Annotated in this window: 54 protein-coding genes and 3 tRNA genes (2 of these 57 running past the window's edge); 33 read left to right on the forward strand and 24 right to left on the reverse strand. The window is 71.0% G+C overall.

The window, feature by feature from the left end; genetic code table 11:
• On the reverse strand, nucleotides 1-10 hold the 5' portion of the coding sequence (locus KCQ71_RS03785; protein WP_223402989.1) for a LacI family DNA-binding transcriptional regulator. Its footprint begins 1013 nt before the window's first position; the window shows 10 of its 1023 coding nt (coding positions 1-10); it begins with the start codon at nucleotides 8-10; the stop codon falls past the left edge of the window.
• Nucleotides 11-220: 210 nt separating this feature from the next.
• Between KCQ71_RS03785 and KCQ71_RS03790 the strand changes: the two genes are divergently transcribed.
• The 3 genes from KCQ71_RS03790 to KCQ71_RS03800 all read left to right on the forward strand — a co-directional run bounded on the left by KCQ71_RS03790 (nucleotide 221) and on the right by KCQ71_RS03800 (nucleotide 4154).
• A complete protein-coding gene (locus KCQ71_RS03790) occupies nucleotides 221-1480 on the forward strand; it encodes a sugar ABC transporter substrate-binding protein (protein ID WP_223402991.1) in 1260 nt (419 codons plus the stop codon).
• Between the two features lie 279 nt (nucleotides 1481-1759).
• Nucleotides 1760-3280 (forward strand): ABC transporter permease subunit, encoded by a 1521-nt coding sequence (locus KCQ71_RS03795; RefSeq protein ID WP_223402993.1) that lies wholly within the window; start codon nucleotides 1760-1762, stop codon nucleotides 3278-3280.
• 1 nt (nucleotide 3281) lies between these two features.
• On the forward strand, nucleotides 3282-4154 hold the full coding sequence (locus KCQ71_RS03800; protein WP_223402995.1) for a sugar ABC transporter permease: 873 nt from the start codon (nucleotides 3282-3284) through the stop codon (nucleotides 4152-4154).
• Nucleotides 4155-4169: 15 nt separating this feature from the next.
• On the opposite strand, the gene KCQ71_RS03805 is transcribed toward KCQ71_RS03800, so the two are convergent.
• Entirely contained in the window at nucleotides 4170-4640 is a 471-nt protein-coding gene (locus tag KCQ71_RS03805; protein WP_223402997.1) for a DUF5956 family protein, read from the reverse strand.
• Between the two features lie 63 nt (nucleotides 4641-4703).
• Nucleotides 4704-6431, reverse strand: coding sequence for a glycoside hydrolase family 13 protein (locus KCQ71_RS03810; protein ID WP_223403000.1), 1728 nt, complete (start codon nucleotides 6429-6431; stop codon nucleotides 4704-4706).
• Nucleotides 6432-6526: 95 nt separating this feature from the next.
• Between KCQ71_RS03810 and KCQ71_RS03815 the strand changes: the two genes are divergently transcribed.
• From KCQ71_RS03815 to KCQ71_RS03825, 3 genes are all read left to right on the forward strand, one after another.
• Complete coding sequence (locus KCQ71_RS03815) at nucleotides 6527-7816, forward strand: deoxyguanosinetriphosphate triphosphohydrolase (RefSeq protein WP_223403002.1); 1290 nt, start codon at nucleotides 6527-6529, stop codon at nucleotides 7814-7816.
• Between the two features lie 49 nt (nucleotides 7817-7865).
• Nucleotides 7866-9998 (forward strand): DNA primase, encoded by a 2133-nt coding sequence (gene dnaG / locus KCQ71_RS03820; RefSeq protein WP_223403004.1) that lies wholly within the window; start codon nucleotides 7866-7868, stop codon nucleotides 9996-9998.
• A 99-nt stretch (nucleotides 9999-10097) separates the two neighbouring features.
• Nucleotides 10098-11360, forward strand: a complete 1263-nt coding sequence (locus tag KCQ71_RS03825) for a hypothetical protein (RefSeq protein WP_223403006.1) — start codon at nucleotides 10098-10100, stop codon at nucleotides 11358-11360.
• A gap of 307 nt (nucleotides 11361-11667) precedes the next feature.
• On the opposite strand, the gene KCQ71_RS03830 is transcribed toward KCQ71_RS03825, so the two are convergent.
• Together KCQ71_RS03830 and KCQ71_RS03835 are read right to left on the reverse strand one after the other, a co-directional pair.
• Nucleotides 11668-11743 (reverse strand) — tRNA-Asn (locus KCQ71_RS03830).
• A 64-nt stretch (nucleotides 11744-11807) separates the two neighbouring features.
• Nucleotides 11808-12308, reverse strand: coding sequence for a hypothetical protein (locus KCQ71_RS03835; protein WP_223403008.1), 501 nt, complete (start codon nucleotides 12306-12308; stop codon nucleotides 11808-11810).
• 49 nt (nucleotides 12309-12357) lie between these two features.
• On the opposite strand from KCQ71_RS03835, the gene KCQ71_RS03840 reads away from it, so the two are divergent.
• A tRNA-Ile gene (locus KCQ71_RS03840) sits at nucleotides 12358-12431 on the forward strand.
• 383 nt (nucleotides 12432-12814) lie between these two features.
• Here the strand turns inward: KCQ71_RS03840 and KCQ71_RS03845 are convergent.
• Entirely contained in the window at nucleotides 12815-13528 is a 714-nt protein-coding gene (locus KCQ71_RS03845) for a hypothetical protein (RefSeq protein ID WP_223403010.1), read from the reverse strand.
• A gap of 137 nt (nucleotides 13529-13665) precedes the next feature.
• On the opposite strand from KCQ71_RS03845, the gene KCQ71_RS03850 reads away from it, so the two are divergent.
• The 4 genes from KCQ71_RS03850 (at nucleotide 13666) to KCQ71_RS03865 (ending at nucleotide 20714) form a co-directional block, all read left to right on the forward strand.
• Entirely contained in the window at nucleotides 13666-17280 is a 3615-nt protein-coding gene (locus KCQ71_RS03850; RefSeq protein WP_223403012.1) for a methylmalonyl-CoA mutase family protein, read from the forward strand.
• A gap of 118 nt (nucleotides 17281-17398) precedes the next feature.
• Nucleotides 17399-19540: a hypothetical protein gene (locus tag KCQ71_RS03855; protein ID WP_223403013.1), complete on the forward strand. Its 2142-nt coding sequence runs from the start codon at nucleotides 17399-17401 to the stop codon at nucleotides 19538-19540.
• A gap of 67 nt (nucleotides 19541-19607) precedes the next feature.
• Nucleotides 19608-20093: a peptide deformylase gene (gene def, locus KCQ71_RS03860; protein WP_223403015.1), complete on the forward strand. Its 486-nt coding sequence runs from the start codon at nucleotides 19608-19610 to the stop codon at nucleotides 20091-20093.
• Nucleotides 20094-20213: 120 nt separating this feature from the next.
• On the forward strand, nucleotides 20214-20714 hold the full coding sequence (locus KCQ71_RS03865; RefSeq protein ID WP_223403017.1) for a DUF3145 domain-containing protein: 501 nt from the start codon (nucleotides 20214-20216) through the stop codon (nucleotides 20712-20714).
• A gap of 185 nt (nucleotides 20715-20899) precedes the next feature.
• On the opposite strand, the gene KCQ71_RS03870 is transcribed toward KCQ71_RS03865, so the two are convergent.
• The 6 genes from KCQ71_RS03870 to KCQ71_RS03895 form a co-directional block, all read right to left on the reverse strand.
• Nucleotides 20900-22144: a beta-ketoacyl-[acyl-carrier-protein] synthase family protein gene (locus tag KCQ71_RS03870; protein WP_223403019.1), complete on the reverse strand. Its 1245-nt coding sequence runs from the start codon at nucleotides 22142-22144 to the stop codon at nucleotides 20900-20902.
• Between the two features lie 89 nt (nucleotides 22145-22233).
• Entirely contained in the window at nucleotides 22234-22482 is a 249-nt protein-coding gene (locus KCQ71_RS03875) for an acyl carrier protein (protein WP_133109258.1), read from the reverse strand.
• 117 nt (nucleotides 22483-22599) lie between these two features.
• Complete coding sequence (locus tag KCQ71_RS03880; RefSeq protein ID WP_223403020.1) at nucleotides 22600-23655, reverse strand: beta-ketoacyl-ACP synthase III; 1056 nt, start codon at nucleotides 23653-23655, stop codon at nucleotides 22600-22602.
• Between the two features lie 103 nt (nucleotides 23656-23758).
• Nucleotides 23759-24700 carry an ACP S-malonyltransferase gene (locus tag KCQ71_RS03885; RefSeq protein WP_223403021.1) on the reverse strand — a complete coding sequence of 314 codons (942 nt, stop codon included), beginning with the start codon at nucleotides 24698-24700 and terminating at the stop codon, nucleotides 23759-23761.
• Between the two features lie 78 nt (nucleotides 24701-24778).
• Complete coding sequence (locus KCQ71_RS03890; RefSeq protein WP_372453915.1) at nucleotides 24779-26020, reverse strand: PucR family transcriptional regulator; 1242 nt, start codon at nucleotides 26018-26020, stop codon at nucleotides 24779-24781.
• A 52-nt stretch (nucleotides 26021-26072) separates the two neighbouring features.
• Nucleotides 26073-26588 (reverse strand): DUF6069 family protein, encoded by a 516-nt coding sequence (locus KCQ71_RS03895; RefSeq protein WP_223403022.1) that lies wholly within the window; start codon nucleotides 26586-26588, stop codon nucleotides 26073-26075.
• A gap of 148 nt (nucleotides 26589-26736) precedes the next feature.
• Between KCQ71_RS03895 and KCQ71_RS03900 the strand changes: the two genes are divergently transcribed.
• On the forward strand, nucleotides 26737-27420 hold the full coding sequence (locus KCQ71_RS03900) for a hypothetical protein (protein WP_223403023.1): 684 nt from the start codon (nucleotides 26737-26739) through the stop codon (nucleotides 27418-27420).
• A gap of 26 nt (nucleotides 27421-27446) precedes the next feature.
• On the opposite strand, the gene KCQ71_RS03905 is transcribed toward KCQ71_RS03900, so the two are convergent.
• Nucleotides 27447-28169 carry a hypothetical protein gene (locus KCQ71_RS03905; RefSeq protein ID WP_223403024.1) on the reverse strand — a complete coding sequence of 241 codons (723 nt, stop codon included), beginning with the start codon at nucleotides 28167-28169 and terminating at the stop codon, nucleotides 27447-27449.
• A gap of 137 nt (nucleotides 28170-28306) precedes the next feature.
• Nucleotides 28307-31051, reverse strand: a complete 2745-nt coding sequence (aceE, locus tag KCQ71_RS03910; RefSeq protein WP_223403026.1) for a pyruvate dehydrogenase (acetyl-transferring), homodimeric type — start codon at nucleotides 31049-31051, stop codon at nucleotides 28307-28309.
• Nucleotides 31052-31318: 267 nt separating this feature from the next.
• Between aceE and KCQ71_RS03915 the strand changes: the two genes are divergently transcribed.
• From KCQ71_RS03915 to KCQ71_RS03935, 5 genes are all read left to right on the forward strand, one after another.
• The gene (locus KCQ71_RS03915; protein WP_223403028.1) at nucleotides 31319-31762 is read left to right on the forward strand and encodes a DUF3052 domain-containing protein; all 444 of its coding nucleotides are present in this window, start codon (nucleotides 31319-31321) and stop codon (nucleotides 31760-31762) included.
• Entirely contained in the window at nucleotides 31759-32226 is a 468-nt protein-coding gene (locus tag KCQ71_RS03920; protein WP_372453916.1) for a peroxiredoxin, read from the forward strand. The genes KCQ71_RS03915 and KCQ71_RS03920 overlap by 4 nt, the downstream gene beginning before the upstream one ends.
• Nucleotides 32223-33029 carry a glycerophosphodiester phosphodiesterase family protein gene (locus tag KCQ71_RS03925; RefSeq protein ID WP_223403030.1) on the forward strand — a complete coding sequence of 269 codons (807 nt, stop codon included), beginning with the start codon at nucleotides 32223-32225 and terminating at the stop codon, nucleotides 33027-33029. Before KCQ71_RS03920 ends, KCQ71_RS03925 begins: the two co-directional genes overlap by 4 nt.
• A 41-nt stretch (nucleotides 33030-33070) precedes the next feature.
• A tRNA-Val gene (locus KCQ71_RS03930) sits at nucleotides 33071-33144 on the forward strand.
• 57 nt (nucleotides 33145-33201) lie between these two features.
• Entirely contained in the window at nucleotides 33202-33789 is a 588-nt protein-coding gene (locus tag KCQ71_RS03935; protein ID WP_223403032.1) for a suppressor of fused domain protein, read from the forward strand.
• 13 nt (nucleotides 33790-33802) lie between these two features.
• Here KCQ71_RS03935 and KCQ71_RS03940 read toward each other — a convergent pair whose 3' ends face one another.
• Nucleotides 33803-35284: an SDR family NAD(P)-dependent oxidoreductase gene (locus tag KCQ71_RS03940; protein ID WP_223403034.1), complete on the reverse strand. Its 1482-nt coding sequence runs from the start codon at nucleotides 35282-35284 to the stop codon at nucleotides 33803-33805.
• Between the two features lie 193 nt (nucleotides 35285-35477).
• On the opposite strand from KCQ71_RS03940, the gene KCQ71_RS03945 reads away from it, so the two are divergent.
• Both KCQ71_RS03945 and KCQ71_RS03950 read left to right on the forward strand, forming a co-directional pair.
• Nucleotides 35478-36302: an NAD-dependent epimerase/dehydratase family protein gene (locus KCQ71_RS03945; RefSeq protein WP_223403036.1), complete on the forward strand. Its 825-nt coding sequence runs from the start codon at nucleotides 35478-35480 to the stop codon at nucleotides 36300-36302.
• A gap of 76 nt (nucleotides 36303-36378) precedes the next feature.
• Complete coding sequence (locus KCQ71_RS03950) at nucleotides 36379-36909, forward strand: GNAT family N-acetyltransferase (protein WP_223403038.1); 531 nt, start codon at nucleotides 36379-36381, stop codon at nucleotides 36907-36909.
• A 31-nt stretch (nucleotides 36910-36940) separates the two neighbouring features.
• Here KCQ71_RS03950 and KCQ71_RS03955 read toward each other — a convergent pair whose 3' ends face one another.
• Nucleotides 36941-37594 (reverse strand): FMN-dependent NADH-azoreductase, encoded by a 654-nt coding sequence (locus tag KCQ71_RS03955; protein WP_223403040.1) that lies wholly within the window; start codon nucleotides 37592-37594, stop codon nucleotides 36941-36943.
• A 101-nt stretch (nucleotides 37595-37695) separates the two neighbouring features.
• Here KCQ71_RS03955 and KCQ71_RS03960 point away from each other — a divergent pair, with 101 nt between their 5' ends.
• From KCQ71_RS03960 to KCQ71_RS03975, 4 genes are all read left to right on the forward strand, one after another.
• Complete coding sequence (locus KCQ71_RS03960; RefSeq protein ID WP_223403042.1) at nucleotides 37696-38316, forward strand: TetR/AcrR family transcriptional regulator; 621 nt, start codon at nucleotides 37696-37698, stop codon at nucleotides 38314-38316.
• A 92-nt stretch (nucleotides 38317-38408) separates the two neighbouring features.
• Complete coding sequence (locus tag KCQ71_RS03965; protein ID WP_223403044.1) at nucleotides 38409-38891, forward strand: pyridoxamine 5'-phosphate oxidase family protein; 483 nt, start codon at nucleotides 38409-38411, stop codon at nucleotides 38889-38891.
• A 42-nt stretch (nucleotides 38892-38933) separates the two neighbouring features.
• Complete coding sequence (trpD, locus tag KCQ71_RS03970; protein ID WP_223403046.1) at nucleotides 38934-39989, forward strand: anthranilate phosphoribosyltransferase; 1056 nt, start codon at nucleotides 38934-38936, stop codon at nucleotides 39987-39989.
• A gap of 99 nt (nucleotides 39990-40088) precedes the next feature.
• Nucleotides 40089-40514, forward strand: a complete 426-nt coding sequence (locus KCQ71_RS03975; protein WP_223403048.1) for a VOC family protein — start codon at nucleotides 40089-40091, stop codon at nucleotides 40512-40514.
• A 54-nt stretch (nucleotides 40515-40568) separates the two neighbouring features.
• Here KCQ71_RS03975 and KCQ71_RS03980 read toward each other — a convergent pair whose 3' ends face one another.
• Nucleotides 40569-42611: an alpha-glucosidase gene (locus KCQ71_RS03980; protein WP_223403049.1), complete on the reverse strand. Its 2043-nt coding sequence runs from the start codon at nucleotides 42609-42611 to the stop codon at nucleotides 40569-40571.
• Nucleotides 42598-44061, reverse strand: coding sequence for a glycoside-pentoside-hexuronide (GPH):cation symporter (locus KCQ71_RS03985; RefSeq protein ID WP_223403051.1), 1464 nt, complete (start codon nucleotides 44059-44061; stop codon nucleotides 42598-42600). Before KCQ71_RS03985 ends, KCQ71_RS03980 begins: the two co-directional genes overlap by 14 nt.
• A gap of 129 nt (nucleotides 44062-44190) precedes the next feature.
• Here KCQ71_RS03985 and KCQ71_RS03990 point away from each other — a divergent pair, with 129 nt between their 5' ends.
• The 3 genes from KCQ71_RS03990 to KCQ71_RS04000 all read left to right on the forward strand — a co-directional run bounded on the left by KCQ71_RS03990 (nucleotide 44191) and on the right by KCQ71_RS04000 (nucleotide 46495).
• Nucleotides 44191-45141 carry a DUF1214 domain-containing protein gene (locus KCQ71_RS03990; protein ID WP_223403053.1) on the forward strand — a complete coding sequence of 317 codons (951 nt, stop codon included), beginning with the start codon at nucleotides 44191-44193 and terminating at the stop codon, nucleotides 45139-45141.
• Nucleotides 45142-45219: 78 nt separating this feature from the next.
• The gene (locus KCQ71_RS03995; RefSeq protein WP_223403055.1) at nucleotides 45220-45753 is read left to right on the forward strand and encodes a DinB family protein; all 534 of its coding nucleotides are present in this window, start codon (nucleotides 45220-45222) and stop codon (nucleotides 45751-45753) included.
• 121 nt (nucleotides 45754-45874) lie between these two features.
• A complete protein-coding gene (locus KCQ71_RS04000; protein ID WP_223403057.1) occupies nucleotides 45875-46495 on the forward strand; it encodes a GyrI-like domain-containing protein in 621 nt (206 codons plus the stop codon).
• 6 nt (nucleotides 46496-46501) lie between these two features.
• Here KCQ71_RS04000 and KCQ71_RS04005 read toward each other — a convergent pair whose 3' ends face one another.
• A complete protein-coding gene (locus KCQ71_RS04005; RefSeq protein WP_223403059.1) occupies nucleotides 46502-47179 on the reverse strand; it encodes a TetR/AcrR family transcriptional regulator in 678 nt (225 codons plus the stop codon).
• 106 nt (nucleotides 47180-47285) lie between these two features.
• On the opposite strand from KCQ71_RS04005, the gene KCQ71_RS04010 reads away from it, so the two are divergent.
• Entirely contained in the window at nucleotides 47286-47744 is a 459-nt protein-coding gene (locus tag KCQ71_RS04010) for a nitroreductase/quinone reductase family protein (protein WP_223403061.1), read from the forward strand.
• A 4-nt stretch (nucleotides 47745-47748) separates the two neighbouring features.
• Here the strand turns inward: KCQ71_RS04010 and KCQ71_RS04015 are convergent, their stop codons facing one another.
• The 3 genes from KCQ71_RS04015 to KCQ71_RS04025 all read right to left on the reverse strand — a co-directional run bounded on the left by KCQ71_RS04015 (nucleotide 47749) and on the right by KCQ71_RS04025 (nucleotide 49221).
• The gene (locus KCQ71_RS04015; protein ID WP_223403063.1) at nucleotides 47749-48048 is read right to left on the reverse strand and encodes a transcriptional regulator; all 300 of its coding nucleotides are present in this window, start codon (nucleotides 48046-48048) and stop codon (nucleotides 47749-47751) included.
• Nucleotides 48049-48052: 4 nt separating this feature from the next.
• Complete coding sequence (locus KCQ71_RS04020) at nucleotides 48053-48508, reverse strand: hypothetical protein (RefSeq protein ID WP_223403065.1); 456 nt, start codon at nucleotides 48506-48508, stop codon at nucleotides 48053-48055.
• Between the two features lie 98 nt (nucleotides 48509-48606).
• The gene (locus tag KCQ71_RS04025) at nucleotides 48607-49221 is read right to left on the reverse strand and encodes a TetR/AcrR family transcriptional regulator (RefSeq protein ID WP_223403067.1); all 615 of its coding nucleotides are present in this window, start codon (nucleotides 49219-49221) and stop codon (nucleotides 48607-48609) included.
• Between the two features lie 100 nt (nucleotides 49222-49321).
• Here KCQ71_RS04025 and KCQ71_RS04030 point away from each other — a divergent pair, with 100 nt between their 5' ends.
• Together KCQ71_RS04030 and KCQ71_RS04035 are read left to right on the forward strand one after the other, a co-directional pair.
• A complete protein-coding gene (locus KCQ71_RS04030; protein ID WP_223403069.1) occupies nucleotides 49322-49852 on the forward strand; it encodes a ubiquitin family protein in 531 nt (176 codons plus the stop codon).
• Nucleotides 49849-51111, forward strand: a complete 1263-nt coding sequence (locus KCQ71_RS04035; RefSeq protein WP_223403070.1) for an acyltransferase family protein — start codon at nucleotides 49849-49851, stop codon at nucleotides 51109-51111. The genes KCQ71_RS04030 and KCQ71_RS04035 overlap by 4 nt, the downstream gene beginning before the upstream one ends.
• Before the next feature lie 39 nt (nucleotides 51112-51150).
• On the opposite strand, the gene KCQ71_RS04040 is transcribed toward KCQ71_RS04035, so the two are convergent.
• A complete protein-coding gene (locus tag KCQ71_RS04040; RefSeq protein WP_223403072.1) occupies nucleotides 51151-51828 on the reverse strand; it encodes a response regulator in 678 nt (225 codons plus the stop codon).
• Complete coding sequence (locus KCQ71_RS04045; protein WP_223403074.1) at nucleotides 51825-52697, reverse strand: sensor histidine kinase; 873 nt, start codon at nucleotides 52695-52697, stop codon at nucleotides 51825-51827. The genes KCQ71_RS04040 and KCQ71_RS04045 overlap by 4 nt, the downstream gene beginning before the upstream one ends.
• 134 nt (nucleotides 52698-52831) lie before the next feature.
• Between KCQ71_RS04045 and KCQ71_RS04050 the strand changes: the two genes are divergently transcribed.
• The 4 genes from KCQ71_RS04050 to KCQ71_RS04065 form a co-directional block, all read left to right on the forward strand.
• Nucleotides 52832-53545: an ABC transporter ATP-binding protein gene (locus KCQ71_RS04050; protein ID WP_223403076.1), complete on the forward strand. Its 714-nt coding sequence runs from the start codon at nucleotides 52832-52834 to the stop codon at nucleotides 53543-53545.
• Complete coding sequence (locus tag KCQ71_RS04055) at nucleotides 53542-54330, forward strand: ABC transporter permease (RefSeq protein WP_223403078.1); 789 nt, start codon at nucleotides 53542-53544, stop codon at nucleotides 54328-54330. The genes KCQ71_RS04050 and KCQ71_RS04055 overlap by 4 nt, the downstream gene beginning before the upstream one ends.
• On the forward strand, nucleotides 54330-55049 hold the full coding sequence (locus KCQ71_RS04060) for a hypothetical protein (protein ID WP_223403080.1): 720 nt from the start codon (nucleotides 54330-54332) through the stop codon (nucleotides 55047-55049). The genes KCQ71_RS04055 and KCQ71_RS04060 overlap by 1 nt, the downstream gene beginning before the upstream one ends.
• Nucleotides 55050-55139: 90 nt before the next feature.
• Nucleotides 55140-55248 carry the 5' portion of an MOSC domain-containing protein gene (locus KCQ71_RS04065; protein ID WP_223403082.1) on the forward strand. Its footprint extends 776 nt past the window's final position, so 109 of the gene's 885 nt are visible here — the first part of the coding sequence; it begins with the start codon at nucleotides 55140-55142; its stop codon lies off the right edge, out of view.

Consider the following 55248-nt stretch of genomic DNA (forward strand, 5'->3'; position numbering starts at 1 on the left):
GCGTGGGCACTGGACCTCCTTGTCCTGGGCAGCGGTCCGTCCCGCAGGGTACTTGGCCGGGGGGCCGCCGTGACAACGGTTCTGTAACGACGGACTGAAAGTTACAGCAAGGACTTGCAAGATCCAAGCCGGAGCGGTTACGGTCTCGTCATCCGGGCGACGCTGTGGTCACAAACTGCCCCGCGTTGCCACATACGTGGACACATTTCAGGAGAGTCGGATGCGACGGAGCATTGTCATCACCGCGGCGGTGGGCCTCACCATGGCCCTGGCCGCTTGCGGTGGCGGAACGGGTAGCGGCGAGGAAGAGACCACCGCCGGTGCCGAGGAGACCACCGAGGACGGCGGCTCGGCCGGCACCCTCACCATCTGGGCGGACGAGTTCCGTGCGGCGGCGCTCACCGACATCGTGGCCCAGTTCGAGCAGGACAAGGGCGTCACGGTCGAGATCGTCGAGAAGAACTTCGACGACATCAGGCCCGAATTCATCACGCAGGCGCCCACCGGGGAGGGTCCGGACATCATCGTCGGCGCCCACGACTGGTCCGGCGAGCTCGTCACCAACGGCCTCGTGTCCCCGGTGGAGCTCGGTGACGTTGCGGCGGAGTTCGCCGAGGTCGCTGTCAATGCCTTCACCTACGAGGGCCAGGTCTACGGCGTCCCGTACGGCATCGAGAACGTCGCCCTGGTGCGCAACAACGCGCTGGCTTCGGACACGCCCGCGACCTTCGACGAGTTGATCGCGCAGGGCCAGGCCTCCGGTGCCGAGTACCCGGTGCTGATCCAGATGGGCGAGGAGGGCGACGCGTTCCACATGTACCCGCTGCAGACGTCCTTCGGCGCCCCGGTGTTCGCCACCGACGACACCGGCTCCTACATCCCCGAGCTCGCGCTCGGCGGCGACGGCGGCACCGCCTTCGCGGAATACCTCGCCTCGATCGGCCAGGCCGGCTCCGGTGTGCTCGACACCGCGATCACCAGTGACATCGCTCGTGAGGCGTTCGCCAACGGCGAGTCCCCGTACATGATCACCGGCCCGTGGAACATCGCCCCGTTCACCGACGCCGGCCTCGACGTCTCAGTCCTGCCCATTCCGAGCGCTGGCGGTCAGCCGGCCGCGCCGTTCGTGGGCGTCCAGGGCTTCTACATCAGCTCGTACTCCGAGAACGCCATCCTCGCGAACGAGTTCCTGGTCAACTACGCGGCCACCGAGGACGTCCAGGTGGCCCTGTACGAGACCGGTGACCGCATCCCGGCGCTGACGACGGCAGCCGAGGCCGTCTCTGACGACCCGATCGTGGCCGGCTTCGTCGCCGCCGGCGAGATCGGCGTGCCGATGCCGTCGCTGCCGCAGATGAACGCCGTGTGGGAGTTCTGGGGGGTCACCGAGGCGAACCTGGTCTCCGGTGTCGCCACCGACCCGGCCGCGGCCTGGGCCACGATGGTGGAGAACATCCAGGGCGCGGTCGACGCCGCCTGACCAGGCGGGTGGGCCGGCCGCGACGGGCGGCCGGTCCACCCCACAGCCCACCCCCGCGCCGCAACTCCGGGATATCCCGAGGGCCGGCGCGGAGCTGGTCCGACAGTTCAGACCCACGCACGCGACGCCGCGTGCCACGCCCGGGAGGCCCTCTTGGCACGCATGAACGGCCGCGACGCGGCGGACAGGACGAGTGGCGCCGCACGGCCTGATCCGGATGAGGCGGCGGCCGCAGAACGCGCGGCGGTCGGCCGCGGCACCACCTCGCACGCTCGCGAGATGGGACGGTTCTTCCTGGTCAAGCTCGTGATCCTGGCGCTGATCAACGCCCTCGGACTGTTCGTGGTCTTCTCGGCCTGGCAGGTCGGCCACTGGGGCGTCCTCGCCGCGATGGTGGTCATCCTCGTGGTGGCCAACTGGGTCTACTTCTCCCGGCGCATGATCGCCGGCAAGTACCTCTTCCCCGGCCTGGTCTTCCTGCTCGTCTTCCAACTGTTCACGATCGCCTTCACCGCCTACATCAGTTTCACCAACTACGGCACCGGCCACAACGCCTCCCGCGAGGACGCGGTCGCGGCGAACCTGGCACAGAACGAGAATCGGGTGCCGGACTCGCCGAGCTACCCGTTGACCGTGGTCTCCGGGCCCGACGGCGAACTCGGCTTCGCGATCATCGACGACGGTGCCGTACTGGTCGGCACAGCGGAGCAGGCTTTCGCGGACGCGCCGGACGCCAGCATCACCGACGGTGACGTCACCGAGGTCCCCGGCTACGACGTCCTCACCTTCGGCGAGGTCCTCGAGCAGCAGAACGAGATCACGTCCCTGCGGGTCGGGTTCGACGACGTCGACGAGGGCAGCATCCGCACCCAGGACGGTTCCACCGGGTATCTGCACCGCTCGGTCCTCACCTACGACGAGGCCACGGGCACCATCACGGACACCGACACCGGCGTCGTCTACACCGACAACGGCGAGGGGTCCTTCCAGGCCGAGGACGGCTCGACGCTCCTGGTCGGCTGGCGGGTCGGAGTGGGGTTCGAGAACTTCACGAAGATGTTCACCGACTCCCGGCTGAGCGGGCCATTCCTGTCCGTCCTGGTCTGGACGTTCGCGTTCGCGTTCCTGTCCGTGGCCACCACGTTCTTCCTCGGCCTGTTCTTCGCGATCGCGTTCAACCACCCGGCCGTGCGCGGCCGCAGGGTCATCCGCTCGTTGCTGATCCTGCCGTACGCGTTCCCCGGGATCCTCGCCGGCCTTGTCTGGGCCGGCCTGCTCAACCGAAGATTCGGATTCATCAACCAGGTCCTGCTCGGCGGCGCGGAGATCCCGTGGCTGACCGACCCCTGGCTGGCCAAACTGTCGATCATCGGCGTGAACCTCTGGCTCGGCTTCCCGTACATGTTCATCATCACCACTGGCGCCCTGCAGGCGATCTCGTCGGACGTGTACGAGGCGGCCAAGATCGACGGTGCCCGGGCCGGGCGGGTGTTCCGGTCCATCACGCTGCCGCTCCTGATGATCTCCGTGGCGCCGCTGCTGATCGCCTCGTTCGCCTTCAACTTCAACAACTTCAACCTGATTTACTTCGTCACCGAGGGCGGCCCGAACTTCCCGGGCTCGCCGATCGCCGTGGGCGCCACGGACATCCTGATCTCGCTCGTCTACTCCGTGGCCTTCGAGTCGGGCACGCAGCAGTTCGGCCTGGCCTCCGCGATGGCCATCATGATCTTCATCATGGTCGGCCTGATCTCCTGGCTCGGCTTCAGACAGACCCGCAAGCTCGAGGAGGTGCTCTGAGATGGCTGCCGAGGCATACGTCCAGATGAAGGGCCGCCGCTGGTGGCGCGAGGTCAGCTGGCGCTACCTGGTGGCCGTGATCGCCATCATCTACGCCGCATTCCCGATCGTGTACGTCTTGTCCGCGTCGTTGTCCGAGCGGGGCACGCTCACGGGGTCGAACACCCTCTTCGAAGACGTCACCACAATCCAGTACGAGGCGCTGTTCCAGACCTACTTCCCACAATGGATCGTGAACACCCTCGTGATCGGTGGTGTGACCGCCGTGGCCACGGTGTTGATGGCTGCCTCCGCGGCCTACGCGTTCTCCCGGTTCCGGTTCGCCGGGCGGCGTGGTGGCCTGACGTTCCTGCTCCTGGTCCAGATGTTCCCGCAGATGCTCGCGTTCATCGCGATCTTCCTGCTGCTGCTGAGCCTGCGCGACGTGGTCCCGATCCTCGGGCTGAACTCCCGACTCGCGCTGATCTGCGTCTACCTCGGTGGGGCGCTGGGGGCGAACACGTTCCTGATGTACGGGTTCTTCAACTCGGTTCCGAAGGAACTGGATGAGGCCGCCAAGATCGACGGCGCGGGGCACGCCCGGATCTTTTTCACGATCATCCTGCGGCTCGTCGCGCCCGTGTTGGCCGTGGTGGCCCTGTTGTCCTTCGTGGGCACGTTCTCGGACTACATCCTCGCCGGGATCGTGCTCCAGGATCAGGACAAGCTCACGATCTCCGTCGGCCTGGCCCGGTTCATCGCAGGCCAGTTCGACGCACGTTGGGGGATCTTCGCGGCCGGTGCCGTGATCAGCGCGGTGCCGATCCTGCTGCTGTTCCTGTTCCTGCAGCGCTACATCGTCGGCGGACTGACGGCGGGCTCGGTCAAGGGCTGAGCCGCACCTGGGACATCACGAACCCTGGACGGCTTCCTGGACCGTGCGGACGATCGCGTCGACCTCGTCGTGCGTCAGCGGGCCACCCGGACCAGCGTTCGTCCGTGCCATGGCCTTGCCGGTGCGTTGTTCCAGGTCAGCGCCGGTCACCCCCTCCGGCAGGAGGATCTCCCACGCGGTCAAGGGAGCGGCAGCGATGCCGGCCTCGGCGAGATACTCGGCGATCGACTCGATGATGATCGCAGTGTCCTCCGACCCTCGCTCCTCCTCCCAGTAGACCGGGGGTGAGCCGGGCCGCTCGAGTGTGACCCGGATGGGCCGCGGCACCATGCCGACGGCGGGGCGTGCATAACCGGCCCCGGCGGCGAACGCCATCAGGGCACCGAGCCCGTTCTCCGGCAGCGGAACCCAGTTGCCGGGACGGGCCCGGTCGTCAACCATCTCCTGCCATCGCGCCGGGTGTCGGCTCGCTGGAGTGCTATTCATCTGTGGGACGTTACAGTTTCGCGACCCTGGCCCGCAGGTGATACCCGACGGCGGCCGGTCGCCTCAGTCTTCGAGCACCGCCCACACGGCGGTGTCGGCGGGCAGGGCCTGGTGCCCCAGTTCGCCGCGGAGCTCGCCGCTGGCGAGGATCACGTCGAGCCCGTCCGGCAGCGGGATCGGGCCGTCGCTGAGGTTGACGGCAACGATGACCTGGCGGTTCGTGAACACCAGTAGTCCCTGCTCGGGCCCCCACGACCCTTCGACCCAGGCGAGCGACCCGGTGCCGAGGTCGAACTCGCGGCGCAGTCGCAGGGCCTTGCGGAACAGTTCGTAGCTGGAGCCGGCCACGCCTTTCTGGGCGTCGAGTGCGAACGCGGCCCACGCCGTCGGCTGTGGCAGCCAGGAGGCGCCGGTGGGGGAGAACCCGAACGCCGGGGCGTCCGCCTCCCACGGCAGCGGTACCCGGCAGCCGTCCCGGCCCTTCTCGGTGTACCCGGACCGCCAGAACGCCGGGTCCTGGCGCACGTCGCCGGGCAGGGCGGTGTGCTCGGGCAGCCCGAGCTCCTCGCCCTGGTAGATGTAGGCCGAGCCCGGCAGAGCGAACATCAGCAGGGCGGCGGCGCGAGCCCGGCGGGCGCCCAGGTCGGCGTCCGGCTGCGGGTCGTCCGCACCGATCCCGTTCGGACCCTTGCCCGTGGTCGGCAGGCCGAGCCGGGAGGTGGCCCGCACCACGTCGTGGTTGGAGAGCACCCAGGTGGTCGGTGCGCCGACGGAGTCGCAGGCCGCCAAGCCCTCGGTGATGGAGTCCTTCAGGGCGGGCGCGGACCACTCGGTGCAGAGGAAGTCGAAGTTGAACGCCTGGTGCATCTCGTCCGGGCGGATGTAGCGGGCCATCGCCTCGTCGGTGTCCGCCCACGCCTCAGCGACCAGGGCGCGGTCGCCGTCGTAGGAGGCGAGCACCTCGTGCCATCGCCGATAGATCTCGTGCACCCCGGGCTGGTCCCACATCGGTGCCGGCCCGACGCCCTCCTCACCGGCATCGTCGCCGGCGATCATCTCGGCGTGCCCGGCCCAGTCCTCGAAGCCCTGGTCCTTGACCAGCCCGTGCGCCACGTCGACGCGGAAGCCGTCCACGCCCCGGTCGAGCCAGAACCGCAGGATCGCCTCGAACTCCGCTCGGACCTCCTCGTTCTCCCAGTTCAGGTCCGGCTGATGGACGTCGAACAGGTGCAGGTACCACTGACCGGGGGTGCCGTCGGCATCGGTGACCCGCGTCCAGGCCGGCCCGCCGAACACGCTGCGCCAGTTGTTCGGCGCCTCGGCCCCGTCCGGTCCGCGGCCGTCGCGGAAGATGTACCGCTCCCGCTCGGGGGACCCGGCCGGCGCGGGCAGCGCCGCACGGAACCAGGCGTGCTCGTCCGAGGTGTGGTTCGGCACCAGGTCCACGAGCACCCGCAGGCCGAGCGTGCGGGCCCGGGCGAGGAGTGCGTCCGCGTCCTCCAGGGTCCCGAACAGCGGGTCCACCTGCCGGTAGTCGGCGACGTCGTAGCCCGCGTCGTGCTGGGGGGAGGTGTAGAAGGGCGAGAGCCAGACGGCGTCGACGCCGAGCCTGCTGAGGTGGCCGAGGCGCGCGGTGATGCCGGGCAGGTCGCCGATCCCGTCGCCGTCCGAGTCCGCGAAGGACCGCGGATACACCTGGTAGATCACGGCGCTGCGCCACCACTGACCGCCCGGGGAGTCGGCCCGATGGATGAGGGTGGTACGAACGTCGGGCGTGTCCTCGGTCAACATCCGGCCATTGTCATCCCGGCCGTGCCCGGAGGGAAATCGGCGCGATGTCCCCAGCCGTTGCCGGCCCGATCGCGGTTCGCAAGTAGTCTGAGGCCGTGCCGGCCCAACCTCATCGCCTCATCGGAGGCTACGACGTCGCGGACACCGACCGCTGGCTCGCCGAGCCGGGCAAATCTGCCGCACGCACGCCCTTCGAGCGGGACCGCGCCCGGGTGGTGCACTCCTCCGCGCTGCGCCGGCTCGGGGCCAAGACCCAGGTCCTCGGACCCGGCACGGACGACTTCGCCCGGACCCGCCTGACGCACTCCCTCGAGGTGGCGCAGGTGGGCCGGGAACTCGGGAAGTCCCTCGGCTGCGACCCGGACGTGGTGGACACCGCGTGCCTCGCGCACGACCTGGGGCACCCGCCGTTCGGGCACAACGGCGAGGTCGCCCTGGCGCAGGTCGCCGCCGGCATCGGCGGGTTCGAGGGCAACGCGCAGACCCTGCGGCTGCTCACCCGGCTCGAGCCGAAGGTGTTCACGCCCGACGGCCTGGGCGTGGGTCTGAACCTGACCCGCGCCAGCCTGGACGCGGCCACGAAGTACCCGTGGTCGGCGGCGGACGCACCACCAAGGGCGGACGGGACGCCGTCGGGCAAGTTCGGCGTCTACGTCGACGACGCCCCCGTCTTCGCCTGGCTGCGGGAGGGCGCCCCGGACGGGGTGCGGTGCATCGAGTCGCAGGTCATGGACCTCGCCGACGACATCTCCTACTCCGTGCACGACGTCGAGGACGCGGTGTTCTCCGGCCGGGTGGATCTGCGCCGGTTGGGGGAGGACGAGGCCCGCGAGCGGATCGTCGCCCAGATCCGGGACTGGTACGCCCCGGCGCTGTCCGACGAGGTCCTGTTCACCGCGATGGACGAGCTCAGCGCGCTGGACTACTGGGTGCACCGGTACGACGGCACCCGCCGCGGGCTCGCCGCGCTGAAGGACATGACCAGCCAGCTCATCGGCCGGTTCTGCGACTCCTCCGCCCGGGCCACCCGGGCCACCTACGGCGACGGCCCGCTGATCCGCTACGACGGCAACCTCATCGTGCCCGATCACGTCCTCGCCGAGATCACAGTGCTCAAGGGGGTCGCGGCCGCGTTCGTGATGGCCCCCCGCGAGCATGACCCGGTGTTCCGCCGGCAGCGGCTCATCCTCACCGACCTGGTCGCCGTGCTCTACGACCGCGCCGAGCTCGCCCTCGCCGAGATCTTCGCCGAGGACTGGTCCGAGGCCACCGATGACGACATCCGGCTACGGGTGGTCATCGACCAGGTCGCCTCGCTCACGGACCTGTCCGCCCTGCAGTGGCACGCCCAGTTGTGCGGCCCGGACGCGGGCACCGAGATCTGAGCCCCGCCGCCGCGCCGGTACCCCCGCGGATCCGGCTTACACTCGGCCCATGGCAGGCCTGATCCGACGCGAGGACATCGCGGCAGTGCGCGAACGGGCCCGGATCGAGGAGATCGTCGGCCAGCACGTGACACTGCGCAGCGCCGGCGTCGGGTCGATGAAGGGCCTGTGCCCGTTCCACGACGAGCGCACCCCCTCCTTCCACGTGCGCCCGCAACTGGGCCTGTGGCACTGCTTCGGCTGCGACGAGGGCGGGGACGTCATCTCGTTCGTTCAGAAGATCGACCACTTGACGTTCGCCGAGGCCGTGGAGCACCTCGCCGGCCGGGTCGGGCTGCAGTTGCGATACGAGGACGACGGCGGCGCGAACCGTCCGCGGGAACAGCCGGGTCGGCGCCAGCGACTGATCGAGGCGCACCGCGTCGCGGCGGAGTACTTCGTGGAGCAGTTGGCCACGCCGGAGGCGGAGGCGGGCCGGTCGTTCCTGGCCGAGCGTGGCTTCGACAGGACCGCCGCGGCCACGTTCGGGGTCGGGTATGCCCCCAAGGGCTGGGACAACCTGACCCGGCACCTGCGCGGCAAGCACTTCACCGAGGCGGAACTGACGGCGTCGGGTCTGCTGTCCCAGGGCAACCGCGGCTCCTACGACCGGTTCCGGGGCCGCCTCATGTGGCCGATCCGGGATCTGTCCGGGGATGTCGTCGGGTTCGGCGCCCGGAAGCTCTACGAGGACGACCCGGGCCCCAAGTACCTGAACACCCCCGAGACCACGATCTACAAGAAGTCCCAGGTCCTGTACGGGATCGACCTGGCGAAGCGGGAGATAGCGAAGTCCAAGCAGGTGGTCGTGGTCGAGGGCTACACCGACGTGATGGCGATGCACCTGGCGGGGGTGCCGACGGCCGTGGCCACCTGCGGCACCGCGTTCGGCACCGACCACATCCGGATCGTGCGTCGCCTGCTCGGGGACACCGCGGACGCCGCGGCCGGGGTGATGCTCGCGACCGGCGGGGCGCGCGGCGGCGAGGTGATCTTCACCTTCGACGGCGACGCCGCCGGGCAGAAGGCGGCGCTCCGGGCGTTCTCCGAGGACCAGCAGTTCGCGTCCCAGACGTTCGTCGCGGTGGAGCCCAACGGGATGGACCCCTGCGACCTGCGGCAGCAGCGCGGCGACGCGGCGGTCCGGGAATTGGTCGGTGGGCGCGAGCCGCTGTTCGAGTTCGCGATCCGGTCCGTGCTGCGCCAGGTCGACCTGGACACCGCTGAGGGTCGCGTCGCAGGGCTGCGCGCCGGGGTTCCGGTGGTCGCCCGGATCCGCGACCACGCCCTGCGCGGGGAGTACGCCCGAGAGCTCGCCGGCTGGCTCGGCATGGACGAGGCCTCGGTGCGCCGCGACGTCACGCGGACCGCGCGGAACCCTCCGCCGGCGCCGTCGGCACAGGGGCGGCCCGGGGTGGACGGCGCCGCGGGCGGCCGCGGCGGCCAGGGCGGACCGGCCGGCGGTCGTGGCGGTCAGAACGGTCGCGACGGGTACGGCGGCGGCCAGAGCGGTCGCAACGGGTATGGCGGCGGCTCCTCCAACGGGCAGCGGGACTCGAGTGGTCAGCGGGGTCAGGACAGCCAGGGTGGGTATGGCGGGTCCGACTCCGGGTTCGGCGCGTCCCACCGCGACGACCCGGTGGCGCGCCTGGAGCGGCAGGTCCTCGAGGTCGTCCTCCAGCTCCCGCAGTTCGCGCTGGCCACGTCCTTCGACGAGCTCGGCGCGGACACCTTCGTGGTGCCCGCCCACCGGGCGGTGCATGACGCGATCCGCGCCGCCGGGGGAGTTCGCGCGTTCGGTGAGCTCGCCGGGGACGCCTCGGCACGTGGTGCCGGAGGCGAGGCCAACTCCCGGGCGGCGGCGGCGTGGAACGAGCAGGTCCGCGAGGCCGCGATCGGCCCCGTCGGCGTGCTTGTCACCGAACTGGCGGTCGCACCGCTGCCCGAGGACCGGCCAGAGGCCCTCGGCGGCTACGCGCACGGGGTCCTGGTGGCGTTGTTGCGCCTGGGCGTCACCCGGGAGATCGCCGACGCCAAAGGCAGGCTGCAGCGGATGGACCCGGCGGACGAGGCGTACGCGGCGACCTTCGGCCGACTGCTCGAACTGGAGGAACGCCGTCGTTCCCTGCTCACCGACGCCTGACGGCGCTCGACGCCGAAGGCGACGGCAACCGGCCGGACGGGCAGGTCTATCCTTGCGCTGCACTGCGGCTCCCAGCCTGGTGGCCTAGGGTTCTGAGCCATGAGTGAGAACCCGCCGCAAGGACAGGGCGGCTCCACCGACCCAGCAGGGAACGGTGAACCGCCAACGGAGTCGATCGGTGGAACGTCATCGGGGGACGCGCAGTCGTCACTCCCGCCGGAGGCGTTCGAGGAGACCACGCTGTACAACCCGAGTTCGTACGGCGCCGGCTCCCAGCCCGGTCACGGGCAGCAGACGCCGCCGAGCCAGCCCGGTTACGGGCAACCGACACCCCCGCCGGACCAAGCCGGCGCAGGGCCGCAACAAGCGATGGGAGCACAGGCGATGGGCCAACCGGACTACGGGCAGCAGCCCGGTTACGGACAGCAACCCGGCGGGCAACAGCCTGGCTACGGACAGCAGCCCGGCGCGCAGCAGCCTGGCTACGGACAGCAGCCTGGCGCGCAGCAGCCGGGCTACGGACAGCAGCCTGGCGCGCAGCAGCCGGGCTATGGGCAGCCGGGCTACGGTCAGCAGCCTGACGCCGGCGCGGGCGGCTACGGCCAGTCCAGCGGCGGCTACGGGCAGCAGCAGCCCGGCGCGTACGGGCAGCAGCCCGGGTACGGGCAGCCGGGTTACGGAGCCGGCGGCGGTGGCTACGGGGGTGGCCAGCCTCCGCAGGGACCCAAGCCCTGGTACGCCCAGTGGTACACCTGGGTGGCCGCGGTCGTGATCATCGCCCTGATCGCCGTCGGCGTGTACGTCGCGACCCGCGGGGACGGCGGCGAGGACCCGACCGGATCTCCCACGACGACGAGCGAGGCTCCCACGACCGAGGAGCCGACGACCGACGCACCGACGGACGAGCCTACCGACGAGCCGACAGACGAGGACCCGACGGACATGCCGTCGGCCTCCGGTGACATCCTCCCGTTCGGGGAGACCGGCACGCTCGGAGACTGGTCGCTCTCACTGAGCGAATTCGTCCCGGACGCGAACGACCTGGTCGCCGGTGAGGGCTCGGACCCGCCGCCGGACGGCTTCCGGTACGCGATGATCCGGGTGACCGGCACGAACAACGGTGCCGCAGCGCTGAACCTGTACAACAGCGTCGGGATCGGCTACCTGGCCACGGACGGTGAGATCTACGAGAGCACCCTCGCGGTCGTGCCCGATGACGCCTACCAGCTCGACGACGTCGCACCGGGCGCATCCGCCTCCGGCAACTGGGGTCTGGAGATCCCGGCGGACGACGATGGTCAGGGTCAGTGGGGCTTCATCGACGAGGCGGGTAACACCCTCTACTTCGAGGCGGCTGGGTGATCGGAGCAGGCGCCGTGAGGTAGGCCTGTCTCGACCGAACCACGCAGGGCGTGACTCCCACCCGGGGGTCACGCCCTGCGGCGTGTCCGAGGCGCCCGCGATGACGACCGGGGCGACCCGTATGTGGCGAGCATCACGTCCGCGCCCGCCCGCAGCGCACGCCGACCCGGCGAGACCGGACCTTCACCTCGAGACCGGACCGTGCGAGGTCCCGTGCCGGGGCGAGGGTCCGGTCCGGGCCGGTCGGGGCGCGCTGCAGGCCCCAATGAGAGAAGGCCCGGAATCTCGTGGATTCCGGGCCTTGCGCTGGCTCCCTCGACTGGACTCGAACCAGTAACCGTCCGATTAACAGTCGGATGCTCTGCCAATTGAGCTACGAGGGATCGCGCTGAGAATACTAACAGTCCCCGCGGGGTGCTCCGGCCCGCCGGTCGCCGTCCGCGACCGTCAGGGCTGGAGCCCGACGGCGGAGCGGATCCGCCGCTCGAGGTCCGCGATCTGAGCCTCCAGGGCAGGCCCGCTGCGCACCTTGCCGGACGCCGTCACCTGGGAGAACAGTTCGCCGTCCGCTCCGCGCCTGACGGCGGCCCGCAGCTGGCCGCCACCGGGCGCCTTCTCGGTGATGACCTGGACCAGCGAGTGCTCCACCTGCTCGCGGATCAGGAGCGGGAACCGCGCCGGCGCCTGCTCCGTCAGGGTCAACCTGGTCGGGGCGGTGCCATCCACCCAGGTGAGCGTCATCGTCAGGGTCTCGCCGTCCCAATCGCCGTGGTCCACGTCGGACCAGGGCCGGTCCAGCACCAGGTCGTCCTCGGTGACCACGAGCACGCTTCCGCGCGCGAGCACGGCCCAACCTCCGCCGTCGAGCGTCTGGACCAGTAGCGGGCGCACTCCGGCGGGCAGTTTCTCGGCAGCCGCAGCGGGCAGGGATTCGCGTGATCGAGCCATACCCCTGACGCTAACCCACTGCGCGGCCCGATAGGCTGGTGCGCCGTCGGCCCCAGTAGCTCAGCCGGTCAGAGCAGCGGACTCATAATCCGTCGGTCGTGGGTTCAAGCCCCACCTGGGGCACTCGTTCTCCTCGCCGCACCGCGAGGGTGTCATCATGCGGCGGACAGCCGCGTTGCGCCGCACTATGACCCGTTCGCGGGGGCCGGCGACGCTCGCGCGGGCCGGAGGGGACGACGAGCGGGTCCAGTCGCTCTCTGCTTCCGGCGTGGCGGGCTTCTCGACCGCCCCGGTGAAACCCGGTGGTTCTCGTCCTTACCTGCGACTCGGCCCCTGCTCCGGCCCACGCATCAACAAGGACCGGACCCCGGCGGCGGATGTGACAACTCGCCCTGCCCGATCGGCGTGATCGGGCAGGGGGAGCCGGGCGGCGGCGCGGTCATCGGGACCACGATCGGGGCGCAGCCGGGTCCTCGGACCGCGGACGCCGTCGCCGATACGACCGGCTAGCGGATGCCCGCCTGCTGGTCGTACCAGGCGCGGGAGCTGTTGGTGATCGCGAGGGCCGAAACAACGATCACCCAGATGACCCCGAGACCGAGCTGCGCGCCACTGTCGCCGGTTGCGACCGAGACGATGCTCAGCAGGACGTACAGCCCGCCCATCACCACGAGGCCGATCGCCGCGCCCTTCTTGCCGCGCCACATCAGGACGGCGAGGACGATCACCGCGATGCACCACACGACGACGAGGAGACCGAGTCCCACGAGGAGCCCGGTCGCGCCCGGCAGCATCGAGGCGAACTCCGGGTCGTTGGCAAGGGCACCACCGGCGATCGCGATGATCAAGCCGAGGAGGATCCCGAGGCCACCGCCGATCCAGCTCATGATCGCGGCCGCCTTCACCGACCCCGGCTTCTCGGGCGGGAGACCGTAGGGCGTCTGCCCGAACGGCATGCCGTACTGGTTGGCGCCGAACTGGCTCCCGCCGACCTGGTTCGAGCCGTACTGGCCGGGTCCCGGCGGCACCGCCGGGGCACCGCTCGGCTGACCGTAGCCGCCGGGCTGCTGACCGTAGCCGCCGGGCTGGCTGTAGCCCCCACCTGGCTGCTGGCCGTAGCCGCCTCCGCCGCCGGGCTGTTGGCCGTAGCCGGGCTGCTGGCCATAGCCGCCCTGCTGCGGGTCGGGCGGTCCGTACGGGCTGGCAGGTGGGTTCGTCACGGTCGTTTCCCCTTGTGGTCTGCGGCGAGGTCTAGCGGTCATTGTGTCGCATCGCCGCGTCGCAGTCCCGCCATGTGGCGACCGCGTTGGAGGGTTACGATCGCAAGATCCGCCCGGCGTTGTGTGGAGGGAGCCAGATGAGCGTGTCGACCGAACGGATCCACGGGGAAACGGGCGCGGGTGCCGCGAGCCCGCTCCGGTTCGTCACGGCCGCCAGCCTGTTCGACGGCCACGACGCCGCGATCAACATCATGCGACGCCTGATCCAGGCCAGCGGCGCCGAGGTGGTCCACCTCGGTCACAACCGATCCGTCGATGACGTCGTCCGGGCCGCGCTCGCCGAGGACGCCGACGCGATCGCGATCTCCTCCTACCAGGGCGGGCACCTGGAGTACTTCCGCTACCTCGTCGACCGCCTGCGGGAAGCCGACGCCGGCCACGTGCGCGTCTTCGGCGGGGGCGGCGGCACGATCACCCCAGCGGAGATCGCCGAGCTCGAGGCGTACGGCGTCGAACGGATCTACCACCCCGACGACGGCATGCAGCTGGGCCTGCAAGGCATGATCGACGACGTCATCGCCCGGGCCGGCGCCGCGCGACGCCCCGCGTCGATGCCCGACGGCGTCCCGTCCGTCGGCGACGACGTCGCCCTCGCGCGCACGATCAGTGCCATCGAGGACGGCGTGCTGGTGGACGCGGACCTGACGGCCGCCCGCTCCGAGTGGGCCGAGGCCGCTGCTGGTCGCGCCGTACCCGTCCTCGGCGTCACCGGCACCGGCGGCGCCGGCAAGTCCTCGGTGATCGACGAGCTCCTGATCCGGTTCCTCGCCGCCTTCCCAGACATCCACATCGCCGTGCTCTCCGTCGATCCCACCCGCCGCCGCACCGGCGGGGCGCTTCTCGGCGACCGGATCCGGATGAACGCCCTGCGCAGCGACGCGATCCACCTCCGCTCGATCGCGACCCGCAGCCAGCACACCTCGATCGCCGCGATGCTCGGGGACTGCATCGCGCTGCTCAAGGCCGCGGGCTTCGACCTCGTCATCGTCGAGACCGCGGGCATCGGGCAGTCCGACTCGGCGATCGTGGAACTCGTCGACATCCCGGTCTACGTGATGACCAGCGACTACGGCGCCGCCAGCCAGCTCGAGAAGATCGACATGGTCGACTACGCGGACCTGATCGTGCTGAACAAGTACGACCGCCGCGGCGCCCCCGACGCGCTACGTGACATCCGCAAGCAGTGGCGCCGCAACCGCGTCGCGTTCGACATTCCGGCCGAGCAGGTCCCGGTGCTGCCCACGATCGCGAGCCAGTTCAACGACCCCGGGGTCACCGCGGTCTTCGAGCGGCTGCGGGCGATGCTCGCCGCGCAGGTCGAGGCCGCCGACGGCGCAGCCCGCCTCGAGTGGGACGCTCACCCGGGTGGGGTGTCCGCGGGCGGCGAGCCCCGCTCCGCGGCGCTGATCCCCGGCGCGCGGGTGCGCTACCTGGCCGAGATCGCCGAGGCCGGCCGTGGCCTGCGGGACCGGGTCGCGGCCGACGTCGAGACCGCGGACGCGGCTCAGTCCTACTGGCGCACGCTGCGTGACCTCGGCGACCCGGCGTTGCCCGAGGCCCTCGCGCCCTACCGCAGGGCCGACCTCGGCGAGGCAGGTACCGCCCCCACCGACGCCGTCGGGAAGTCGCCCGACCCGGCCCTGGCCACGGAAGGCGCGAACGCCCTCGGGCAGTCGACGCACCCACGGACCGACGCGACCCTCGCCACGGACGGCGGGGCCGCCGTCGGGCACCCGCCCGACCCGACCCTGCTCGCGCTGCGCCGGGCCTACACCTCCGCCGTCGGGCGGCTCGGCGAGGACTCCCGCGACCTCCTGCTCGCCTGGCCCGGGCGGCTCGTCGCGATCACCGGGGAGACCGGCACCTACCGGGTCCGCGGCAAGGATCTCGAGGTGGCGAACTACTCGACGTCCCTGTCCGGCACCCGGATCCCGAAGGTCGCCGCCCCGACGTACCGCGGCTGGGGGGACCTGCTCGCGTTCCTGCACCACGAGAACCTGCCCGGCGCGTTCCCGTACACGGGCGGGGTCTACCCGTACCGGCGCACCGGCGAGGACCCGACCCGGATGTTCGCGGGGGAGGGCACCCCGGAGCGCACGAACCGCCGGTTCCACTACCTCAGTGCCGGCCAGGAGGTCGCGCGGCTGTCCACGGCGTTCGACTCGGTGACCCTGTACGGGGAGGACCCGGCCACCCGCCCGGACATCTATGGCAAGGTCGGTAACTCCGGCGTGAACGTGCCGACCCTGGACGACATGAAGAAGCTGTACTCCGGCTTCGACCTGTGCGCGCCGACCACGTCGGTCTCGATGACGATCAACGGACCCGCGCCGATCATCCTCGCCATGTTCTTCAACGCGGCGATCGACCAGCAGGTGGAGACCTACCTGAGGGCCGACGGCGCGCGCTGGGCGGGTGCGCAGGCTCGCCTCGAGCAGCTGCGGGCAGGGCGGGATGTACCCGCCTACGTCGGCGATCTGCCGCCCGGCCACGACGGTCTCGGTCTCGCGCTGCTCGGCGTCACCGGCGACCAGCTCGTCGACGCCGAGACCTACGCGCGGATCCGCAGCCAGACGCTCGCGGCGGTGCGGGGCACCGTGCAGGCGGACATCCTCAAGGAGGACCAGGCTCAGAACACGTGCATCTTCAGCACCGAGTTCGGCCTGCGGATGATGGGGGACATCCAGCAGTACTTCATCGACTCCGGGGTGCGGAACTTCTACTCGGTCTCGATCTCCGGCTATCACATCGCCGAGGCCGGGGCGAACCCGATCACGCAGCTCGCGTTCACCCTCGCGAACGGGTTCACGATCGTCGAGTACTACCTGGCCCGCGGGATGAGCATCGACGAGATCGCCCCGCACCTGTCGTTCTTCTTCTCCAACGGGATGGACCCCGAGTACGCGGTGATCGGGCGGGTGGCGCGGCGGATCTGGGCGCGGGCGATGCGGGACAGCTACGGCGCCGGGCCGCGCAGCCAGATGCTGAAGTACCACGTGCAGACGTCGGGCCGGTCCCTGCACGCGCAGGAGGTGCAGTTCAACGACATCCGCACCACCCTGCAGGCGCTGTACGCGATCTTCGACAACTGCAACAGCCTGCACACGAACGCCTACGACGAGGCCGTCACCACCCCGACCGAGGAGAGCGTGCGCCGGGCCGTGGCGATCCAGATGATCATCAACGCCGAGCTCGGGCTGAACCGGACCGAGAACCCGTGGCAGGGCAGCTTCATCATCGGTGAGCTCACCGACCTCGTGGAGGAGGCCGTCTACGCCGAGTTCGAGGCGATCAGCGACCGTGGCGGCGTGCTCGGCGCGATGGAGACCATGTACCAGCGGGGCCGGATCCAGGACGAGTCGCTGCTGTACGAGACACGCAAGCACGACGGTTCGCTGCCGATCGTCGGGGTGAACACGTTCCTGCCCCGGGACGATCCGGGCCGGATCGCCGGAAAGATCGACCTGATCCGCAGCACCACCGCCGAGAAGGAGCAGCAGATCGCCGAGGTCGCGCGCTGGTGCGCGGGGCGGAACGGATTGGCACCCGACGCGCTCGCGGACCTGCAGGGGGTGGCGCGCGAGGGTGGGAACCTGTTCGAGGCGCTCATGTCCGCCGTCCGGACGCACTCGCTGGGGCAGATCACGCACGCGCTGTACCTGGTCGGCGGGGAGTACCGGCGCAACATGTGAGAGGGCAGAGCTGCCCATCGCGATGTCCCGGCGCCACCTGGGCCGATACCCCTAGACTGGGCCGGAAAATCGAATCGACCGAGGCGCTGGGGCGTGCTCGGACTCTGAGGGGAACGGCATGGCATATCGCTACAACTCGCCTCCTGGCTGGCCGACGCCGCCGGAGGGCTGGACCCCTCCGCCGGGGTGGCAGCCGGACGCGTCCTGGGGGCCGGCGCCCGAGGGTTGGCAGTTCTGGTTGGACGAGGCCACCGGTGCCCCGCCCGCCGCCGCTGCGACGGATGCCGCAGGCGCGAGCGAAGCCGCCGCTACGCCGGGGTCGGACTCGGTCTCCGGGTCGGACTCGATGAGTGACTCGGACACGATGAGTGGCTCGGACTCGATGAGCTCCGATTCGATCGGCTCCGACGCCATGGCGGCGGACGCCGGCACCGGCTCGGACACCATGGGCGATGTGCCGGACTCCGACGCGACCGTCGTGCGTTCGGCGATGCCCACCGGTGACGCGATGTCCGGCTCGGACTCGACGAGCGGGACTGGCTCGGACTCGATGGGGTCCTCGGACTCGATGGGGTCCTCGGACGCCATGGGGTCGGCCGACGCCGCGTCGTCCGGCGCTGACGGCTCGGCTGCGGATGGTTCGGGTTCGGACGAGGCGCCACGGTTCGGCGGAGATGCCTCACCGCGCTTCGGCGAGGCCGGTGCCCCAGGCGCGGCCGGCCCGCTGCCTGCCAGCGACGAGCCGACCACCTTGTTCACTCCGGGCGCGCACGCAGCGAGTCCCGCACAGCCCGAGCAGCCGGGGCAGCCCGGTGACGGGTTCGGCGCCGCGAGCGGTGCGCCGACCTACGGTGGCGCGAGTGCGCCGTCCTACGGTGGCGCCAGCGGCGCGCCGACCTACGGCGGTGCGAGCGCCGGCCAGGGCGAGCAGCAGGACCCCTCCTACGGTGGCGCCGCAGCCGCGGGCGCCGTCGGTGGTGCGGCCGCGTCCCAGTTCGGGCCGCCGCAGCCGTCCTACGGCGACCCTCAGACGCAGCCATTCGGCCAGTCACCCACGCAGGAGTTCGGCCAGTCGCAGGATCAGTACGGCCCGGGTGGTGGCCAGCAGCCGGGACAGTACGGCCAGGCATCCGCCCCCGGGTACGACCAGTCGGCGGGCCAGTACGGTCAGGGTTCGGCTTCGCAGGGTTATGACCCGTCGGCCGGTCAGTATGGCCAGGGTTCGGCTCCGCAGGGTTATGACCCGTCGGCCGGTCAGTATGGCCAGGGTTCGGCTTCGCAGGGTTATGACCCGTCGGCCGGTCAGTATGGCCAGGGTTCGGCTCCGCAGGGTTATGACCCGTCGGCCGGTCAGTACGGCCAGGGTTCGGCTCCGCAGGGGTACAACCAGGCCGCCGGCCAGTACGGCCAGGCCTCCGGCGCCCCCGGGTACGGCGGCCAGACCGGCGGCCAACCGCCGTCGAACAGCATGTACAACTACGCGCCCACGACCGGCCTTGACCAGGGCAGCAACTCGCCGTACGGCGCGGCCGGAGGCTACGGCGGCCCGGCCGGACCCGGGGCCCCCGGCGGCGGTGGGAGCAACAAGACCCCGCTGATCATCGGGATCATCGTGGCCGTTGTGGTCATCGCACTGGTCGCGTTCTTCGCAATCCGCGCGATCACCGGCGGTGACGGCGACAGCGGTGCCACGCCGACGCCGACCGCCACCACCGCGCCGCCCACGGACGAACCGACCGACGAGGCGACGGACGAGCCCACGGACGAGCCGACGGACACCACCACGGTGGCCCCGCCGACCGGCGACTACGTGAACCTCACCGGCTCCGACCCCGCCATCGTGGCGGAGGACGGCGTCCCGGTCGTGGAGGTGCGGCTGCTCCAGGCGCAGACCGGCTGGCAGCCGGGCGGGAACTCGGTCCTGTGCGCCGAGCCCGAGGCCGGGCAGTACCTCGGTCTGGAGTTCGAGTTCACCACGCTGCCGGCGCTGGCCGACACCGAGGACGGCTACTACTCGTTCATCGGCTTCGAACTCGGAGCGCAGACCGCTTCCGGCTCGGACCTGGAGGCCAACGCCTTCTCCGGCCTCTTCTGCCTCGACTCGAGCCAGCAGACGCCGTCGGAGATGCAGCCGGGACAGACGTACACCGGCTGGGCCGTTCTGGACGTGCCGACCGACGTCGCGGCCGTGACGTGGTCGGACTGGCTGGACTTCACCGGTAGCTCCCAGGACTACCGCTGGGTTCTGGCCGAGCAGTAACACACACCGCAGTCGCAAGGGGCGCTGGGGAACACCCGGCGCCCCTTGCGCGTGGAAGGATCGAGGCATGGCATTCCGTGACATCCGCGTGATCGGCGACCCCGTGCTGCGGACCGTGTGTGAGGAGATCACCACCATCGACGACCGGGTCCGAGCCCTGGTCGCGGACCTGGTGGAGACGGTGGACGCCGAAGGTCGCGCCGGGCTGGCTGCGAACCAGATCGGCGTCAGCCTGCGGGCATTCTCCTGGAACCTCGACGGCGAGGTCGGCTACGTGCTGAACCCGCGCCTGGTGGAGGTCTCCGAGGAGACCCAGGACGGTGACGAGGGCTGTCTCTCGGTCCCGGGCCTGTGGTTCCCCGCGAGGCGCGCCGCGTACGCGAAGGTCGAGGGGATCGACCTCGACGGCGCCCCGGTGACCGTCGAGGGGGAGGGCATCAAAGCCCGCTGCCTGCAGCACGAGATCGACCACCTGGACGGCAAACTGTACCTCGACCGGCTGGACCGGGACGTCCGCAAGAGTGCGATGCGGAAGGTCCGGGAATTGATGTGAGGTGCACAAACGCCCTTCTTTAGGGCATCATGGGTATGGAAGCCGTGTGCATTCCTTGAATGTGACTGACCGAGATCGTTGGGGAAGACGTATCTCGAACAGAACAGGAAGGGGATGGCAATGACTGGTGTCAGCACCCGCGGCGTCATTTTCGTGCACTCCGCACCCCGGGCTCTGTGCCCGCACGTGGAGTGGGCAGCGGGCTCCGTCCTGGACGCCCGCGCGTCCTTCGACTGGACCCCGCAGCCGGCGGCGCCCGACCTGTTCCGTGCCGAACTGTCCTGGACCGGACCCGCGGGCACCGGTGCCCGCCTGGCGTCCGCCCTGCGTGGCTGGACGCATCTGCGCTACGAGGTCACCGAGGAGCCCTGCCTGGGCACCGACGGCGGCCGGTGGAGCCACACGCCGGATCTGGGCATCTTCCACGCCCAGGTGGACGTACACGGCAACGTCGTGGTGCCCGAGGACCGCATCCGGGCCGCCATGACGCACGCCGAGGAGCCCGCCCGGATGAAGCACGAGCTGGACCTGGCGCTCGGGCAGGCCTGGGACGACGAGCTCGAACCGTTCCGCTACGCCGGTGCCGGGGTCCCGGTGCGCTGGCTGCACCGCGTCGGCTGAGCCGGGCGAGGCCCGCACCCTCCCGGACCAGTGATGAGCGGCCCACACCTGCGCACCTCGCGCCGCGCCTCCGGAGGCGAGGTAGTGACCTCCACATCGAGGTAGTCGTCGCCAAGGGGGAATTGCTGACTACCTCGACGGCCACGTGACTACGTCGGCGTCCGGTGTGGGGAGCGGGCGCCCCGTCAGGAGCTCGTGAACACCAGCGTGGCGTTGTGACCGCCGAAGCCGAAGCCGTTGTTGACGGCCGCGATGTCGCCGTCACGCAGCGGACGGGGCACGTCCCGGACCAGGTCGATGGGCAGGTCCGGCTCGGGGTCGGAGACGTTGATCGTGGGCGGCGCCTGCCGGTCCACGATCGCCATGATCGTGAAGATCGACTCCAGCGCGCCGGCGCCACCGAGCAGGTGCCCGGTCATGGACTTCGTCGCCGAGATCGCCACGTGATCCGCGTCGTCGCCGAGTGCGCGGCGCATCGCTGCGGCCTCCACGCCGTCACCGGCGGGGGTGGACGTCGCGTGGGCGTTGACGTGCACCACGTCCGAGGCATGCACGCCGGCGTTCTCCAGGGCGAGCCGGAAGGCGCGCTCCTGCCCGGCGCCGGTGGGGTCGGGGGGCGCGACGGCGTAGGCGTCCGACGTGATCCCGAGGCCGGCCACGCGGGCGTAGATCCGGGCGCCGCGGGCGATGGCGTGGTCCTCACGCTCGAGCACGAGGACGCCGGCGCCCTCGCCGAGCACGAACCCGTCCCGGTTCACGTCGTAGGGGCGGGAGGCACCGGCCGGGTCGTCGTTGCGGGTGGACAGGGCCTGCATCTTCGCGAACGACGCGATCGGCAGTGGGTGGATGGCGGCCTCGGTGCCGCCGGCGACCACCACGTCCGCGCGGCCGGTGCGGATCATCTCCAGGCCGTAGCCGATCGCCTCGGCACCCGAGGCGCACGCGGAGACGGGGGTGTGGGCGCCCGCCTTGGCTCCGACCTCGATCGAGACATAGGCGGCGGGGGAGTTCGGCATCAGCATCGGGACGGTCAGCGGGAGCACCCGCCGCACGCCCTGGTCCCTGATGGTGTCCCAGGCGTTGACGAGGGTGATGACCCCGCCGATGCCGGAGGCGATCACGGCGCCGATGCGCTCACCCGGAAGTTCGGGGGACCCGGCGTCCGCCCAGGCCTCGCGAGCCGCGATCATCGCGAACTGTGCGCTGGGGTCCATCCGGCGGGTCTCGGGCCGGGACAGGACGTCCTCGGCAGGGACGGCCAGCTGGCCGGCGAATGTGACGGGCAGCTCGTACTGGCTGACCCAGTCCTGTTCGAGGGTACGCACGCCGGACTTGCCGGCGAGGGCGGCGGCCCAGGTCGTGGGGACGTCACCACCGAGCGGTGAGGTCGTTCCGAGGCCGGTCACAACTACGTTCGGTTGATCGCTCATCTGCGTACTCCAAGACTATGGACCAGGGGGTGGCCGCGCCGGGCGTGCGGATCACGCACGCCCGGCGGCAACCGGGGTCGGGACGAGGCTCAGGCCTGGGCCTGGGCGATGAAGCTCACGGCGTCACCGACGGTGTTGAGGTTCTTCACCTCTTCGTCCGGGATCCGGACCTCGAACTTCTCCTCGGCCAGGGTGACGATGGTCATCATCGACAGCGAGTCGATGTCGAGGTCATCGGTGAACGACTTGTCCTTCTGGACGGCGTCCGCGGGCAGGCCCGTCTCATCGTTCACGATCTCGGCCAGACCGGCCAGGATGTCCTCTTCGCTGTGCGCCATGCTTGCTCCATTCTCAGGGGTTTCATACGGGGTGGGAACAGTGTCCCCGACGCCGTGGTGACGGTGCCACCGCGGCGCGCTGGGCGGCCGGAGGAGGTTCGGGCGGCCCGAGCAGGTTCAGGGTAGGACCACGACCTGCGCGGCGTAGGCGAGCCCCGCGCCGAAGCCGATCTGCAGGGCGATGTCACCGCTCTTGGCCTGGCCCTCGCGGAGCAGGCGTTCGGTGGCCAGCGGGATCGACGCCGCGGAGGTGTTGCCGGTGTCGGCGATGTCGCGACCGACCACGATGTCCTCGCGGAACTTGATCAGCTTCAGGAGTTGGTCGGTGATCCGCATGTTGGCCTGGTGCGGGATGAACACGTCGATGTCCTCGAGCTGCAGCCCGGCGGCGTCGACGGCGCGTCGGGCGATGTTCGGCATCGAGGAGATCACCCACTTGAACACGGTCGGCCCGAGCTGGCGCAGCGTGGGGGTGGTCATCTGGGAGACCTCCTCGGCTGTCTCGGCGGTCTCCGGGACCGGCTCGCCGAGCTCCTCACGGCGGTAGTCCAGCCACGAGTGGGTCTGGTAGATCACCGAGGACTGCGAGCCGTCGCTGCCCCACACGGTCGGCCCGATCCCGGGCGTGTCCGAGCGGCCGACGATCGCGGCACCCGCGCCGTCACCGAGGAGGAACGAGATCGTGCGGTCGGTCGGGTCGATGAAGTCGCTCATCTTCTCGACGCCGATCACGAGCACGTTCTCGGCAGTCCCGGCGCGCACGAGCGCGTCCGCCTGGGCGATCCCGTAGCAGTAGCCGGCGCAGGCGGCGGAGACGTCGTACGCCGGCGCCGGGGTGGCGCCGATGGCGTCGGTGACGATGGTGGCCAGCGAGGGCGTCTGCTCGAAGTGGGTCACCGTGGAGACCAGGACCGCGTCCAGGTCGGCCCCGGTCAGGCCCGCCTTGGCCAGCGCGTCCTGCGCGGCGTCGACGGCGAGGTCCTTGACCGTCACGCCCTTCGCGGCGCGGGCCCTGGTCTTGATGCCGGTGCGCTGCTGGATCCACTCGTCCGAGGAGTTGATCGGGCCGACGATGTCGTCGTTCGGGACCAGTTCGCTGCCACGCGACCCCCCGACGGCGAGGATGCGGGAGCCGAGGACGGGCGTGTGCTGCGCAAGGGTCGGCTTGGTCATCGTGGCTCCTGGGTGGGTCGGGTGGTCCGGGCGGGTGTGGTCCGGTCCGGGCGGGCGGCCGCGTCGCGAGTGGGTCGCGGCCGGCAGGTGGTGGGTCGGCCGGTCATCCGCGGTGGCGGGCGATCAGGTCCGCGGCCGCGTCGAGGTCGGCGGGCGACTTCAGTGCGAGGGTCTCGACACCGCGCATGGTCCGGCGCGCGAGTCCGGTCAGGACCCCGCCGGGAGCGAGTTCGATCACGGCCTGCATACCGGATTCGAGGAGGGTGCTCTGGCAGAGGTCCCAACGCACCGGCGAGGAGATCTGCCGGACCAGCGCGGTCAGGGCGTCGGCGCCCGAGGCGACGGCGGCGCCGTCGGCGTTCGAGAGCAGGGTCAGTCGGGGGTCGGCCGGGGTGAGCGCAGCCGCGGCCGCGGCGACGGCCTCGACGGCCGGTGCCATGTACTTGGTGTGGAAGGCACCGGCTACGGCCAAGGCGATCACGCGGGCCTTCGCCGGGGGATCGTCGGCGAGGGCAGCGAGCCCGGGCAGCGCACCGGCGGCGACGATCTGCCCGCCGCCGTTGACGTTCGCGGCGACCAGGTCATGAGCGGCGAGGGCGGCCAGCACCTCGTCCGGGTCGCCACCGACGACGGCGGACATCCCGGTGGCTTCGGCGGCGGCGGCCTGCGCCATGGCTGCGCCGCGCACGGCCACCAGGCGCAGGGCGTCGGTCGCCGGCAGGACCCCGGCGGCGGCCACGGCGGCGAACTCACCGACGGAGTGTCCGGCGGCGGCACTCGCCCAGCCGGTGACGTCACCGGTGCGGGCCTGCAGCGCACTGAGCGCGAGCAGCGAGGTCGCCACGATCAGCGGTTGGGCGACGGCGGTGTCCTTGATGGTGTCCGCGTCGGCCGTCGTGCCCAGCGTCCGCAGGTCCAGCCCGATCGCCTCGGCGTAGCCGTCGAGTTCGTCGGACAACGAGCCGGCGACACCGTCGAGCTCGAGCCATGGGGCGAGCATGCCGGGGGACTGGGCGCCCTGACCAGGGCTGAGGACTGCGATCACCGTTCCACTCTTCCTGTGCGGTCCTGCCGGTGCGGGCGACGGATCGCACGAAGCTCCGTCGGGGGGATTGTGCGATTCCTACAATGGCACGGTTTCGGCGAGGCGTCCGATGGCGATCGCGATCTGGAGGACGAAGCCCTCCCGGGCCTGCGCCGGATCCCAGCCGGTGATGGTCGCGATCCGCTTGAGCCGGTACCGGACGGTGTTCGGGTGCACGTACAGCAGCCGTGCCGTGGCCTCGAGCGAGCGGCCCTCGTTCAGGTACACCGAGAGGGTCTCCAGAAGTGGCCCGCCGACCCCGAGCAGCGGACCGTAGACGTCCGCGAGCAGGGTCCGGTGCGCGTCTGGGTCCCCGAGCAGCATCCGCTCGGGGAGCAGTTCGTCGGCCAGCACCGGGCGCGGCGCGGACGGCCAGGCCGGCACCGCCTGCAGCGCGGACAGGGCCGCCCGGGCGGAGCGGCCCGCGTCGGCCAGCTCGCGTACCTGGGGGCCGATCACCACCGGCCCCGGCCCGAACCGGGCCAGCAGCTCCTCGGCCTGCTGGCGCAGGTTCCCGGTGCCTCCGAGGACCACGATCAGCCGGTTGCCCTGGATGCCCACGAGCGCGTCCTGGGCGGTGCGCCGCGCCGCCCGGCGCAGTTCCGCGGTGCCGACGTCGTCGAGTTCGCCCTCGGTGGTGCCGACCATCACCAGCGTGTTCCCGCGGCCCGCCCAACCCAGCGCGGCCACGCGCGAGTGCAGCGAGTCGTCGCCGTCACCGCGCAGCAGCGAGTCGACCACCAGGGCCTCCAGGCGGGCGTCCCACGCGCCGCGGGTCTCGGCCGCGCGGGCGTAGACCTCCGCGGCCGAGAACGCCACCTCGCGCGAGTACAGCAGCACCGACTCGCGTAGCTTGGAGTGCTGGCCGGGCGCCGCCAGCTGTTCGGTGTGTTCCTCGACGATCTCCACGACGATCCGCACCAGCTGGAGCGTGTGCTGCAGGGAGATCGACCGGGTCAGCTCCGGGGGCGCGGCCCGGAAGATCTCGGCGGCGTTGTACGAGCCGTGCTCGGGGTTCTCGTACCAGGCGATGAAGTTCGCGATCCCGGACTGGGCCACGAGGCCGATCCAGGAGCGGTCCTCGGCCGGCAGGGCCCGGTACCAGGGCAACTCGTCGTCCAGGCGGCGCATGGCGGCGGCGGTGAGCAGGTCGGTGCCGTGCCGCAGCCGGCGGACCATCTCCTGGGTGGCCGGTCGCTCGGCGTCGGCGGCGTCGCTCTTCGCTCGCGCATCCGCAGGTTCGCGAGCAGTCCTGTCCCGCTCCGATGCCGCGCTGTTCATGAGGTGAGGATACGGCCCGGATTGTGGAAAGCCCACAAACGACTGTCCCGGATCAGCGGGCCGGAGGCATGCCGCGGGTCGGTGGCCCGCCGCTCGGGGGCATCCCGCCCGGGCGGCGGAGCGCCGCGGCGACGGCGCTGCGCGCCACGGAGGCCACGAGGGTCCCGATCGCGATGCCGATGACGGCGTTGATGGCCGCCGTCGCGATTTTCGTGTCGAGCCCGGCGTCGGGTACGAAGGGCATCACGACCGCGATCACGGTGGCCAGGCCGATGACCCAGCCGAAGAAGCGCTGCGGCTGCGGGGTGGTCAGGATCAGCACATGCATGAGCGCGGTGGCGACCAGCGCCGCGAGGGCCGCCGCGCCGGCATACCAGAACGTGCTCGCGTCACCCCAGGCACCGTTACCCTCCGGCGCGAGGATCGAGATGCTGAGGACCCCGCGGCAGATCACGATCCCGGCGACCGCGATGAGTGCGGCCACCAGCGCAGTGGCGGCTCCTCCGGCCCAGAGTCTGCCCGCATCGATGGGTGGGTGGCTCGGCGGGGTTGCATTCTGCTGGGTCATGGCAGGTTCCTCCCGATCGGTACTGCGCTGTGGTCCGCCGTCATACTTGCGGCTTCGGCGCCCGGCCGGATCATTCGGCCCGGGTGAGAGTCGGTGCCGCCCTTCCGCTCGCCGGGTCGGTGGAGCGTCCGGGCGATATCCTCGCGGTATGTCATTCCTCACGCGACTCAGGGAGCTCTTCGCCCGACCGGCTCCGGCTCCGACGCCGGGGGCGCGGCGTCCCAGCCACGCCCCGCTGCCCGCGGACGCCGGCCAGGAGGACCGACTGCGTGAGCAGCTGGCCGCGGACCCCAACGACGTCGTCGCGTTCAACGAACTGGCCGAGCTCGTCCGGCGTCGGGCCAGCGAGGTGGAGCAGCCGGACCCGCTCAGCGCGGACACCGGGCCGATCGAGGCCTCCTCGGCGGACACCGCGCACTGGGCGCTCGCCGAGGAGCTGGCCGGCCGGCCGCGCGCCTGGTACCCGCTCGTCGAGCTCGCCCGGCTATCTCTGCTCGATGACAAGGAGGGGGCCATGCGCCGCCTCGGAGCCGCCTGCGAGCGTGACCCGAGCGGGAAGGCGCTCGCGTCCGGGATCAGCATGCTCCGGGACGCGCACATGCCCACGGACGCGCTCGGCCTCGGGGTGGGCCACTGGTCCCCGGCCGATCAGGACGCCGAGGCGGGCCGCCAGGTGATCCGGGCGGCTCTGGACGCCGGCCGGCCGACCGAGGCCCGCCGGCACCTGAGTGCCCTCGCCGAGTACGGGGCCGACCGGCCGGGCACGGCGGGCGTGGTCGCCGAGCTCGAGCCCTTCGTCGCCGCCGCGGAGGCGAGCGCGAAGACCTCCTGACCGGTCGCCGTCGGCTGCCTTCGAGGTCAGCCGACCGCGCCGCCGGCCCGCACACCGAACCGGACCACCTCGACCGTGGCGGTCGGCGTCAGGTCGGGGTAGTGCCCGCGGAGCCCGTCCCGCAGGCGCACAAGCGCCTCGGGGGAGTCGACCCCGGCCTGCTCCGGCCGGAGCAGGTCGAGCCGGTAGGAGGCCACCGAGTGCACCTCGCCCGGCAGCGTCCGCGGTGGGTCGTCCTCGAAGACGAGGAGCGCGGGCCCGACGGCGATCGGGTCGTCGTGTCTGACGGTGACGGTCTTGCGGCCGGTCACCACGTCGTCGTAGTACCGCTTGTTGAAGCGCACCAAGCGGGCGGGGCGGGCGTCCCGGTGGTTGTAGGTCTCGGGCAGCAACGTGTTGAGCGTGCGTAGCTGCGGCCCGTTCGCGCCGGGCACGGCCACCAGGATGTCCGGGTGGAGCTCGACGAGCACCTGCCGGCAGCGGCCGCACGGCTCGATCACGCCCCGACCGCCGTCGCCCGCGGCGGCTATGGTCAGCAGCGGGCCGGCGTCGGCCGCGGCCGCGACCCCGAGCGCGACCAGTTCGGCGCACGGGCCACCGGTGAAATGGTAGACGTTCACACCGGTGTGGATCCGCCCCCGGGTGTCCATCACGGCGGCCGCCACGGTGTGGTTCGGGTCGGCGCCGAGCCGCCCGGCCAGGGCCACGGCCGCGTCGACCACCCGGCGTTCGGAGTCGAGGAGGTCCATGCGGCCATCCTGCCGCATCGGGCCCGGACGCCCCTCGTCCGGCGAAGCACCACCGACCAGCGTGCCGATGACGACGAACGCCGACCCCCGCCGTCGTGCGGCAGTGATCGGCGTCCGAACGCCAGGCCCTCAGGCGGTCAGGAGTCGCCCCCGGCGGTGCCGGTGGTGCCGGCGTTGACGTCGAGGAGGCGGTAGCGCTCCACGGCCTGGGCCGGCGCGGAGGCGTCGATCTCGCCGCGCTTGGCCAGGGCCTGCAGCGCCCGGGTGACGATCGAGTGGGTGTCGATCAGGAAGTGACGACGCACCGCGGGCCGGGTGTCGGAGAAGCCGAAGCCGTCCGCACCGAGCGTCCAGTAGTCGCCCGGGACCCACGCCCGGATCTGGTCCGGCAGCTGGAAGTCGTAGTCCGTCGAGGCGATGTACGGGCCTCCGGCGTCCTTCAGCTTCGCGGTCACGTAGGGCTCGCGCTGCTCCCCGGTCGGGTCGATGAACGCCTGCCGGTCCGCGGCGAGACCGTCGCGGCGCAGTTCGGTCCAGCTGGTCACCGACCAGACGTCCGCCTGCACACCCCACTCGTTGGCGAGGATCTCCTTGGCCTCCAGCGCCCACGGCACCGAGACCCCGGAGGCGAGCAGCTGGGCCCGGGGGCCCTCGCCGTCGGCCGTGGCGATCTTGTGGATCCCGCGCAGGATGCCGTCGACGTCCACGTCCTCCGGCTCGGCCGGCTGGATCATCGGCTCGTTGTACACCGTGAGGTAGTACATGACGTTCGGGTCGCGGTGATCACCCTCGCCGTACATCCGCTGCAGACCGTCCTTGACGATGTGCCGGATCTCGTACCCGTAGGCCGGGTCGTAGGAGACCACCGCGGTGTTCGTCGAGGCGAGGATCGGGGAGTGCCCGTCGGCGTGCTGCAGGCCCTCACCGGTCAGCGTGGTCCGGCCGGCCGTGGCGGCGATCAGGAAGCCACGGGTGAGCTGGTCACCGGCGGCCCAGAACTGGTCACCGGTGCGCTGGAAGCCGAACATCGAGTAGTAGAAGTAGAACGGCACCAGCACTTCGCCGTGGGTGGCGTAGGACGTCCCCACGGACTGGAACGCGGCCGCCGAACCGGCCTCGTTGATCCCGGTGTGCAGCAGGCCGCCGGCCTCGGACTCCTTGTAGGAGAGCAGCAGGTCGCGGTCCACGGACAGGTAGTGCTGACCGTTGGTGTTGAAGATCTTCAGCGACGGGAAGATCGCGTCGAGGCCGAACGTGCGGGCCTCGTCGGGGATGATCGGCACGATCCGCTTGCCGAAGTCCTTGTCACGGAGCAGGTCCTTGAACAGCTGGACGAGCGCCATCGTGGTGGCGACCTCCTGCTGCCCGGAGCCCTTCGCGAGCCGCTCGTAGGACTTGTCCGCGGGCAGCGTCACCGCGGTGTACTTGCTGCGCCGCTCGGGCAGGTACCCGCCGAGCTGACGGCGCCGGTCGATCATGTACTCGATCTCGGGGGCGTCCGCACCCGGGTGGTAGTACGGCGGCAGGTAGGGGTCTTCCTCGATCTGGGCGTCGGTGATCGGGATCCGCAGCGAGTCGCGCAGGAGCTTGAGGTCGTTCTCCTTGAGCTTCTTCATCTGGTGGGTCGCGTTGCGCGCAGCGAACGAGGAACCCAGGCCGTAGCCCTTGATGGTGTGCGCCAGGATGACGGTCGGCTGACCGGTGTGGTTCACCGCGGCGTTGTAGGCCGCGTAGAGCTTGCGGTAGTCGTGACCGCCGCGCTTGAGCGCCCAGATGTCGTCGTCCGTCATCTTGGACACCAGGGCCTTGGTGCGCGGGTCGCGCCCGAAGAAGTGCTCCCGGATGAACGCGCCGTTCTCGGCGCGGTACGTCTGGTAGTCGCCGTCGGGGGTGTTGTTCATCAGGTTCACCAGGGCGCGGTCCTTGTCCGCCTCCAGCAGCGGGTCCCACTCGCGTCCCCAGATGGTCTTGATGACGTTCCAGCCGGCGCCCCGGAAGAAGCCCTCGAGCTCCTGGATGATCTTGCCGTTGCCGCGCACCGGGCCGTCGAGGCGCTGCAGGTTGCAGTTGATCACGAACGTGAGGTTGTCCAGGTTCTGCTGCGCGGCGAGCTGCAGCATGCCGCGGGACTCGGGCTCGTCCATCTCGCCGTCGCCGAGGAAGGCCCAGACGTGCTGCTGTGAGGTGTCCTTGATGCCGCGGTACTGCATGAACCGGTTGACCCACGCCTGGTAGATCGCCGACGCCGGGCCGAGGCCCATCGAGACGGTCGGGAACTCCCAGAAATCGGGCATGTTCCGCGGGTGCGGGTAGGAGGAGAGGCCGCCGCCGTCGTGCGAGAGCTCCTGGCGGAACCCGTCGAGCTGGTGCTCGGACAGGCGCCCCTCGAGGAACGCACGGGCGTACATGCCGGGGGCCGCGTGGCCCTGGAAGTAGATCTGGTCGCCGCCGCCGGGGTGGTCCTTGCCGCGGAAGAAGTGGTTCAGGCCGACCTCGTACAGGGTGGCCACGGAGGCGTAGGAGGAGATGTGACCGCCGACGGCGATGCCCGGCCGTTGCGCCCGCGTCACCATCACTGCGGAGTTCCACCGCAGGTAGGAGCGGTAGCGGCGCTCGACGGCCTCGTCACCGGGGAAGTAGGGCTCGTCGTGCACGCCGATCGTGTTCACGTACGGGGTGGTGATCGAGGACGGGACGGTCACGTCCCGCTCCCGCGCACGCTTGAGCATGTTCAGCAGCACGTAGCGCGCCCGCGGGCCACCGCGTTCGTCGATGAGTCCGTCGAGTGACTCCAACCACTCGTCGGTCTCCTCGGGGTCGATGTCGGGGACCTGGCTGAGTAGGCCGTTGATCAGCGGTCCGGCCTCGTTGCGTGACGTCACGACTCTCTTCTCTCCGGCGCCTGGGTCGGCGCCACAGTTACATCTGCCCGGTCTCAGGCGGGCACGTGTGGTGCGGTACTGACGATCCTATGGTCCGCACTTGGCTAAGTGGAGTCTGAACCAACAGATGTGACGCGACCGACAGTGATCGCGCCATAGGATCGGGTCACCGCCCGGCCTTGCGCCGAGACCTACTGTGCGGTGGGGTAGGACATCAACCCCGCACCGGCGGGACAGACCAGCAGTCGATAGCAAGGAGTAACAGACGTGGAAGCGACCGCGGGTTCCGTGGCCAGTCCGTCCGGCGACCAGCCCACCTCGCGGTTCGGGGTGGGTAGTGGGCAGGTCATCCAGGAGTTCGGTTATGACGATGACGTCGACGAGGAACTCCGGGCGGAACTCGAGAAGGCCGCCGGGCACGAACTGGTCGACGAGTACTACGACGACGTGACCGACGCGGCGATCCTGTGGTGGCGCGAGGATGACGGCGACGTCCAGGACCTCACCGACGTCATGGTCGACGCCCAGGAGATGCTCGAGGACGGCGGCCTGATCTGGGTCTTCACCCCGAAGTCAGGTCGCGACGGGCACGTGAAGCCCGCCGACTTCGAGGAGGCCGCCAGCACCGCGGGCCTGCACGCCACCAGCGCCATCTCAGCGGCGCAGCACTGGTCCGGGATCCGCCTGACCGCGCGCGGTCGCGGCAAGTGAACGTGCTGCCGGCGCCGGGGGAGCCCGCGCCGGACTTCACGGCCGAGGACACCCACGGCACTCCGGTCACCCTCTCCGCGCTGCGCGGCACCCCCGTGGCGCTGGTGTTCTTCCCGTTCGCGTTCTCCGGCATCTGCACGGGCGAGTTCTGCGAACTCCGGGACAACCTCGGTGCGTTCGAGCGCGCCGGAGTGCGCCTGCTCGGCATCAGTTGCGACTCGAAGTTCGCCCTGCGGGCCTGGGGTGAACAGGAGCGGCTCGGTTTCGATCTGCTCAGCGACTTCTGGCCGCACGGGCAGATCGCCCGCTCCTACGGCGTGTTCGACGCCGAGTCCGGCCTCGCCCTGCGCGGCAGCCTGCTCCTCGACGCCGACGGCGTGGTGCGCTGGTCCGTGCTGAACCCGCGCGGGCAGGCGCGGCCGCTGGACGGCTACCTGCGCGCCCTCGACGCCCTGGTCGTGTGAGCACCCGGCGGCAACGAGAGGTCGCCGCCGGTGCGGGTGGCGACTACCTGCGCCCCGGACCGCTGGCGCTCGCGCACCGGGGCGGCGCCGGGTACGAGCTGAACGCGGGGATCGAGAACTCCCTGCGCGCGGTGCGCAACGCCGTCGACCTCGGCTTCACGTACGTCGAGACCGACGTGCGCGCAAGCGCCGACGGCGTCCCTTTCGTCTTCCACGACCCGGACCTTTCCCGGGTGGTGGGTTCCGCCGTCGACGTGCATTCGCTGACCGCCGCCGACCTGCGGGCGGCCACCCTCGCCGGTGGCGAGTCCATCCCCACGTTGGCGGAGCTGCTCGAGGAGTTCCCGGCCATCCGGTTCAACATCGACGTGAAGTCGGACGACGTGGCCGCGCCGGCGCTCGCCGTGATCGAGGCGCAGCGTGCGTTCGACCGGGTCCTGATCGCGGCGTTCGACCACCGCCGGCTGCAGCGGGTCCGGCGCGCGCACCCGGAGGCGGCCACCTCCGGCTCGCCGCTGGAGACGGCGTCCCTGCGGTGGGGCGTGGGCGCCGCCCGGTCGCTGGCCGCCCGCAACGGCGTGGTCTGCCTGCAGGTGCCGACGACGTTCCGCGGACGGGCCCTGGTGACCGAGTCGTTCGTGGCGACCGCGCACCGTTACGGGCTCCAGGTGCACGTGTGGACCATCGACGACGCGGACACGATGAACGCTCTGTTCGACCTCGGCGTGGACGGCATCGTCGCCGACCGCATCGACGTGCTCCGGGACGTGCTGAGCGCCCGTGGTGCCTGGCCGCAGCCGTGACCGGCGGGGCCGTGTGCGCTTGCTAGTCTTGGTACCCGCCAGGGCCTATAGCTCAGTTGGTTAGAGCGTCGCGTTTACACCGCGGATGTCGGGGGTTCGAGTCCCTCTGGGCCCACCCTGCGGATGTCAAGGGACACCCTGCATCCGTCAACGCACGTGCTGGGGGGACGAGATGATCGATTCGTACGATGTGGTCTCACGGGTCGCTGCCGGGTTGGGTGTGAACTCGGTGCCCACGCCCATGACCCGCGCGACCGCGGACGGCGCCAAGAAGATCGGCATGGTCGAGCTACCCGACTGTCCACAGACGGGGGTGACCTCGTGGGCCACCGTGGCCGCCAGTTTCTTCCCGTCCGGGTATCGGACGCGCGATGGGCGACCGATCGGTGTCGAGTTCGTCGTCGGCATCGATTCGCGATGGACCCTCATGGGCGACGCCGCGGCCGCGTGCGCCTTCCAGATCGGCGAACCGAACGAGGTGCGGCCCGGGACGGTGTACCGGAGCGCGATCGGCAACTGCTACCCCGAGGCGAGCACCCCACACCTGATGTCGGTGCCGCCGTTCCTCTGGAACTCCTTCGAGCCCTACAGCGACGCCGACGTCCACGTCACCTGGCTGCAGCTCGTGCCGGTCACGGAGGACGAGGCCGCGTACTGCCTGGCGCACGGGTTCGACGCACTCGGCGACGCGTTCGCGCGGGAACAGCCGGACCTGTACTCGATCGAGCGGGAGAGCGTCCGACTGAGTCGGGAGGGCTGACGGTCCTCGGGGGTCACCACGCGCCCGGGGCGTAGTCCTTCAGGAAGACGCCGAAGAGGTCCTCACCGGCCTCGCCGCGCACGATGGGGTCGTAGACGCGGGCGGCACCGTCGACGAGATCGAGCGGTGCGTGGAAACCCTCCTCGGCGAGGCGCACCTTCGTGGGGTGTGGGCGTTCGTCGGTGATCCATCCGGTGTCGACGCTGGTCATGAGGATGCCATCGGTCTCGAACATCTCGCGCGCGCTGGTGCGGGTCAGCATGTTGACGGCCGCTTTGGCCATGTTGGTGTGCGGGTGCCCCGGGCCCTTGTAGCCGCGACCGAAGACGCCTTCCATCGCGCTCACGTTGACGACGTAGGTGCGCCGGGCGCTGCTCGCCGCCAGCGACGGCCGCAGCATCGAGACGAGCAGGAAGGGGGCCGTCGTGTTCGCCAGCTGCACCTCGAGCATCTCGAGCGGGTCGACCTCGCCGACGCGTTGAGTCCACGAGTTCACGTGGTCGAGATCGGGAATCAGCCCGCCGGCATCGATCGCGTTTCCCGCCGCGAGCCGCTCGAGCGAACTGGAACCGGCCGCCATCGCCTGCTCGGTGAGCTCGTCGGCGCGGGAAGCGGCGGCAGCGAGGATGGGATGCGCGCTCACCGAGCGCTCCAGTGCCTGCGGATGCTGGTCGTTCGTGTGACCGAACGTGATGAGTTCGGGTAGCGGCCCGTCGGGCAGCGGGGCGAGCTCGGCATCCACCAGGGGCTGGTACGACCCTGGTGAGCGACGCACGGTCTGGGTGGCGTTGTTGATCAGGATGTCGAGGCTCCCCGCCGATGCGACGTCCTCTGCGAGGCCGATGACCTGTGCCGGATCACGCAGGTCGATCCCGACGACCTTGAGGCGGTCGATCCAGTCGGATGCATCGGGAAGGCGGCTGAAGCGGCGCACGGCGTCGCGCGGGAACCGAGTCGTGATCGTCGTGTGCGCACCGTCACGCAACAGGCGCAGGGCGATGTACATGCCGATCTTCGCGCGGCCGCCGGTCAGCAGAGCGCGCTTGCCGGTCAGGTCGGTGCGCGCGTCACGCTTCGCGTGACTCATCGCCGCGCACGTCGGGCACAGCTGGTGATAGAACGCGTCGACGACGGTGTATCGCTGCTTGCAGATGTAGCAACCACGCGCCTTGAGCAGGGTGCCCGCCGTCGGCGCCTCAGTGGCGGTGGTGATCGGGATGCCACGCGTCTCGTCGTCGATCCGGTCCGCCGCGCCCGTCGCCGTGGCGGCGACCACTTCGCGGTCCGCCTGGGCGATCGCGTCGCGGATCTCGCGGCGGCGCACCTGCTTCACGGCCTTGAACATCTTCGCCGTCGCCCGGCGCACGGCGACGAAGTCGGGGTGCGCCTCGTCGAGTCCGGCCATGGACTCCAGGACCTTGAGGGTGATCGCGAGATCCGTCGAGTCGATGCCGCTGGGGGGCAGGTCGGAAGTGGCGGAAGTCTGTGGGGGCACACGCGATTCTACGTCGGCCGGATGATCGGAACGTGTGACGGCCCGATGCGCCGACCGGCATCGTCGTCACGGATCAGCTCCAGCAACGGCGGACGGGCGCGGCGCTCGGCCCGGCAGGATCGAGCCCCAGTCCTTGAATGCGGCACAATCTTCGCGGGCACGTGAGCACCGGACACACCAAGGAGGGCCCTCGATGCACATCTTCCTCGCCGGCGGCGCCGGCATCGTCGGAACCAGGCTGATACCGGCGCTCGTGAGGGCGGGCCATGACGTCACGGCGACGACGCGACGCACGGAGAGGCTCGACGTCCTGCACGACCTCGGCGCACGCGGCGTCGTCGTCGACGTTCTCGACGCCCCGCACCTGGCGGAAACCGTGGCCGCCGCCGAGCCGGAGCTCGTCATGCACCAGTTGACCGACCTGGGCGAATACGACACCGAGGCCAACGCACGCCTGCGCCGGGACGGGACGGCGAACCTCGTGGCCGCCGCGGAGGCCGCTGGGGTGGACCGCATGATCGCGCAGAGCATCGCCTTCGCGTACGCCCCGGGCGACACCACGGCAACGGAGGACGACCCGCTCGAACCGGGTTCCGCCGTCGGGACCTTGGAAGCCCTGGTCCACCGGCTGCCACGCGCCACAGTGCTGCGCTACGGCATGTTCTACGGCGACGGGACCTGGTACGCGCCTGGCGGCCGGATCGCCGGTGCGGTGGCCGCCGGGCAGCTACCGGCCACGCCTACGATCACGCCGTTCGTCCATATCGAGGACGTGGTCTCAGCCACGGTGCAGGCGCTCGACTGGCCCGACGGCACCTACAACATCGTCGACGACGAGCCGGCATCCGGAACCGTGTGGCTCCCGGTGTACGCGTCCGGGCTCGGTGCGCCGGCGCCGAGGGTCGCCGGGCTGCCGGATGCAGCGCCGCGGCGCCGGACCGTCTCCAATGCGAAGGCGCGGGCGGTCGGTTGGCGTCCTGGGTACCCGTCCTGGCGGGACGGATTCCCGACGCTTTGAGACAAGGCGAGCCATCGCAGCGATCCTCGGTTGCTAATCTTGGCGTCACTGCAGGAGTTGGCGGAGAGGCCAGACGATGACGGCGCCACAACAGGGGGAGCCGGGTAGCGAGCGCTCGCGTGGGCCGCTGGATGTCGAGATGCGGCAGGCGGTCCCGGCCGACGCGGGTGAGGTCGCCCGCATCTGGCGCCAGGGGTGGGCCGATGCCCATCTCGGTCATGTCCCAGCCGAGCTGGTCGCGGCTCGGACCCCGGCCTCGTTCGCCGAGCGCGCACGCGAACAGATTGCGGACACGATCGTCGCGGTCCGGGGCGAAGCGGTCCTCGGATTTGCCATGATCGACGGCGACCAGGTGGACCAGCTGTACCTTGACCGCGCCGCGCGTGGCGGCGGCATCGGGGCGGCGCTGCTCAAGGCAGCGGAGCAAGCGGTGCTCGCGGCGGGTCACCAGCGGGCCTGGCTGGTGGTGGCCACCGGGAACACTGCCGCCCGGCGGTTCTACGAGCGGCAGGGATGGAACGACGGCGGCCCTATCGTCCACCGTGCGCCCGTCCCTGGCGGGTCGGTCGCCGTCGACGGCCACCGGTTCGTGAGCCCTCGGCGGTAGCCGAACCGGTGCCGGCGATCCGCCCGGGCCGCTACGCCGCGGCAGTTCGTCCCGTGGATCCCAGGGCGACCGCGGCAGCCGTGACCTCCGCCCGGGATCGGTGCCACAGGTCGTCGGGGTCAGCCACGGCTGTGGCGGCGGGCTGTCGCACGGCGGTGATGTCGGTAATGCCGGCCCAGCGCAGCCAGGTCTCGAGGTAGGGCTGTCGGAAGTCGGAGCCGAACGCGGGCGGCCTGCCCGGTGCCCAGACATCGCTGGTGTAGATGAGCACGGCTCGCTTGCCCTCGAGCAGCCCGGTGTAGCCGGAGTCGGGATCGAATCCGAACGTCAAACCGGGTTGGGAGACGACGTCGATGAACTGCTTGAGGATGTAGGGCACGGTGGCGTTCCACATGGGCACGCTGAACAGGTAGCTGTCGGCTGCGTCGAACCGCGCGAACGCGTCCTTGATCTGGCGGTAGGCGGCCTCCTGGTCCACCGTGAAGGGCTCGCCCGCGATGGTCGCCATCTTCGCGTGGGCCGCGGCCGGTCCGAACGCCGGCAGGGTGCCGTCCCAGAGGTCCCAATGCTCGATGACGGCATCCGGCCGGGTGGTCCGGTACGCCTCGGTGAACGTGCGGGCCAGGGCGAGGGATCGTGAGGCGTCACCGCGGGGCGAGGAGGAGATATGCAGCAGATCGGGCATGGCCGTGTCCTTCCGGATGGGTCGAGTTCTCTGACAGAATCGGACTCAAGTCCGATTACCACGGTAGCGGACTGAAGTCCGTTTAGGAAGGAGGGTGCGACATGGTTCGACGCGTATCGGGGCCCGACCCTGCGCCGGTCGCAATCGGCCCGGCTGGGCAGCCGGTCGAGCGGGCCGACGCGGCCCGGAACCGGGCGCGCGCGCTGAGGGCCGCCGGCCGGCTGTGCGCCGCCCGAGGAGTTGCCGGCGTGACCATGGATGACGTTGCCGCGGAGGCGGGCGTGGGCAAGGGCACCCTCTACCGCCGGTTCGGCGACAAGGGTGGGCTGGCCATGGCCCTGCTGGGGGAGCGTGAGCGAGGCTTCCAGGAGCGGCTGCTCTCGGGTCCGCCTCCGTTGGGTCCCGGGGCCGGCGCCGTCGATCGCCTCATCGCGTTCGTCGAGGGCTACGTCCGGCTGGTGTGGGACAACATCGACCTGCTGGAGATGTCGGAGACGAACGCGCCCGGGGCGCGGTTCCGGTCCGGTGCGCACGCACTGTGGGTCTCGCACTGTCGGATCCTGCTCGCCGAGGCCGGTGCAGTCGACCCCGACCTGCGCGCCGACGCACTGCTGGCCGCGCTCTCGGCCGAACAGATCCGCCACTGGTCCGCGGATCAGGAGCGCGACCTCAGCGAGCTGGCCCGCAGCCTTGCCGACCTCGCCAGGGCGCTCGCGTCCTAGACCCGGCGCGTGACAGCCCTGTTCTCCGATGCCGGCACGTCGTAGGGTGCCGTTCGTAACCGTGCAACGACGCGACGGGACAAGGAACCAGCATGACGGCGAACATCACCGACGGACCCGAGGACGATGGCAGGTTCGCGCGAGAGGTCATCGACACCGGGCACTATCTCGTGCTCGCGACCGCGGACGCCGAGGGCAACCCCTGGCCGACGCCGGTCTGGTACGCCCGGGACGCCCGTGAGTTCGTATGGGTCTCCCGACCCGAGGCCCGTCACTCGCGCAACATCGAGGTCCGGCCCAGGGTGGGTCTGACGATCTTCGCCACGCCCGTGCCCGTCGAGGGTCGAACGCACGCCGTGTACGCCGATGCGACGGCCGCCGAGGTGCCGGGCACCGACCGCGATCGATGCCTCGCCGTGTTCGATCGCCGCGCCCGCGCCGAAGGGCTGGGGAGCTGGACGGTCGACCGGGTCGTCGCACCTGCGAACCTCCGGCTGTACCGGGCCAGGGTGACGCAACTCTTCGTGCTCCACCCCGACCGCGACGTCCGCCGCGCGGTCGCTATCGACCTGTGAGTCCACGAGTGAGCGCCACGGGGCGTTCGATAGGATCCGGCAATGCCCGAGACCCCCACGTGGCCATATCTGCTCGAGACCCTCGTGGAGGGCTCCGACCTCTCAGTGGGTGAGGCCACCTGGGCGATGCGCGAGGTGGTGACCGGCCAGGCGGCGCCCACGCAGATCGCCGCCCTGTTGACCGCGCTGCGGATCAAGGGGGAGTCGGTCGACGAGATCGTCGGCTTCCGGGACGCGGCACTGGAGGCCGCCCTCCCGCTCGACGTCGATCCGATGGCCCTCGACATCGTCGGCACCGGCGGCGACCCGTACGGCGCGGTCTTCAACATCTCCTCGGTCGCGTCGGTCATCTGTGCCGCAACCGGTGTGCCCGTGATCAAGCACGGCAACCGCGGGGCATCCTCGAGGTCGGGTGCCTCGGACGTGCTGACGAGCCTCGGCGTCGACATCACCATCACCCCCGAGCGTGTGGCCGAGGTGCTGCGCGAGGTCGGCATCAGTTTCGCGTTCGCGGGCATGTTCCACCCGGGCTTCCGTCATGCCGGACCGGTGCGCGCCGAACTCGGCATCTCGACCCTCTTCAACATCCTCGGTCCGCTCTGCAACCCGGCCCGACCGGAGGCGTCGGCGGTCGGTGTCTCGTCGCTGCCGCGCGTGCCGCTGCTGGTCGGCGTGTTCCGCACACGTGGCGCGACGGCGCTCGTCTACCGCGGCGACGACGGCATCGACAAACTCACCACGACCGGGCACAGCCACATCTGGGAGGTCTCGCGCGGCGCGGTGACCGAGCATGACCTCGACCCGCGCGACCTCGGCATCCCGCGGGCGCGCATCGACGACCTCCTCGGCGGCGAGCCCGACGACAACGCCGCCGTGATCCGGGGTGTGCTCGCGGGCGACGCGGGGCCGCTTCGCGACATCGTGCTGCTCAATGCTGCGGCCGGCCTCGTGTCCTTCGAGCTTGCGGGTGACTCCGCCCTGATCTCGACGCCGATCGTGGAGCGGCTGCGCGACAAGCTCGACGTCGCCGCTGGTGCCGTGGACTCGGGTGCGGCGGCCGCGAAACTCGCGCAGTGGGCGGCCGCGACCCACGCGTGAGCGTGGGGTGCCAGGTGTGCGCACAACGGGGGTTGTGGATCCGGCCCGGGACGAGGAGCATGTGGTTCCTCTGATCGGAACCGCAGGAAGAGGTGTGCCATGGCCCGGCTGAACCCGTACCTCAACTTCTCCGACAACGCCCGCACGGCGCTGGAGTTCTACCACTCGGTGTTCGGCGGTGAGCTGACGATGAACACGTTCGCCGAGTTCGGCGCGGCCGAGGACCCGGCCGATGCCGAGAAGATCATGCACGGCCAGCTCGAGGGGGAGGGCGGCCTCCTGTTGATGGCCGCGGACACGCCGAGTTCGCTCGAGTTCCCGGGCACGAACAGCAACATCTCGGTCTCCTTGTCCGGCGGACCCGAGGACGACGCGACCCTCCGCGGGTACTGGGAGAAGCTGTCCGGGAGCGGAACGGTCACGGAGCCGCTCGCGATCGCGCCCTGGGGCGACGCGTTCGGGATGTGCGTGGACGGCTTCGGCACCAGCTGGCTCGTCAACATCTCGGGCACCCAGCCGTCCTGACGCCGATTGCTCAGGATCGGGCGCCACGGGCGTGACCGAGGTACTCCTCGGCGGTCATCGCTGGGATGACACCCGCGCGACGACGCACTCATACGGCGCCATCGTCGCCCCCCGCGCCGTTCCGGGCGAGCCGAGCACCACCTGCGCGCGCGGCAGGGCACGCGGGCGGCGGAGGGTGCGGTCGGTGAGGTTGACCTCGATGAGCCAGTCCGACCCGGCGCCGGGATCCGTCCGCAGCCACCCGAAGTACCCGCGGGAGCCGGGGGCGAGGACGCGGAACCCGCCGTCGGTCAGCGCCGGTTCGGCGCGACGCAGGCCGATCAGGTCTCGATGGAAGTTCAGCACCGAGGCCGGGTCCGCGGACTGTTCGGCGACCGTGAAGCCGGTCGAGTCCTCCCGGCCGGCCTGCCACGGCGTGCCGGTGGTGAACCCCGTGCTCGGACCCGGTTCCCAGCGCATCGGCACCCGGGCATGATCGCGCGCACCGGGCAGCACCCGGGCCAGCGCGTCGGCCTCGCTCACCCCCTCGGCACGCAACTCGGCGAAGCGGTTCAGGGACTCGACGTCGCGCAGGTCGGCCACCGAGGTGAAGGCCTGATCGACGGCGGCGATCTCCTGGCCCTGGAACAGGAACGGGGTACCGGGCAGCATCAGCTGGATCGTCGCCAGGGCCTTGGCCAGGGCCGCTCGCAGCGCCGGGTCGCCGTCGCGTGGCCCGAGCACCTTGGAGAGCATCCGGGGGTTGTCGTGGTTGTCCAGGAACAGGGCGATGCCGTCATCCGGACCCACCCGGGCCAGGTAGTCCAGGTAGAACCCCTTGAGGTAGCCGAGGTCGTACCGGTAGTCGTCCCAGCGGACCTTGCCGGGCCCGTCGAGCACGTCGAAGTTGAACACGAGGTCGAGCTCGCCCCGCCGGGCGCCGCTGAGCAGCCGGGCCATCTCCACGCCGACCCCGGGCGTCTCGCCGACCATCACGCCGACCGGGTCCGGGGGAGCGGGGTCACCGAGCGTGCCGTCCGGGTGGCGGGAGCGCACCGTGGACGGCGGCGCCGGGTCGCCGGGGGACCGGGTGAAACCCGCCGTGCGCAGCTCGCGCAGGTAGGAGTGCAGCCGCGGCCCGAAGAAGTAGTGCTCGATCCCGGGGAAGCCCATGAGGGCACCGATGGCCTCGTTGCCGTCCGGCAGCCCCGGTCGCTTGGAGATGTAGTTGATGACGTCGAGCCGGAACCCGTCGATGCCGCGCTCGCGCCACCAGCGCACGATCTCGGCGACCTCGGCCCGCACCCGCGGGTTGTCCCAGTTGAGGTCCATCTGCCCGGGGGCGAACAGGTGTAGCGCCCAGCGGTGCGCCTGCGGGATCCAGCGCCAGGCGCTGCCTCCGAAGAACGAGGCCCAGTTGTTCGGCGGCGGCCCGCTGCCGTCCTCGCCCGGGGCGCCGGGACGCAAGTGGTAGTAGTCGCCGTAGGGGCCGTCCGGGTCGGCGACGGCCGCCCGGAACCACGGGTGCTCCGCCGAGGTGTGGTTGACGACGAGGTCGAGGATGATCCGCATTCCGCGCTCGTGGGCGCCGGCGATGAGCGCGTCGAGGTCGGCCAAGGTGCCCATCTCGGCCATGACCGCCCGGTAGTCGCGGACGTCGTAGCCCATGTCCTCGTTCGGCGAGTCGAAGATCGGGGAGAGCCACACGCAGTCGACACCGAGGTCGGCGAGGTGATCGAGGCGTGCGGTGACGCCGCGCAGATCACCGACGCCGTCGCCGTCGGAGTCCGCGAAGGAACGCGGGTAGACCTGGTAGAACACCGCCCGGCGCCACCAGGGCGGCTGCGCCGTGTCAGGGCCCGACGGCGGAGGGTCGGGTGTGGGTTCGTCGTCAGGTCCGTGGTCGGCCAGTACGGTGACGAGCGACTGCGCGAACGCCTCGCCGAGGATGGGCCGGGCGAGCCGGGCGACGGTGCGCAGGCGCAGGTTCGCCACCACGGGGTTGCGGACCCACCGGCTGGAACGGCCCAGCTGCAGCAGCACCTTGTCGATGGCGTCCCGCCCGACGGGGTGGCCGTAGATCTCCTTCAGCCGGGTGCTCGGCTCAACGTGCGTCATCGGGGCCTCCGGCGGCTGCGACGGGTCCGGTGGTCGGGTCCAGCCCGACGTCCGACGCCAGCGCCTTCTCACGGTCCGCGAGGTCGCTCACGATCCCGGCGTAGGTGGCCTCGTCGAGTCGGTAGCGGCGGGAGAGCACCAGCCAACTGAGGATCACGAGGAGCATCGGCAGGCCCATCATCGCGGCCTTGAACAGGGCCGCGCCGCCCGCGGTGACGTCGGCAGGCGCGTCCGCATCGTTGACCCCGGAGAGGATGAGGGTGAGCCCCACGGCACCCGCCCCGAGGGCGCTGGAGGCCTTGTAGATGAACGGTTGCAGCGAGAACGTGACCGACTCGTTGCGCCGGCCCAGCTTCCACTGTCCGTACTCCACGGAGTCCGCGATGAACATCATCATGAGCAGCTGGATGAACGCCTGCCCACCGAACAGCAGCACGCCGGCGACGCCGATCCCCACCATCGTGGAGTCCGCGAGCAGGAACACGGCGTAGCCGGCGACGCAGAGGGCGGTGGCCACCAGGTGCACCCGGCGCCGGGACAGCCGCGCCGAGACCAGCGGGAAGACGAGGAGCCCGCCGATCTGCGTGACGCCGAGGATCGCCGCGAAGACCGAGTACATCCCCGCGTCGCCGAAGATGTACGTGAAGTAGTACAGCCCCAGGCTGGTGGTGACCGTGTACCCGGTCATGAAGATCACCATCGCCAGCGTGACCCAGAGGAGCTGGTCGTTGCGGGCGATCACGCCGAGCAGCTCCCGCAGCGGGGTGGGGGAGACCGTCTCGACGGCGATCCGCTGCCGGGTCGCGAGGAGCGTGATCGCCTGGAACGCGAGCATGATGACGACCAGGACCACGGCGAGGGCGAACCAGGCGCGCTGCGCCGAGCCGAGCGCATCCTCGAGGGCCTCGGTCACCGGAACCAGGGCCACCACCAGGGCGAACAGGCCGATGTTCGCGCAGACCCGGGCCACGACGCCGATCCGCTCCCGCTCGCCCTGGTTGCGGGACAGGGACGGCAGCATCCCGTAGTAGGAGATGTCGTTGACCGTGTAGGCGACCTCCCAGACGAGGTAGACCCCCACGAACACGACGACGAATGCCACGCCGTCGACCCCCCAGTCGGAGAACATGAGCACCGTGGCCGCGGCCCAGGCCAGTGCGCCGATGGCGATCCACGGCTTGAACTTGCCCCACCGGGACCGGGTGTTGTCGACGATGAACCCCATCACCGGGTCGTTCACGGCGTCGAACAGGCGCATGAGCACGAGCACCACGGTGATGGCGCCCAGGGTCTGGTTCGAGACTTCGACGACCTCGGTGAGGTAGACGAGCAGGAACAGGGTCACCATCGCGGCGACCATGTCCCGCCCGAGGGTGCCCAGGCCGAAGCCCCAGACGTTGCGACGACGCAGGGGTTCCGGTGCGCCGTCGACGCCGGGGGAGTTGCTCACGCGAGAAGTGTGCCAGCACCGCCGGTCAGGCGTTGCTCGGGTCACCCCGGTTCATGCGACCGTCCGTTCTGAGCCGAACATCGGAGCCCGGCTCTGGCGCCACCGCTGATCGCGTGCCACGATCAGCGCGTGACGACACATGTGAACTCCGACAACTTCGCCCGTGCCGAGACCGACCGCATGTTCCATGACCTGCAGGAGAGCGCGGGTGGGATCGGTCGATTCGTGCACAACCGGGTGCCTGCGGCGATCGACCACCAGACCGTGATCCGGCTCAACCGTGACACGCTCTACAGTTTCGCCGTCGTCGACGCCGGAGCCGGAGCTTCGCTCACCCTGCCCGAAGCCGGAGGCCGGTATCTCTCGGCCATGGTCGTGAACGAGGACCATTACGTCGACGCGATCTTCCACGACCCGGGTGAGTACGAGATCACCGCCGACCGGTTCGGCACGCCGTATGTCGTGGTTGCGGTGCGGACCCTCGTCGACCCGGCCGACCCGGCCGACCTCGTGGCGGTCGCGGCGATCCAGGATCAGATCACACTGACCAACAACGCCGCGACCACCTTCGAGTACCCGGACTACGACCCGACGTCGTTCGACGAGACCCGCGACGCGCTGCTGTCGTTGGCCCGCCAGCTCACCGGGTTCGACCGGATGTTCGGCACCAAGGACGAGGTCGACCCGGTGCGGCACCTGATCGGTAGCGCAGCCGGTTGGGGTGGCCTCCCGAGCAGCGAAGCCTCCTACATCGGTGTCGAACCCGGTCTTCCGGTCGGCAACTACGAACTCACCGTGGCGGATGTCCCGGTGGACGGGTTCTGGTCGATCTCGGTGTACAACGCGAAGGGCTACTTCGAACCGAACGAGCGAGGCGCCTACACCGTGAACGACATCACCGGCGTACGCAATCCCGACGGCACCATGACCGTCAGGTTCGGCGACTACCCGCCCGATGTGCCCAACGCGATCCCGATCACCGAAGGCTGGAACTACCTCGTGCGGCTCTACCGACCCCGCACCGAGATCCTCGACGGCACCTGGACCTTCCCCACCCTGACCAACGAGAAGCCCAGCTAGGGTCCCGCGCCAGCACCGCCGGAGGTCGGAGCACAGGGCGGCATGTCGAAAGCCTCAACTCTGCTCCGACCTATGGTCATGACACTCAACGAACAGCACCCAGACCCCGTCACCATCGAGCTCCTCGACTGGATCCAGCAGACGACCGAGCACATCTACGGCTCCGCGCAGGGACTCACGGAGACCCAGGTGCGCACACCGGTGGCCCCGTCCGGCTGGAGCATCGCCGGCCTGGTCGACCACGTCCGCGACTCGACCACTTTCTGGCTCCACAACGTCGTCGCCGGGCATCCCATGGAGTTCCAGGAGGACACGGCGTGGGACAACGACCCGGATGTCCCGTTCGCGGCATTGCTGGAGGATCTGCGCCGGACCACCGACGCCCGGGCGCGTGCTGCGGTCGAGCACATCTCCAGCGAGTCCGCACCGGCCTGGTGGCCGGAGGGGGCCTGGGGCGGTTACCGGCAGAGCACCGTCAGGGGCGTGCTCCTGCACCTGTTCAACGACAACGCCGCCCACACCGGACAGCTCGACATCGCCCGTGAGCATATCGACGGCGGTGTCTGGGACTTCGGCCGTAACGGCATTCGGGTTCCCGGGAGCGAGACCTGAGGGTCACGAGCCGGCTCCGTCTGCCCGGCGCGGGAGGTGGCGGCGGTCGATCGCCAACCTCCTACAATCGCGGACAGCCGAGGAGGAAGGTCGAGGCCCACCCACGGGCCGTGGTGCACCGATGACGGAGAAGACCGACTTCAAGAAGACTCTCGACGCCTACCGGGCCAAGCGCGGACAGTTCCGGATCCTCGACGTTCCGGAGTTGCAGTACCTGATGATCGACGGGCACGGGGACCCGAACACGTCGCCGCAGTTCGCCGGCGCACTCGGGGCGCTGTACCCGGTGGCCTACAAGCTCAAGTTCGCGAGCAGGAACGGCCTCGGCCGGGACTACGTCGTGATGCCGCTGGAAGGGCTGTGGTGGGCGCGCGACATGGACGCCTTCACGGCCGCGCGGGACAAGTCGCAGTGGGACTGGACGTTGATGGTCATGGCGCCGGACTGGATCGACGCGGACATGTTCGGGGCCGCCGTCGAACAGGTCGGCAGGAAGGGCCCGCCGGCACGGCTGGACGAGGTACGGCTGGAGACGCTCGCCGAGGGCCGGAGCGTGCAGACCCTGCACGTCGGCCCCTTCGACGACGAGGCCGCCGTGCTCAGGCAGCTGCACCACGAGTTCATCCCCGCGAACGGCCTGCGCATGGTGGGCACCCACCACGAGATCTACCTCACCGACAGCCGGCGGACGCCGCCGGAGAAGCAACGCACGATCTTGCGCCAGCCGGTCGCCGACGCGTAGGACGGTTCAGGCCAGGCCCTGCCGCCGCCGGTCCAGCCCGGCGAGCATCAGGTCGATCGAGAACGCGAACTCCTCGTCGTCGTCGCAGCCGCCGAGACCTCCCTCGTGGCTGGCCGCGACGGCGAGCTCGGCGAGCCGTGGCAGTTCCTTGGTGAAGAACGCCAACTGCGCCGCGGCGACCCTCGGTGCCGGCTGCTCTGTTGCGGCGTCGTCGAACAGGTCGTCGCTGAAGCCGAGCACCCGGCTGCCCAGGACGTGCAGCGCGTGGTGGGTCAGGGCCAGGTCCAGGCCACCGGTGCGCAGGATCTCGAGCAGACCGTTCAGGTGCCGCAGGGTCGCGGGGGTGGGTTCGCGCCGGTCCTTGATCGCCGCGGCGGTCCACGGGTGGGCGAGCATGGTGCGTCGCGCGGAGAGCATGAGTGTGCGCGCGTCGGCGACCCAGTCGCCCGACGGCGTCGCCACCGGCTCGATGTCGCTCACCACGGCGTCGGTCATCAGGTCGAGGAGCCCGTCCTTGGTGCCGACGTGCCGGTAGAGCGACATCGGGTCGACCCCGAGCGCCTGCGCGACGCGGCGCATGCTGACGGCGGCCAGCCCGTCGGCGTCCGCGATGGCGACGGCCACGGTGACGATGCCCGCCGGGGTGAGGCCGGCCGGGGCGGTCCGGGGCTGCTGGGTGGTCATTGCGGGACAGTCTAGGCCAGTGGCATTGACGCGACTACACCGTAGGCCTACGCTGTAGGTCTACGGTGTAGATACACAAACTCGACTCCAGCGAGAGGGCGACGTCATGTCGATCCAGAACCCGGCACCCACGCTGCCGCCACGGTGGTTCATCCGGTCCGCGTGGGCCGGGCACAAGCTCCTGTACCGGACCACGCGGCTCGGCCTGGCCCGCCCCGTGCCGGGCCGCAAGGCCGGCATCCTGCGGATGCGCACCGTGGGTCGCCGCACCGGCGAGCCACGCGCCGTCATGCTCTGTTACTTCCTCGACGGCGAGAACCTCGTGACCCTCGCGATGAACGGCTGGGCCCCGAGCCACCCGGCGTGGTGGTTGAACCTGCAGGCACGGCCCGAGGCCGAGGTGGACACCGCGGACGGCGCCGTGGGCGTGAGCGGCCGGGAGGCCGTCGGGGCCGAGCGGGACCGGCTGCTGGCCCGGTTCGACGACTACCGCGGGTGGGGCGACGTCCGCACCTACGCCGAGGCGCGACCGCACACGCCCGTCGTCGTCCTGACGCGCACCTGACGTCTCAGTCGGGGTCGCCGGCGTGGTTCGCCAGGGCGGTCAGAGCGGCGACGTGGCCGTGGAACGCCCGCCGGCCGGCCGGCGTGAGCTGCACCCAGACGCGGCTCCGCCCGCCCCGGGTGGCGCGGCGCTGGGAGGCGTAGCCGGCACCCGCCAGGGCCGAGAGTTGCTTGCTGAGAGCCGAGTCGCTCGTCTCGAGCAGGTCGCGGAGCGCGGCGAACTCCTCCTCCGTGACCGGGTCGAGCAACGCGCAGATCCGCAGTCGCTGGATCGGATGGATCACCGGGTCGAGGGCAGGCGTCACGCCGTCACTCCTCGCCGTGGCTTGCTCGGCGCGCCCAGGAGCGATCCATGCGCGGCCCGACGCCGGCGACGAAGGCGAACAGGAGCACGGCCGCGACCAGCGGCGCCCACCACCACCCCTGCTCGAGATGGACCCCTCGGCTGACCGCGATCACGACGCCCCCGAGTAGCGCGAAGCCGACGAGCTGGAGCCCCATCCGCCCGGACAGTCGGATCTTGCGCACCGCCGTCGGCTGCCTCCACGCGGCGACGACCGCGACGAGGATCATGAGCGCGGGCGCGGCGGAGTATCGCAGCAGTGGCGGCCAGTCGGCCGTGTACGGCAGGAGCGCGAACACGGCGAGCATCAGCCCCAGCATGATCCAGTACCGCTTCGGCCGCCGGAGCCGCTCCGCGTTGAGCTCCCTGGCCGCGCTCACGGCATCGAGTGCTTCACGTGCGGAGACGGCGTCACTTTCCATGGAGGAAACTCTACTGCGAGTTTCCTCCATGGAAAGTCGCCGGCTGAGCTGCCGGACCAGGTTGAGTGGTCCGGGATCTGTGCGGGCCCAGGACTCCCTCACGCCAAGGCGCGGCCCATCGACTCGGCAAGCAACTTCCGCGCCTCCTCGCCGCTGACGGTCCCGGTGAGGGTCAGTGCCGACAGCCCCTCGGCGGTAGCGAGCAGGGTGATCGCCGTGCGCCGTGCCGTGCCGTCGGCGTCGGACGTGCGACCGGTGCCATCGCCGCTCACGTCCGCCGCCGCGAGCTGCTGGGCCAGGAACTCGACCAGGGCCATGCGGCCCACCCGCAGCTCTTCGCCGAGCTCGGGATCCGTGATGGCGTGTTGTTCGACCACGAACGCGACGCGCAGCATCGAGCGCTCCTGCTCGGTGAGCGGGATCATGGCGCGCAGCGTGGCGGCGACCACCTCGCGCGGCGAGGACGTCGGCCCTTCCTCGAGTTCGCGCCGCACGCCGTCGCCCACCAGTTCCTGGACTCTCCGGAAGGTCGCGGTGGCCAGACCCTTGCTGCTCTGGAGGTAGTGCTGGACCCGACCGGGGGAGACTCCGGCCTCGGCGGCGACGTTACGGAAGGTCAGTGCCGGCAGCCCGTCCCGCTCGAGGACCCGCACCGCGGCGTCCGCCAGTTGCGTGATCTGCGCGTCGTGCTGAGCACCGGGTCCTCGCGCCATCGTCGCCCCTTCCAGTCATCCAAGTATTCCGATACGGTAGCATCGGAATAACCGATACGAGTGCATCGGTTCGCTGAGGGGCAAGGGGAGGTGCGGGATCGTGGGCCGCTGGAGTGGATTCACGAGCACGGCGGCGGAGATCGACCACGCCGGTCACCGGTACCGGGTCGAGCTGCGGCTGTTCACGATGGGCACGAACCTGTCGCTGCTGCGTGATGGCGAGGTCATCGAGCGCGCCTCCACGCCGGCCGGCTTCGACCTCGAGGACGGAGCGACGATCGAGGTCGCGGCCACCGAGCACGGCTTCAGGCGCGCTGTGCTACGCACCGGAGCCGGGACGACACGTCTGCAGCCGGCCGCCGGCACCTGGGAGGCGACGCGGCTGCACTGGGGCCGCAGGCACCCGGTCGCGAACCGGTTGATCGCGGTCGGCGCCGGGTTCGTCGTGGTGGCGGGGCTGCTGTTCGCCCTGCTGCAGTTGCTCCAGGTCATCACCTCGGCCGACGTCGTGCGCGACCTGCTGGGCGGCTGGTCGTTCACCATGCCGGTCGTTCTCTCGCCGGTGGCGCTCGTGGTGTTCGGTCTCGCCGTCGGTGCGGCCGCGCTGGACACGGCGCTGAGAATGCGATGAGCGTCGAGGGTCGTACGGGTGGCGCAACCCTCGCCACCGACGCCACCAGTGCGCGCACCGACGGGGCCGCTGCCGGCGCCGATGCGGCAACGGTCGGCACCGCCGTCGGTTCCGGCGGCGCGCCACGTCCCAAGCCTGGGCCCAGGCTCCACTGGATCGACACCGCGCGGGTGGCGTTGACGGTCCTGGTGGTCGCGCACCACGCCGCGATCACTTATGGCAACCTGCCGCTCTGGTACGTCCACGAGGCCCCGCAGGACGCGTCGGCGGTCACCCTGGACCTGTTCGCCGTGATCAACCAGAGCTACTTCATGGGGCTGTTCTTCCTCATCTCCGGCTACTTCGTGCCCGGCTCCCTCGATCGCAAGGGCCCGCTCGCGTTCGCCCGCGACCGGCTGATCCGCCTCGGCCTGCCACTGCTGGCCTTCGTGCTGATCGTGGGCCCGCTCGCCGGCCTGCCCGCGTGGGTGGACGACCCCGCTGGGCTCTCGTACCCGATGTACTACCTGGTCACGATCAGTGCGGGTCCCGCATGGTTCCTGGAGGTGCTCCTGATGCTCTCGCTGGCCTGCGCCGCGCTCGCGTCGCTGCCCGGTGCCCGGGAGCGGCGACGGAGGCCCGTCGGTGCCGGCGGGCAGTCCACGGCGGCCGCCACCGGCCAGGATCGACTGCGTCGCAGGGACGCCGCAGGGGTCATCGTCGGCCTGATCGTGGTCATGGCGCTCTCCATGGTGGCGTGGCGTCGGCTCGTGCCTGATGGCACCTACTGGCCGATCGTCGGCCTGCCCACCCCGTCGTTCCTGCCGCAGTACGTCCTCATGTTCGCCGTCGGAGTGCTCGGCGCCCGGCTGCGCTGGCTGGAACGGATGCCGGGTTGCGTGGCCCTCGTCGGCGGTGGGCTGTCGGTGCTCGCGATCGCTCTGCTCGGGCCACTCGCCCTCTCGCCGACTCCGGGCGCGGCCGACGTCGCCGCGGGCGTCGCGGCCTCCGTGCTGGGCGTCGGCCTGAGCGCGGTGGTGCTGGTCGCCGTGCGACGTATCGCCCCCGGCACGGGTGCGGTCCGACGGTTCCTGTCGGCCAATGCCTTCGCGGTCTACGTCATTCACCCGGCGGTGCTCGTGGGCCTGATGCTCGTGCTGCAGCCGCTGGTCGCACCCGCGGTTGTGAAGTTCGCGGTGCTGGGTGTCCTGGGCGTCGTCGCCTCCTGGGTGCTCGCCGCCATCCTGCGCCGGATTCCTGCAGTGGCGCGGATCATCTAGGGGCGGAGACCAGGGGCGGAGACCCGGGACGGCGCGCCGTCAGCGCGGCGGTGGCGCCGTGCCGCCGGCGCCGACCAGACCGTGCTCATAGGCGGCGATGACAAGCTGGGCGCGGTCCCGGGCGTGCAGCTTGGCCAGCAGGCTGCCGATGTGGGTCTTGACCGTGCCCATCGAGATCGTCAGGGCCTGGGTGATCTCGGTGTTGGACAGCCCACGGCCGATGAGGGTGAGCACCTGCGCCTCCCGGTCCGTGAGCGACGCCGGCGCGCTCGCGGGCGCGGACCGGCTCAGGTAGTTCTCGACCAGCCGGGCCAGGACGCTCGGCGCGAAGAGTGACTCGCCGGCGTGGGTGCGCCGGATCGCGTCGGTGAGCCGACCCGGTTCGGCATCCTTGAGGAGGAAACCGCTCGCCCCAGCGCCCAGGGCCGCGTGGACGTACTCGTCGAGTTCGAACATGGTCAGCACCAGCACCCGGGTGCTGGCGAGCGCAGGGTCTGCGGCGATGCGGCGGGTGGCCTCGATGCCGTCGCCGCCGGGCATCCGGATGTCCATGAGCACGATGTCCGGACGCAGCTCACGAGCCTGCTCGAGCGCACCCGCGCCGGTGTCCGCCTCGCCCACGACGGCCAGGTCCGGCGCGCCGTCGACGATGAGCCGCAGGCTGTGCCGGATCAGCGGCTGGTCGTCGACGACGAGAACCCGGACCGGCCCGGTCACGGCAGGCCCGCCGGCCCGACGCGCTCGGGCAGCCGGGCGGTCAACCGGTAGCCGTCGCCCACGCGCTGACCGAGCAGCGTGCCGCCGAGGGCGTCGACGCGCTCGCGCAGACCCGCGAGCCCCGCGCCCGCGCCGGGGTGCGGCGGCCAACCGGGGGCCGGGCCGTCGTCGGTGACCGTGGTGAGCACCTCGCCGCCGGCACGCGAGACCAGGACACGCGCCGCCGTCGGGCCGGCATGCCGGACCGTGTTCGTCAGGCCCTCCCGCACGATCGCGCACACGGTCAGCTGGGTTCCGGCCGAGACCTCGCCGAGGTCGGCGACCTCGAGCACGGCCTCGACCCCGCCGGCCCGGGCGTCGGCCACGATCCGCGGCAGGTCGGCGAGGGTCTCCGCGGGCCGCAGCGGCGCGCCCTCTCCGGGCGTGCGCAGCACCGAGAGCATCCGGCGCAGCTCGGTCGTGGCACCCCGGGCGGTCCGTTCGATGTCTGCCAGCGCGGCGGCCCGTTCGGTCTCGGCGGCCGGACCCGCCACGGTGCGCGCCGCGGCGGCGCGGACCGTGATCAGGCCGAGCCCATGGGAGGCCAGGTCGTGCAGGTCACGGGCGATCCGCAGGCGCTCGGCCTGCGCGGCACGCTCCGCGGCCCACGCGGTCAACTCGTCCTCGAACGCACGCCGCTCCTGCCGGGCGCGCCACAGGGCCCAGCCGAGCACGACGGCGGCGAACCCCGCGGCTCCGAACAGGACCGCCATCGCGCCGAACGGCGGATCGACGCCGACCGTCGAGAGCACGAGCACCAGCGCCACGATCACCCCACCGGCCACCAGCCAGACGCGCGAGCGCAGCACGGGGCGGTCGGTCTGGGGCACCTGCCCGAGTCTAGATACCCAGGCCAGCACGCACATCGGACCTGGGTCTGACGGCCCCGGGTCCGAGGCCCGCCGGCCACGTCCGGACCCCGGGCCGATGCCGCATACGGCGCGCCCGCGATCGGATGGTGGGCATGCTCCTCATCGATCAACTCGTCAAACGCCACGGTACCCGGACCGTGCTCGATCACGTCGGCTTCGAGGCCCGCCCGGGCCGCGTGACCGCGTTCCTCGGCGCCAACGGCGCCGGCAAGTCCTCCACGCTGCGGATCCTGCTCGGGCTCGACCGGCCCGACGGCGGAACCGCCCTGGTCGACGGCCGTCCGTACCGGAGTCTGCGAGACCCGCTGCGCACCGTCGGGTCGATGCTCGACGGCTCCGGCGCGCACCGGGCCCGGACGGCGCGCGACCACCTGGCCTGGCTGGCCCGCAGCAACGGCATCGCTCGCCGGCGCGTCGGCGAGGTGCTGGACCAGGTCGGGCTCGCGTCCTCCGCCGGGGTCCGGGTCGGGCGCTTCTCGCTGGGCATGGGACAGCGGCTCGGGCTCGCGGCGGCGCTGCTCGGCGAACCGCGGGCACTCGTCCTGGACGAGCCGGTCAACGGGCTGGACCCGGAGGGCATCCGCTGGATGCGCGGCCTCCTGCGTGACCAAGCCGCCGCGGGCGGCACCGTGCTGCTGTCCAGCCACCTGATGGCCGAGGTCGCGGACGTGGCGGACGACCTCGTGGTGATCGCCGGCGGGCGGATCGTGAGGACCGGGACCCTCGCCGAACTCACCGCCGGGTACGACCGGCTCGAGGACGCGTTCTTCGCCCTCACCGGCGGCGACGAGGGAGCGCACCGATGAGCACGGGTGGCCTCCTCGCGGCCGAACTGCGCAAGACCGTGACCCTGCCCGCAGCCTGGGCGGGCATCGCGGTCGCGGTGCTCGGCTCGATCGCGATCACGGTGCTCAACGCGCTGACGACCCGGTCCGCGATCGACGCCGGCACACCGGAGCGGGTGGCGAACACGTCGGCGTTCGAGACCGCGTTCGCCGCGATGCCGCTGGGTACCGTCGGCGCGGTCGTCCTCGGCGTCGTCGTGATCAGCAGTGAGTACGCCGCGAACAGCACCGACGCCGGCGGCGGGCGGCAGATCACGGCCACCCTCGCCGCGATCCCACGCCGGGTGAGCCTCCTCGCTGCGAAGGCGACCGTGCTCGTCCTGCTCGTGACCGCCGTCGCCGCCCTCACCCTGCCCGCCACCGCGGGGATCGCGAACGCAGTCATCGGCGGCGCTGCGACCGAGACGGTGACGCCCGCGCAGGCGTTGGTACGCGGGCTCGGCGGCACGCTCTACTGGACGCTCACCGGGCTCATCGCCGCGGCGGTCACCCTGCTGACCCGAAGCGGACTGATCGCGCCGATCGTGCTGATCGCGAACAGTTCGGTGGTCTCGGTCTCCTTGCTGCTGACCAATCTCACCCCACTGGCGCACTGGCTGCCCGACCTCGCCGGCCGTCGGCTGTTCACCGGCGTGGACACCGTCGAGGGTGGGTTGGCCGCCGGCCCCGGTGCTCTCGTCATGACCGCGTGGACCGTGCTGCTCCTGACCGTGGCCGCGGTGGTCTTCCGCCGCCGGGACGCGTGATGGCCGCACGGGCCGTGGCCGCGGAGCTGGACAAGCTCCGGACGCTGCCGGTGGTCGCGTTCACGCTCATCGGCACGGTCGTCACCGCGGTCGTCATCGCCGCCGCACTGGCCGCGTCCGGGGCGGCCGCGGGGGCGCCGTCCTCGGTCGTCGAGCTCGTGCTGGCCGCGGTCCCGTTCGTGCAGGTCGGGATCATCCTGCTCGGCGTGCTGCCGGCCGGTCACGAGTACGACGGGCGCCAGATCGCCACCACGCTCGTCGCCCTACCCGACCGGGCGCGTTCGCTGGCGGGCAAGACCACGGCCGCGGCCGCCGTCGTGGGCGTCGGTGCGGCGCTGAGCATCGGCGCGGCGTTCGCGACCGCCGCGATCGCGACACATGTCACGGACCTGACGCTGACGGCGGATCGCGCCCCGTGGCGCCTGACCGGTGCGATCGCCTACCTCGCCGTGATCGGCCTGCTCGCCCACGCCGTCGCGGTGGCGGTGCGGCACCTTGTGCCGGCGCTGGTCGCGATGCTCAGCCTGATGGTGATCATCTCGCCCGTGGCCGCCGGTCTCACCGAGCACGCGCGCTGGCTCCCGGACCGGGCTGCGTCACAACTGTACGCAGACACGGACGCGGTGCTGACGGCTGCGACCGGCCCGCTCGTGGCCCTCGCCTGGCTCGCCGCGATCGGGACGGTCGGCGCACTCAGATTCATCCGTCTCGACCCCTGACCCGCGGGACGGGTCGGCGGCCGGGCGCCACGTGGGACGACCGGCGCAACCATGGCGACCCGGGCCGCCGATGTGGGGGAGGATCGACGCATGCGGGTCACCCAGTTGCGCGTCTATCCGGTGAAGTCCCTGGGCGGCCAGAAGGTGTCCAGTGCGCTTGTCGAGCCGTGGGGTCTGGCGGGGGATCGGCGCTGGGGCA

The sequence above is a fragment of the Occultella gossypii genome (assembly GCF_019947135.1).
GTDB lineage: Bacteria > Actinomycetota > Actinomycetes > Actinomycetales > Beutenbergiaceae > Occultella > Occultella gossypii.

Excerpts from the sequence above, each read along its gene's own strand:
- KCQ71_RS03790 (WP_223402991.1), top strand. The coding sequence starts at position 221 with ATGCGACGGAGCATTGTCATCACCGCGGCGGTGGGCCTCACCATGGCC.
- KCQ71_RS03795 (WP_223402993.1), top strand. The coding sequence starts at position 1,760 with ATGGGACGGTTCTTCCTGGTCAAGCTCGTGATCCTGGCGCTGATCAAC.
- KCQ71_RS03800 (WP_223402995.1), top strand. The coding sequence starts at position 3,282 with ATGGCTGCCGAGGCATACGTCCAGATGAAGGGCCGCCGCTGGTGGCGC.
- KCQ71_RS03805 (WP_223402997.1), bottom strand. The coding sequence starts at position 4,640 with ATGAATAGCACTCCAGCGAGCCGACACCCGGCGCGATGGCAGGAGATG.
- KCQ71_RS03810 (WP_223403000.1), bottom strand. The coding sequence starts at position 6,431 with ATGTTGACCGAGGACACGCCCGACGTTCGTACCACCCTCATCCATCGG.
- dnaG (WP_223403004.1), top strand. The coding sequence starts at position 7,866 with ATGGCAGGCCTGATCCGACGCGAGGACATCGCGGCAGTGCGCGAACGG.
- KCQ71_RS03825 (WP_223403006.1), top strand. The coding sequence starts at position 10,098 with ATGAGTGAGAACCCGCCGCAAGGACAGGGCGGCTCCACCGACCCAGCA.
- KCQ71_RS03835 (WP_223403008.1), bottom strand. The coding sequence starts at position 12,308 with ATGGCTCGATCACGCGAATCCCTGCCCGCTGCGGCTGCCGAGAAACTG.
- KCQ71_RS03850 (WP_223403012.1), top strand. The coding sequence starts at position 13,666 with ATGAGCGTGTCGACCGAACGGATCCACGGGGAAACGGGCGCGGGTGCC.
- KCQ71_RS03855 (WP_223403013.1), top strand. The coding sequence starts at position 17,399 with ATGGCATATCGCTACAACTCGCCTCCTGGCTGGCCGACGCCGCCGGAG.
- def (WP_223403015.1), top strand. The coding sequence starts at position 19,608 with ATGGCATTCCGTGACATCCGCGTGATCGGCGACCCCGTGCTGCGGACC.
- KCQ71_RS03865 (WP_223403017.1), top strand. The coding sequence starts at position 20,214 with ATGACTGGTGTCAGCACCCGCGGCGTCATTTTCGTGCACTCCGCACCC.
- KCQ71_RS03870 (WP_223403019.1), bottom strand. The coding sequence starts at position 22,144 with ATGAGCGATCAACCGAACGTAGTTGTGACCGGCCTCGGAACGACCTCA.
- KCQ71_RS03875 (WP_133109258.1), bottom strand. The coding sequence starts at position 22,482 with ATGGCGCACAGCGAAGAGGACATCCTGGCCGGTCTGGCCGAGATCGTG.
- KCQ71_RS03880 (WP_223403020.1), bottom strand. The coding sequence starts at position 23,655 with ATGACCAAGCCGACCCTTGCGCAGCACACGCCCGTCCTCGGCTCCCGC.
- KCQ71_RS03890 (WP_372453915.1), bottom strand. The coding sequence starts at position 26,020 with ATGAACAGCGCGGCATCGGAGCGGGACAGGACTGCTCGCGAACCTGCG.
- KCQ71_RS03895 (WP_223403022.1), bottom strand. The coding sequence starts at position 26,588 with ATGACCCAGCAGAATGCAACCCCGCCGAGCCACCCACCCATCGATGCG.
- KCQ71_RS03900 (WP_223403023.1), top strand. The coding sequence starts at position 26,737 with ATGTCATTCCTCACGCGACTCAGGGAGCTCTTCGCCCGACCGGCTCCG.
- KCQ71_RS03905 (WP_223403024.1), bottom strand. The coding sequence starts at position 28,169 with ATGGACCTCCTCGACTCCGAACGCCGGGTGGTCGACGCGGCCGTGGCC.
- KCQ71_RS03935 (WP_223403032.1), top strand. The coding sequence starts at position 33,202 with ATGATCGATTCGTACGATGTGGTCTCACGGGTCGCTGCCGGGTTGGGT.
- KCQ71_RS03945 (WP_223403036.1), top strand. The coding sequence starts at position 35,478 with ATGCACATCTTCCTCGCCGGCGGCGCCGGCATCGTCGGAACCAGGCTG.
- KCQ71_RS03950 (WP_223403038.1), top strand. The coding sequence starts at position 36,379 with ATGACGGCGCCACAACAGGGGGAGCCGGGTAGCGAGCGCTCGCGTGGG.
- KCQ71_RS03955 (WP_223403040.1), bottom strand. The coding sequence starts at position 37,594 with ATGCCCGATCTGCTGCATATCTCCTCCTCGCCCCGCGGTGACGCCTCA.
- KCQ71_RS03960 (WP_223403042.1), top strand. The coding sequence starts at position 37,696 with ATGGTTCGACGCGTATCGGGGCCCGACCCTGCGCCGGTCGCAATCGGC.
- KCQ71_RS03965 (WP_223403044.1), top strand. The coding sequence starts at position 38,409 with ATGACGGCGAACATCACCGACGGACCCGAGGACGATGGCAGGTTCGCG.
- trpD (WP_223403046.1), top strand. The coding sequence starts at position 38,934 with ATGCCCGAGACCCCCACGTGGCCATATCTGCTCGAGACCCTCGTGGAG.
- KCQ71_RS03975 (WP_223403048.1), top strand. The coding sequence starts at position 40,089 with ATGGCCCGGCTGAACCCGTACCTCAACTTCTCCGACAACGCCCGCACG.
- KCQ71_RS03980 (WP_223403049.1), bottom strand. The coding sequence starts at position 42,611 with ATGACGCACGTTGAGCCGAGCACCCGGCTGAAGGAGATCTACGGCCAC.
- KCQ71_RS03995 (WP_223403055.1), top strand. The coding sequence starts at position 45,220 with ATGACACTCAACGAACAGCACCCAGACCCCGTCACCATCGAGCTCCTC.
- KCQ71_RS04000 (WP_223403057.1), top strand. The coding sequence starts at position 45,875 with ATGACGGAGAAGACCGACTTCAAGAAGACTCTCGACGCCTACCGGGCC.
- KCQ71_RS04005 (WP_223403059.1), bottom strand. The coding sequence starts at position 47,179 with ATGACCACCCAGCAGCCCCGGACCGCCCCGGCCGGCCTCACCCCGGCG.
- KCQ71_RS04010 (WP_223403061.1), top strand. The coding sequence starts at position 47,286 with ATGTCGATCCAGAACCCGGCACCCACGCTGCCGCCACGGTGGTTCATC.
- KCQ71_RS04020 (WP_223403065.1), bottom strand. The coding sequence starts at position 48,508 with ATGGAAAGTGACGCCGTCTCCGCACGTGAAGCACTCGATGCCGTGAGC.
- KCQ71_RS04025 (WP_223403067.1), bottom strand. The coding sequence starts at position 49,221 with ATGGCGCGAGGACCCGGTGCTCAGCACGACGCGCAGATCACGCAACTG.
- KCQ71_RS04035 (WP_223403070.1), top strand. The coding sequence starts at position 49,849 with ATGAGCGTCGAGGGTCGTACGGGTGGCGCAACCCTCGCCACCGACGCC.
- KCQ71_RS04050 (WP_223403076.1), top strand. The coding sequence starts at position 52,832 with ATGCTCCTCATCGATCAACTCGTCAAACGCCACGGTACCCGGACCGTG.
- KCQ71_RS04055 (WP_223403078.1), top strand. The coding sequence starts at position 53,542 with ATGAGCACGGGTGGCCTCCTCGCGGCCGAACTGCGCAAGACCGTGACC.
- KCQ71_RS04060 (WP_223403080.1), top strand. The coding sequence starts at position 54,330 with ATGGCCGCACGGGCCGTGGCCGCGGAGCTGGACAAGCTCCGGACGCTG.